Below are 57,671 nucleotides of genomic sequence, written 5' to 3'. Positions count from 1 at the left end.
GGATCCTAAGAAAACGGTAATTTTTACAACGCATAGACCTACTGTCCTTTCTATGTGTGACAGAGTATATAGAATAGCCAACAAAAAGGTCCAGATAATTGGTGCCGAAGACATTCAGAAGCTTATGGATGAGTTTTAAAGGAATAGCTTATCTTGTAAAATGAGACTTTTGTGCTGATTAAGGGTAATAGAAATGCCAAATCATAATATTAAAGTAAGTGTTGTAATGGTGACCTATAATCACGAAAAATATATTAGGCGTGCTATTGACAGCATAATGAGACAAAATGTGAATTTTGATTTTGAAGTTCTTGTTGGAGAAGATTGTTCAAAGGATGGCACAGCAATAATTGTTAAGGAATATGCTGATAAGTATCCTGATGTTATCATTCCGTTTTTGCGTGATAGAAATATGGGAATGACTAAAAATGAACTGGATATTATCGTACGTACCAGAGGTGAGTACATCGCATTTTTGGAGGGTGACGATTATTGGATAGATGATAATAAGTTGCAGAAACAAGTGGATTTTTTGGATGCTCATTGTGAATGCGAAGCGTGTTTTGGTTTATGCTGGATAGTGGATCAAAATGATGTCCGTCTTCCTGAGATTGAGAAATACAGTGGATTCATTAAGCAAGGAGGAGAGTATACAATTAAGGAATTTGAAGACTATCTTCTCCCAGGGCAGACAGCCACATCTATGTTTAGGCATAATTCTTTTGTAGAAACAATTAAAGATTTAAAAAAATCAGATTATGATATGTCTGGATTTATGGATAGACATTATGCTTTGATTGCTTTATCAAAAGGGAAAATATATAATTCCGGAGATTTTATTTCTGCATATAGGTATGTGTTAGCTCAAGGTTCAGGCTCTTGGTCTTCGGAAAATGATAATTATAGTATAAAAAACTTACTTAATTATCTTGATGGGTTAAAGGAAATTGAACATCTTGGAAATTATCTGGGATTAACAGTCGACTTTGATGACAGAAGAAAATTTGAGTGGGATAAATACATAAATAATAGGTCACTATTCTCAAAAACTGAAAAAGTTCAAATTAGAAATAAAATACTTTTTGACAGTAACAATAGATTTGGCATTCTAAAATATATTATCATGAAGCGCATAAGGAAATAAAAAAGTGTAAGGAGGAAATATAAATGAGTGAAATTTTTGATGTGATTGTTGATGTAATAGCAGATGTTGCAGATATTGAAAAAGAAGAAATAACAGAGGATAGCGAATTCATAGATACGCTTGACCTTTCTTCGCTCGAGATAATGTCTATAATTTCTAAGGTTGAAAAAGAATTTTCAATAAAAATAGATGAAAAAGAGTTATTATCTATTACAACTGTCAAGGAATTAGAAGATTTAATTATTGAGAAGAAGGGATAATAGTGATGGTTGAAATTTTAAACCTTTGTAAACAATATGGAGAACGAAGTTCCTTCAGAATTTTGGACGGAGATTATTCAAAAAATATCTCATATATGAAGTTTTATCAAGATATGGGCACATGTGCGGCTGCTCTTGAAAAAAGATTTGGGAAGATGCATGAAAAGAGAGTGGGTCTTTATCTTGAAACTTCTTATGAATACTTAGTAATACTTGGAGCTTTATTTTTTAGTAGAGCGGTTGCAGTTCCCCTAAATAAACGTGAAAGTATAGAGAATATATTCTATGAGATAGAAAAGGCAGATATTACTGATTTGATTGTTGAAGATGAAAATGCATCAGAGTTTTGCCACTTGGGAGTGAATATAGTTAAAAAGTCGGAACTTCTTTCGGATGAGTCAGGGTATGTGGAATTGACTGATTTTTGCGATTCTGAGCAGGATCGCACTTCGTTGTTGATATTTACTTCCGGTACTACAGGTAGACCCAAAGGTGTAATGCTTACAGCAGGCAATATTTTTAAATATCCCAAAACGATGTTTGACTCAAATTCACCATTTGATAGTTGTGATGGACTTAAGGTGTACACTAATTTCCCTTTCTACCATATTGGAGGAATTATCGGGTGGATTACGCACATCGAAAATGGATGCGCCACGTATCTTAGCGTAAATCCGGCTAATATACTTATGGATTTGGAAAACGAGCAGATTGATAGCGCAGTAGTAACGCCTGCGACGCTAAAACTTTGGAAAAAAGCAATCAAGCGAGGGCATATAGAGAGACTTGGAAATACCAAATTGGTTGTAACTGCGGGGGCGCCGGTTGATTTTGAGACGGTCGATACTTTTATGCAGAATGGAATTAGCTTTGGCCAGTTTTATGGTATGAGTGAAACCTGTGGAAACATAAGCTTTAATTTTGACTGTAAAAATCACTTGAAATCAGTAGGACGTGCTGATGCTATGGTTGATGTTATGATAATTGATGATGAAATCTGCGTCAGAAGTCCGGGAGTCATGCAGGGGTATTATAAGGACGAGGAGGAAACGAAGAATAGCCTTATAGATGGTGTCCTTCATACAGGAGATCTTGGATACATAGACGAGGATGGATACATTTATATCACCGGAAGAAAGAAAAATCTAATCATATTATCCGGTGGTGAAAATGTTAGCCCTGAAGAGCTTGAGCGCCTTGTATATACATGTTCTTATGTAACGGAATGTAAGGTTTTTGATAAAAACGACAGAATTTGCATAGAGATATTCTGTGATGAATCGAAAAGAGATGATATTAAGGAATTCATTTCTGAATTAAATAAGAAACTTCCGATTTATAAAAGAATATATGGCATTGGTTTTAGAGATCAGGAGTTTGAAAAAACATCCAGTGGTAAGATAAAGAGATAAAGTAGTCTTTAATATGATTAGGAATAAAGCCAGGAAAAGCATTACGCTTTCCTGGCTTTAGCTATGTTGTCTTTTATGTAAACAAATAGGAATGTAGCAATGATGGCAAATGGAATTCTGATGGCTAAAATTATGATACTTCTTAATCCCGGATCACCTTTCCACCATTCATAAATAAATAGATAAGTCAGATAATTCCCTATTGCAACCATCTCTATAGAATGGATGCAAAGGAAATATAATGATTGCCGTCCTATTTTTCTTATAAATGTACATATAAAACCATCAAAACTGTTTAGATGTAAGAAAAACTTTATTATGAGTACTCCAAGAAGCCCATTGGCAATTATGGATATAGGACCTAATGGATATTCATCAGTTGCCATACCAAAAAACTTACTGAAATTTGTATAAAACAAGTAGGGAATAACAATAATGGCAATGCCAATAGCATGCTTTATTTTGATGGGAGATACCAGTAATTTGTTCTTTTTAATATAATATCCTAACCACAAATATGAAACTGCTATAAATGCCTGTGATAAACTCCATGGCAAAGGACCGGCAAAACTTATTATCCAGCCTATGACGGTTGTTAAAAGTGATAATAAGAATAATTTTACTCCGCTAAAATTATTAACCCAAAAATTGAAAATGAAGGTGGCAATTGACAAAGCAGCCAAAAACCATATAGGACCACATGCAAGCAGCCAAAAATCATTAATTCCTCGATTTGTAGGAAAACCGAACAAACCACCAAGGAGTATTTGTATTGTCTGTTTGAGCGAAATTTTAAAGCCGCCATACAGGAAATAATAACTGAAGAAATGCAGTATTGTGGCTATGACCACAGTTATAATATATGGAATAATTAAAGTTTCATATTGCTTAACTATACATTTTTTGTATGTGGTCTTTCTAAAACCATATCCGCTAATAATAAATAAGGCAGGCATAGTTGCTTGTCCAAAAATCATAAATGCAAATGTGAGGAAAAGAACAAAAATATTGACATTTGCAACTAATTCATCAATAGAATGGTATTCGTCAAGAAAGGGAATTAAGCCGGCAGTATGTGATACTACGACTAAAATCATAACAATACCCTTGAGAAGATCAAACATGCCTAATGTGTTTTTGATGACAAATTTTTTGTTTTTCATAATAGAGCTCCTCTTATACTATAATGTGCTTCAATATTAAGCTTATTTAACTAAGACTACGGAGTAGATTTTCTTTAAATTTTCTTCAAGTTCATATTCATTTATGCCTAATTGACTATTTTTTTCCTCTGATGGGACAATTTCATTTACAGAGATTAAAGATTGAGTAATTCCATGATTATGCAATGCTATAGCTATATTATCTCCGGCAAAATCAGCTAGGGGCCAATTGTACATCACATCATATTTTGGAACTATGAGTGCTACTTCATTCTTTCCGCTTTGTTCAGCATCTTTAAACTGCGCTATGATATCTTCCATGAGTGCTTCGCACTTCTTATATGAGATATTTGAATTATTGTAAGAAAAAAATACTTTTCCTGGTTGAATGAAAAGTAGTATGCATGTTCCGGATAAAATTATGAGCAAACGTGCATATTTTTTACTTATATAAATAAGTCCGTTGAGTGCAGCAATAAGAGCTAAAAAGAGATAAAACAAGATATCTATCGCAACCTCTGCTCTATATATGTAATTTGGCTCTACAGTAGCACTTAGTATTATTAAATATGATATGGATAAGAAAAGATAAAAAATAAAATTGAAAACAGTTCGTCTAAAGAAATCATGCTTTTTTATCCACAGTATGCAAACAACTAAGCCTAAAGCTGTAATGAAAACATTAATTGCCAAAATGTTTACTAATGATAATGAAATAGTTAATGGCACATTTTCTAATGTGCTTTTTCCGATATCATCGGCTCTTCCGCCTGTAGTTTCAAGAAAATTGGATAGAAACCAGATAATAATTATCAATAGATTTATGATGTTACAGGAGCAGTATTTTATCAAATTGAAGTGTCTGTTTCTGATCGATTCTATGAGATTAAAAAGTAAATCTGTACCTACGTATGCGGCAAGTATCACTGACGAGAAAAGGTTTGAAAAAATAGCAAAATATAGCCAGATTGCCAATATTGCCTTATGAGGCAATGTGCTTTTTTTGTACAATGATTTCATGCCGCCATAAGACATGGAATGCATAACTAACGATGCGCAAAGAACAGATGATAAAGTATAATTATAAAAGCATGTAAGGTCTTCTGACCATATCAGAAAAATGTTGCTATTACCACTATGAATATATGCAATGAAATGCAATATGATAAAAAGTATTCCATAAATAATGCTTAATGATAATGAACATATTTTTTTTCTATAAAATAATAATGAGAATTCGGAAAAATAAAGAGTTAAGAGCGTACTACCAAATAAAGCGTGTGCAAGTGTTAGAGAAAGGCAGTAATTATGTGTGAGAGGCATTATGTAGTGTACGCCCAGATATGAAACCACGGGCATAAAGGTTTCCGGGAATACCTTTATGGGGTTCCAGTGACCTATCATCGGGATTGGCTTACGGAATTGGCCAATATATAACCAATCATCTGTGTCATATACCGTAAGCGGATTGATTATTGAAAGAAAAACAAACAGAAAAATAAATACTATTATTCCGTATATAGCAAATATTTTTTTGGATGAGAGGGTTTTCTTATTCATGAAGTTATTATAGTTTCCTTTCCTAATTAAATGAGTCTAAAAGAAAATCATCAGAAATACAATAGGATTTTATAACAATAAATGCTAGAAAAACAGATTATTTCATTGTAAAATTTCAGACAGAGTTTTAGATAACAAGGATTTTCGGTGTAAAATGAATAATTTTGGTAATACGATATCAACTATAATACCTTTTTACAATAACTCTAAGACTCTGCCTATTATGCTTGAAAGCATATTGGGCGGAGTTTTGGTTCCGGATGAGATAATTCTGATAGATGATGGATCAACTGATAATTCTTCTGACATTGTAAAAGATTATGTTAAAAGATATCCGGTAATACAATCTTATCGTCAGGATCATAAGGGGGTTTCGGCAGCCAGAAATCTTGGTATGTCTCTTACAAGATGTGATTGGATCAGCTTTCTTGATGCGGACGATTATATTGAACCGGATATGTATGAACAGATGATCCTGGCTGTAAATGATGGCGGGTGCGATGGGTGCATTTGCGGCTATTTTACACATAAGGATGGAATAATTACATCCTATGCAAGAGGTAAATCGGACACGCTGCAATCAAATGATATATTGAAGGCAATGTTTACAGATGATACAGTTAGAGGATTTCTTGTTACAAAACTATTTAGAGCAGATTTATTAAAACAATATACATTTGATGAAAACATTGTGATGTGTGAAGATTTGTTGTTTCAAACACGCTTTTTCGCTAATAATGATCTTAAATACAAGTATATTCCCAAAGCATTTTATCATTATGTTCAAAATAGTTCATCGGCGACATCAACAAGAGATTATTTCACAAATGATACATTTGTTTATAAACCCGCTTTTGATATGGTGGGAAGTATTATAAAAGAGGATTATGTTTTAGATTGTTATAATTCGATTTTGGAATATAGTATGTATACATTAATAAAAGCCTATGGTGAAGGTGATAGAAGTAAGCGAATAATAGATCAAATCAGTGCATTGAAAAAAGAACTCAAGAGAACGACTTGCAAGAATAAGTCGAAGCGCAGACTTGCATATGAAATAGCACCTAAATTATTTAGTAAATTAATATGATAGAATTGGGTTCAACCATATACAGTTATTTGTAGTTTTTTCGAATTAGAAAGAATCTGATAATGAAGTTATTATTGCTAGGAGATGTTGATAAAACAGATAGAATAATAGAACTGGCTAAAGCAAGAGGCGTTTATACTATTCTGACGGATAATCTTGGTCAGAAAAAGTCGAAATGTAAACTGATTGCAGATGAATCCTGGGATATAAGTGTTTATGATACGGATACACTTGAGAAACTATCAATAGAAAGAGGAATTACAGCCATTACATGCGGAGCCAGTGAAAACTGCATGGATGCAACCAGAAAGCTATGTAAGAGACTTAATTTGCCATTTTATGTCTCCGATTATGCATGGGAGATTACAAATGACAAGTTGAAATTTAAGCAGCTATGCAGACAATATGGAATTCCTGTTGTTAAAGAGTATATGCCGGATATAAGTCTAGGCACTAAAGAAATGGAGCATATCGAATATCCTGTCGTTGTGAAACCGACTGACAGCTGTTCGAGTATAGGATTTCACCTATGTGAAAATGAACAGGATCTTATTAATGGCTACAGGGATGCATATCATAAATCGAAGACCAACAGAGTGGTAATCGAAAAGTTTTATTCCGGGGTAGAGATAAGTCTTATATTTGGATTCAACCGGGGAGAGCCATATTTAATTGAAGCAGGCGCAACATTTGGTGACAGAAAAGATGATATACCGTTCGTTTTTGGATACGGACCTGCAGATTGCCTGGGTAGATTGGAAAAGGAACTGTTTCCTCAATTATCGAAATTATTTAATGAACTTGGTTGTTATGAGGGAATAGCTTGTATTCAGGTTATTTTCGAAGGTGATGAATACGCTGTGACGGAAATGAATTATCGTCTTCCTGGCGGGGCATCTCCTATACAAGATTATATGTGTCAGATTGTTCTTGATTATGCCTTGAATGAAGACTATCTTGCCTCAATTTCACAGCCTGAACCGGTGAATGTTTCCGCTTATTTGGTTTCGCTTAAACCGGGGAAAATAGCTTCTGTTGAAGGGGTTGAAAGTATAAGGGAATTGCCGGGAATTGCATATGTGAAGATAAATATGGAAGATGGGACTGTAATTGAGCCGGATTCAGGTATGCGCCGGATATTTTGCATAATAGTCTCTGCGCTTCCTTTTAATCAATTTAAAAGTCAGATCAGTACTATAAATGAATTGCTTAAAGTTACTGATGAGAATGGAAATGATATGGTCATGAGATTTATTCTTGATGAAAACAATAATGTTATTGATGGCGGTTTATAAATATGGATTTTAGTATAGACAAAAAAATACCCCATACAATCCACTATTTCTGGTTTGGCGGCGGAAAAAAGCCTGAATCGGTGCAAGAATACATCGATAGCTGGCGTAGAAACTGCCCGGATTTTGAGATAAAAGAGTGGAATGAGTCAAATTACGACATTCATAAGCATCCATATATGGAAAAAGCCTTTGATGAAAAAAAGTGGGCGTTTGTTTCGGATTACGCAAGAATGGATGTTCTCTATAATCGTGGCGGGATATATCTGGATACTGATGTAGAGATAATAAAAGACTTGTCGCCGTTATGTGAAAACAAGGCGTTTTTTGGCTTTGAAAACAGCGAACTGGTAAATGACGGGCAGGGCTTTGGATGCGTAGCAGGTCTCCCTATTTTCAAAGAAATGCTTGATCTATACGACAGCGATGAAGCCTATGATTTTTGGGGCGGAGAAAAACATAATGTTGAGAGTCCGAAACTTCGTACACTGGTACTTAAGAGACATGGACTTAGACTCGATGGTTCAAGACAGACAGTAGAGGATGTGGAAATATTCCCAACAGATTTTTTTTGCCCTCTGAATTATGCTACGGGACGCATCGAAATTACGGAAAATACTTTCAGTATTCATCATTTTGATGGTAGCTGGAAAAGCGGCAACAGCGGCTTTTACACGAACCTGATGCGGAAACTCAATAGGATTTTCGGGGAGGAAAAAGGGAAGAGAGTTTTTGATTGCATTATACGTATTAAAGATAATATCAAGACGATACTGCGTAAATAATTGATATATCATTGGATTGTATACAAAATACTATTAGTTTTATGCTTTTTACTAGACATAACTACTTATAATAATGTATACTTGTGAACCGAATGGCGTACTAGTTTTATTAACGATTCGCTGGTTCTTGTGGGGAGGAACTATTATAAAAAAGAGTTTAATTGTTTGGAGAGTTTATGAATCGTTCTAATGTTTCTGCGTCTTTTGATGTTGTTCACGCAATACTGGATGTAGTTTTTCAATGTCTTTCGATGACAATTGTATATTTGGTTTGGGGGCACTTGGTGAAGGCCGAACAGCGTGACAGCATTTTAGCTATGCTGTTTGTTTTTGTTGTAATTTATGTTGTGTGCAACAGAGCTGCAAATATCTATAATAACACTCTGTTTTTCTATGTTGACAGAATAATACGTCGTAAGACAGTTTCCTTTTTGTGGGCAACTTTTAGTTGTTTTCTCGTTTATTGGTTTTGCCTTGACCATGTAATTGATGCTGATTTTCTTATGGCGTTTTTGACATTGTCTTACCTTATAGTTCTGGTCGAGAGTCTGTTCTTTTTAAGGCTGATCGACAGGCTTATAAACAGAAAACATATCCCAAGATGTGTATATGTGGGAAGCAAGGATTCTTATAATAAATTCAGATATTTCCTTAATAAAACTCCGCTTACATTAAATGAGATAGGCTATGTGAGCTTTGATGATGACGATGATTCCCTTGAATACATCGGATGCTTGTCCGATCTTGAGGAGATTATCAGAAAGTATAATATTGATCAGGTTTATATCATGCAGAAGCGTGAGATGGATATTGCTTATATTCAGAAGTATATCGATCTTTGCATCGAAATGGGTGTTACCTGCAGAGTTATTGTTGATATTTACAGAAGGAGAAAGGCTTTCTCCTATAACAGCAGTATCGGAACTTATCCAGTTATGACCTACCATACTATCAGTATGAACACATGGGAATCACTGATGAAGCGTCTGTTCGATATCATTTTTGCTTTGATCGGCATTATTCTGACATCGCCGATAATGATTATCACTGCGCTTGCGATTAAGCTTGACTCAAAAGGCCCCGCTATATTTAAGCAGGTCAGAGTTGGTAAAAACGGCAGACACTTCAAGATATGGAAGTTTAGAAGCATGTATGCTGATGCTGAGGAGCGTAAAGCTGAACTCATGGAACTCAATGAGGTTCAGGATGGCATGATGTTCAAGATTAAGGATGATCCGCGAATTACCAGAGTTGGTAAGTTCATTAGAAAGACCAGTATTGATGAGCTTCCGCAGTTCTTTAACGTGCTTTTCGGATCAATGAGTTTTGTTGGAACAAGACCGCCGACGCTTGATGAGGTCGAGAAATATACTGCCGATCAGTGGAGGAGAATCAGCATCAAGCCCGGTATAACGGGTAGATGGCAGACCAGCGGCAGGAGTAATATTACTGACTTTGATCAGGTTGTTAATCTGGATGTCGACTATATCGACAACTGGAACCTGATGATGGACTTGAAGATTATATTTAAGACTGTACTTGAGATATTTAAACGCAACGGGTCTTACTAGAATTATTTGGGAGCTATAATATGAAAATTGCAATGATTGGGCACAAGAGAATACCGTCCAGAGAGGGAGGAGTGGAGATAGTTGTAGAGGAGCTCTCTACACGTCTTGTGCTTATGGGACATGCGGTTACGGCATACAATCGTAAGGGGAAAAATGTTGCCGATAAGAACGCTGATAAAGAGGCTCATAAGCTCAAAAGCTACAAAGGAATACGTATAGTTCATGTACCTACACCTGAGCTGAAGGCATTAAATGCGGTAGTTTATTCTTTTCTTGCTACAATTTTTGCACTTCTTGGCAATTATGATGTAATTCATTACCATGCAGAGGGACCTTGTGCGATGCTTGTGATTCCTCATTTTTTCGGAATCAGAACTATTGCGACCATACATGGTCTTGACTGGCAGAGAGCAAAGTGGGGCGGTTTCGCCACAAAATATCTTAAATTTGGCGAGAAAATTGCAGCAAGATATGCGGATGAGGTTATCGTTCTTTCCCGTAACGTTCAGCAGTACTTTCTGGATACTTACGGAAGACAGACTATTTACATACCAAACGGCGTAAACAGGACCGAGTTCCTGAACCCCGACAGAATTGTTAAGAAGTTTGGACTTGAGAAAGAAAAATATATTCTTTATCTTGGAAGAATCGTTCCTGAGAAGGGAATAACATATCTTCTTGAGGCTTTTTCCAAGATTGATACTGACATGAAGCTTGTTATAGCCGGTGGCGGAAGTCATTCCGGTGATTTCATGCAGGAAGTTATGGATATGGCAAAAAAGGACAGCAGGGTTGTTATGACCGGCTTTGTACAGGGTAATACGCTTACAGAGCTTTTCGGCAATTGCTACATGTATGTACTTCCCAGTGATATTGAGGGTATGCCGATAAGTCTTCTTGAGGCTATGAGTTTTGGCAGAAGATGTCTTGCCAGCGATATTCCGGAGAATACCGAGGCGTGCCGCGAATATGCCAACTACTTCAAGAAGTCTGATGTAGAGGACCTTAAAAAGAAGCTTGAGGAGAGCATCGCGAATCCCGGCAGCTTCCACAAATTCGATGAAATAATGGACTACTGTTACAAGAGATTCGATTGGAACAAGGTTACAGGTGCCAGCGTCAGACTGTACATTGATGCAATCCTGAATGTGGAGCGTATTAATAACATTTAATATGCCTTCCCTTGGGTGGTGAAGAAATAAAGTGCCTTCCCCCTCTGGGGGAAGGTGGCACGAAGTGCCGGATGAGGGGATTTAGTCCCAACAAAATTCTATGGGCAGAAAAAAGAAACAAACAATTGAATTCAGATTTTATGAGATACCCCAGGGACAGAGCTGCCTTGCTCTTTTAGGTGAGAAGTGGATCAGGGTTTATGGAGAGGAGGATAATGTTCTTCATTTCCATAACCTTTTTGAGGTGGGATATTGCAGGTACGGTGATGGTAAACTGATCCTCGATGAGAAGGATTGCCACTACGAGACCGACATGTTTTCTGCTATTCCGCCGAACTATCCGCATACCACCACGAGCGAGGAAGAGAATTTCTGGGAGTATTTTTTCTTTGATCCGGAAGCAGTGGTTTCCGAGATCTATCCGGATAATGTTCCCAAACAGCGCGAAGCTATAACAATGATAAATAAGAGAGCTGATTTAATGAATGCTGCAGAGCATCAGGAGATTGCAGAGACCATTAAACGTATTATGGAGGAGATGAGAGATAAAGATTCCTACTACAAGGAAACTACTCAGAACCTCATCAAGACTTTTGTTTTCTTGCTTATGAGGATTCATAAGTCTATGGATGCGGAGCAATCCTCGCTTATAGAGCAGGACACCAGCGGCGTTCTTGTAAGCATAAAGCCTGCAATTGAGTATATTGAGCAGAATTATGCGGATGACATAAGGGCTCTTGATCTTGCAAATGTATGTAACATGAGTGAGACACATTTCAGAAGGAGCTTTGTGGAAATAATTAACATGCCTCCCATGGACTATCTGAACCTTGTGAGAGTACAGAAGGCATGCGATACAATGAAAAAGACGGAACATTCCATGGAAATTGTTGCCGTCGAATGTGGTTTTGGCAATGTGTCTACTTTTAACAGGAATTTTAAGAAATTCCTCGGAACATCGCCATATCAGTGGAAAAAGAACAGGGACAATTACGCAAACAAGCTCCTGGACTACAATATCCACGCCCTGAAAGGCTGGTAAGGCTTAAAATGGGCAACTTAATTGTTTAAGTTTATTAATAATCTGTTCAAATTTTATTCATAATTGGTCGATAATGCACATTTTAGCCTTTAAAATGTGCATTATTTTTTGCACTCATTGGTATAATATACATATATTTGATTCGGAAACAGATTATTTCAGTCAAATTGCCCAAAACTCATCTGACATAATCTTAATAAATGAATCAGGTTAGAACATTATTTTAGTTTCATTAGGGAGGACATAATAATGAAAAGAAAAGCATTATCAATGGTTCTTGCATCTGCTATGACACTTTCCATGATCGCAGGTTGCGGCGGAAGCGGATCAGCAGATACAACAGCTAACGAGACAACAGAAGCAACAGAGAGCACAGAGGACGCTGGAGCAGCTGAAGAGGCTACTGAGGCACCTACAGCTGACGTTGCATCAGAAGGTGAGCACGAGCTTTCAGTTTACGCTTGGGATGAGAACTTCAACATTCCTGCTCTTAAGGCAGCTGAGAAAGCTTACCAGGCAGTTGATTCAGAATTCACTCTGAACATCATCACACAGTCCGGTTCACAGGATGTTGAGCAGGCAGTTACACTTGCTGCTGCTGCAGGCGACTTCAGCACACTTCCTGACATCGTTCTTTTCCAGGATCATTACATCCAGAAGTTCGTAGCAGATTATCCGGATGCATGGCAGGATATCGATGATGCAGGTATTGACTGGTCAAATCTTGGAGCTGAGAAGATTTCCTACAGCACAATCGGTGGTAAGCACTACGGTGCACCTGTAGATAACGGTACAGCAATCTTTGCATATCGTACAGACATCCTTGATCAGTGTGGCTATTCAATCGATGATGTAACAGGTATTTCTTGGGACAGATGGCTTGAGATCGCAAAGGATGTACATGACAAGACAGGCATGGCACTCCTTTCAATGGATCACTCAGGTGATGATCTTCCTTACATGATGCTTCAGGCTGAAGGCGTGTCACAGTGGACAGATAACACAACTCCTAACCTTGTAGGCAATGATAAGTTCAAGAAGATCATCGAAGTTATCGTACAGGGTGCAAATGATGGTTCTATCATCCTTGCAAACAGCTGGAGTGAGTACACAGACCAGACAATCCAGGGCGATCAGGTTGCAGGTGTTATGAACGGTAACTGGATCATTCCTACAATCGAGCAGGTTGCTGACAACAGTGGTAAGTGGGCTCTTACAACACTTCCTACAATTGATGGCGGAAAAGATGGTTATGCTGCAAACGGTGGTTCATCTCTTTATGTAACTGCCAACTGCTCAAAGCCTGATCTTGCAAAGTCATTCCTTGCTTACACATTTGGTGGTGGAGAAGGAGCTATCGAGACCTATGATGCAGCACTTACAGATGGCGGTGTTATCACAACATGCATCTCAGCAGGTAAGTCTGATGTATATGCTAAGGGTGTTGATTTCTTCAATGGCCAGGCTATCTACGCTGACATCGTTGAGATGGGATCTCACGTACCTGTAATTCAGCAGAGTGATTTCCACTACAACCTTCGTACTCTTGTAAACACACTTATTACAAACGTACAGAACGGTAACGACATTGATTCTGAGATTCAGGCTGCTCAGGAGCAGATTGAATTTGAGATCGCAGGTTCACAGAACTAATTTAGTATTGTAAGTATTTAAACCGGGGAATCGGGATTTTCCGATCCCCGGTTTTGTAAAATGAAGAAAAGGAGCGGCTCCGATGAAAAAAGGAAAATCCGTTACTGGAAAACAGAAAACAGCCGGTTGGATGTTTCTTGCAATAGCATCCATAATGATTTTTATATTCAGCTTTTATCCGATGATTTCAGCTCTCATCATGTCTTTCAAGACAGGATCTGCGGCTGCTATGAAATGGGCTAATCCCATTACCTTTAACTATACTCGTATGTTCCAGGACAAGACTTTTATGAAGTCTGTCTTTAACACATTTTTGTATCTGATAATTCAAGTACCGATAATGTTGGTGCTGGCAATACTTCTTGCGCAGCTCCTTAATAATAAAGATCTTAAGTTCAGAGGCCTTTTCCGCACAATGGTATTCCTTCCGTGCGCAATTTCTCTGGTATCCTATGCATTGATATTCAGAACACTTTTTGCCACACAGGGTCTTGTAAATATGACTCTTATGAATATGGGGCTTATAAGTGAGAATATAAACTGGCTCGGACAGACAAATACAGCCAGATTTGTTATTATCTTTGCTCTTATCTGGAGATGGACAGGTTATAACATGGTATTCTTCCTGGCAGGTCTTCAGAATATTGAATATTCAGTATATGAGGCAGCTAAGATAGACGGTGCGTCAGGCTGGAAGACTTTCTGGCATATTACGGTGCCGCTTCTTCGCCCTGTTATAATCATGACCTTCATCATGTCAATAAACGGTACATTGCAGCTCTTTGATGAGTCCGTAAACCTGACAAACGGTGGACCTGCAAATACCACAATCACTATGTCACATTATGTATATAACAACGCATTTGGTACAGGTGTTGCTAACTTCGGATATGCATCTGCAATGTCATTCTTTATTTTCATTCTGGTTGCTATCCTTGCCTTTATAAATCTGAAAGTAGGTGATACACGTGACTAATAAAAAGAATAGATCCAATATACAAAGAAGGCTTATACCGAGCTATATCTTCCTTACGCTGTTTTCACTTTTTTCAGTATTTCCGCTGTTTTGGATGGTTACTGCAGCTACGAATGCCACAGTAGATGTTGCAAGAGGAAAAATCTGGTTTGGTACTCAGGCAGCTGAGAACTTTAAAAATCTCCTTGTTACTGCGAAAGCGCAGGGTGCAGGAGCATCTCTTTGGAGATTCATGGGGAATTCATTTACATATGCAGCTGTTCAGACAATACTGTGTATCTTTATCTGTTCACTCGCAGGTTATGGCTTTGAGCTTTATCATGACAAGGGCAAGGATTTCCTGTTCGCTATCTTGCTTATGGCAATGATGATTCCTGGTGTTGCTACAATGATCCCTATGTTTAGGATGATGAGTAAACTTCATTTCCTTAACCAGGTATGGGGCTTCGTTTTACCTGCAATATCCACGCCTTTTATGATAATGATGTTTAGACAAAACAGCCGTAACTTCCCGGTTGATATTATGGAAGCTGCAAGAATTGACGGACTTTCCGAGTTTGCAATTTTCTTCCGCATGTATATGCCTGTTATGAAGTCAACATATGCTGCAGCAGCCGTAATTACCTTTATGAATGCATGGAACGCATATCTGTGGCCCAGAGTCGTACTTACTGAGAATAAGGCTCAGACTATGCCGATTCTTATTGCAAACATGTCTAATGGATATACTGTTGATTACGGAATGCTTATGATGGGCGTATTATTCTGTTCACTGCCTACAATGATCATATTCTTCGTATTGCAGAAGCAGTTTGCAGAAGGAATCACAGGTGCAGTTAAGTAATCACCTGCTTCGATAATTCTAAATATGGGGAAGATGTTATGAACGAGTTTAACTATGAAATAGTAAAAAATCCTGAGATTTTCCAGGAAAACAGGATGCCGGCTCATTCTGATCATGTAGCATATAAGTCACTTTCTGAGATGACAACAGGAAAGACAAGTTATAGGCTTTCTCTGGATGGTGTATGGCATTTTCATTATTCCAGGAATGTCAAGGATGCTCCGGAAGGCTTCTGGAAAAATGAGTATGATACAACTGACTGGGACAGAATAAATGTACCTGCACATATTCAGATGGAAGGTTACGACAAACCGCAGTATGTAAATGTTCAGTATCCCTGGGATGGATCGGAAGATATTCGCCCGGGGGAGATTCCGGAGAGATTTAATCCTGTTGCTGATTATGTGAAGCTCTTCACTTTGCCCAAGGATTTTAAGGGTGAAAAGATCTGTATCTCATTCCAGGGAGTTGAGAGCGGCTTTGCACTTTGGCTGAATGGAAAATATATTGGCTACAGTGAGGATTCCTTTGATCCCTCAGAGTTTGATCTTACAGATTCTCTTGTGAAGGGGGAAAACAAGCTTGCGGTAAGAGTGTTCAAATGGACCTCCAGCAGCTGGTGTGAGGATCAGGATTTCTTTAGATTTTCCGGCATTTTCAGAAGCGTATTTTTGTTTGCTGTACCTAAGGTTCATGTCTCTGACATCACAATCGAGACAGGACTTTCGGATGACTACAAGACTGCAAGCATCGAAATAAAGGCAGCGACAACCGGTAGCGGAACAATGGAACTTGGGCTTTTCTATAAAGGAGAGAAGATTCTTGAAGGAAAGATTCCGCTTTCTACATCCGGTCTTACAACAGGAAAATGTGATTTTGAGAAGGTATATCTGTGGAGCGCAGAGACTCCGAATCTTTACGAACTTTATCTGACTATTACAGATTCTCGCGGTGTCGTTTGTGAAGTGATAAAACAGAATGTCGGTCTTAGAAGATTCGAGATGAAAAACGGGCTCATGCTTCTTAATGGCAAGAGAATCGTATTTAAGGGCGTTAACCGTCATGAGTTTAGTCACAGAAACGGCCGTGTTCCTGATAGGGAAGAACTGATTCAGGATATTGTTACAATGAAGAGGCACAACATAAATGCCATCAGAACCAGTCATTATCCGGATGATTCCGCTATCTATGAGCTCTGTGATATCTATGGCCTGTACATGATCGCAGAGAATAATCTTGAAACACATGGAACCTGGGAACCCTTCGAGAGGGGAGTTGAGACAGAGGATTTCATAGTGCCAAATGATAAGCCTGAATGGAAAGCTATGATGCTCGACAGGATTGATTCCATTTATCACAGAAATAAGAATCATCCCGCAATCTTAATCTGGTCAATCGGAAATGAGGCCTTCGGAGGTGAAGTTCCTTATGCTATGAGCAGACGATTTAAGGAGCATGATAATACCAGACTTGTGCACTACGAGGGACTTTTCCACGACAGAAGATATAATGATACTTCGGACATGGAGAGTCAGATGTATCCGCCGGTTTCTGCTATTAAGGAATTTCTTAAAAAGGAAAAGAAGAAGCCCTTTATATGCTGCGAATACACACATGCGATGGGCAATTCCTGCGGCGGAATGCATTATTATACGGATCTTACGGATACTGAGCCCAGATATCAGGGTGGCTTTATCTGGGATTATATCGACCAGAGTATTTTGAAGAAGGATAGATACGGTAAATACTTCGAGGCCTATGGCGGCGATTTTTACGACAGACCAAATGATTCCAACTTCAGTGGCAATGGTATTGCATACGGTGACAGAACACCATCTCCCAAAATGCAGGAGGTGAAGTTCAATTACCAGAATATTTCTGTCGAATTTGATAAGAATAAGTTCAAGGTTATTAATAAGAATCTCTTTGTAAATACATCGGAGTTTGATGCAAGGCTCCAGCTTCTTGCAAACGGAAAAGAGATATATAGCAAAGCTATAGAATGCGATGTAAAGCCGCTTACATCCAAGGCATTTACAATTCCCGGTGAGGTAACCCTGGCTATCAGAGATTATGAGGCGGGATATAACCTCACAAGCGGGGCACTTGAATTTGTACTGATAGTTTCCTTCACCCTTAAAGAGAGTACTTTGTGGGCAGAAAAAGGCCATGAGGTTGCCTTTGGGCAGACTGTTCTTAAGAAGATGGTGAAGCCGTATAAATGCTCTGATAAACTCACGGTTATCAGAGGAAAGAATAACATAGGTGTTCGTGGTGATGAGTTTTCCGCTCTTTTCAGTGTCATGGCACCCGGACTGTTGTCCTATGTATATTGCGGCAGAGAGATGATAGAAAAAGCTCCGGCTCCGAACTTCTGGAGAGCGCCTAATGATAACGATACCGGAAGCAAGATGCAGCAGCGTTATGCACAGTGGAAGATAGCAAGTATGTATCCCTGCATCACAGGTAAGCCTGACAGCGAGATGTGGTTTGCCAAGGTTACTGAAGGAAAGAACAGCGTTAAGATTGATTACAGATATTACCTTCCTACAATGCCTACTTCAGAGTGCAGCGTAACGTATGAGGTATTTGGTGACGGAACTATTGAGACTACGATGAAATATGATGCAGTCAAAGGACTTCCGGATATGCCTGAATTTGGTATGATTTTCAAATTCAATGCCGATTATGACCATCTGACCTGGTATGGCCTAGGAGAGCAGGAGACCTACGAGGACAGAAAGCGCGGAGGTAAGATTGGAATCTATTCCAACAAGGTTGCCGACAACATGGCAAAGTATCTTGTTCCACAGGAATGCGGAAACAAGTGTGATGTCAGATGGGCAAGAGTTACAGATTTCAAGGGCAGAGGTATTGAGTTTACAGGAGATAATATTTCTTTTAGTGCACTTCCTTACACTCCTCATGAACTTGAGAATGCTATGCATGACTATGAGCTTCCTCAGGTACATTACACAGTTGTAAGATGTGCATTGCAGCAGATGGGAATCGCAGGAGACGACAGTTGGGGCGCTCGTCCGCACCCTGAGTACCGCCTCCCTGAAGGCAAAAAACTCACCTTCACCTTCCGCTTTAAGGGTATTTAAAACATCACTTCATCCTTGAGTTGGTGATAAATACAAAAAGCTGTTTCAAGGTTTTTCAAAACATAAGAAGGACAATGTGTGTCAGACCACGGTCGATTATGCGTAAGCAATGAGGCCGTGGAATGATATACATTGTCCTTCGTATTGTTGGGGAATATTGTCAAAATAGCTGTTTTGTGGTATATTTCTATATTGGCATAGGGTGTTTTTTTACGGAATTGTGAGAATACTTATGCCAAAAATTACTAAAGAATAATTACTCAAATTATTGAAAAATCGGAGGCATCCTTGCTTAAAACTTTTTCCATAACTGACGTAGGTCAGAAACGAAAACTGAATCAGGATTATGTATTTTCCTCCGACAGACGTATTGGAAATCTGTCAAATGTGTTTATTGTTGCCGATGGAATGGGCGGACATAACGCGGGAGATTACGCATCAAAGTTCACGGTTAATACCATGGTTGAGGAGATCGAGAGATCTTTTGAGCAGAACCCTGTGCGTATTCTGGAAAATGCCATTAAAAAAGCAAATCAAAAGCTTCGGGCTAAAGCCGCAGAAGACGAGCAGCTCTATGGGATGGGGACAACCGTTGTGGCTGCAACTGTCATGGGCAGATATCTGCAGGTTGCTAATGTGGGGGACAGCAGACTGTATGTTATCGGAGACGACATCAGACAGATAACCAGAGATCATTCACTTGTTCAGGAGATGGTACGCGCAGGCGGACTTGATCCCGAAGAGGCGCGCACACACAAAGAGAAGAATATCATCACCCGTGCTATTGGGGCTGATGATACTGTTGATGTGGACTTTTTTAATGTTGAGCTCGAGAAAGGGGATATCGTGCTCATGTGTTCCGACGGGCTGACAAATATGCTCGAGGATCAGGAAATCCGCATGATCGTGAGCGGTCAGAGAGATATTATAGAGAAGGCACAGAAGTTAGTGGATATGGCAAACCAGCATGGCGGTAAGGACAATATCGCTGTTATTCTGATTGAGCCTTTTGCTGACGGAGGAGCTGAATGATTAAGATAGGAATGATGATCGGAGACAGGTACGAGATCCTTGAAAAAATCGGGACCGGCGGCATGTCCGATGTTTACAGAGCAAAAGATCATAAATTAAACAGACCTGTGGCTGTTAAGGTCCTTAAGCAGGAATTTTCGGAGAATGATAATTTTGTTTCAAAATTCCGTGTTGAGGCCCAGGCTGCAGCCGGATTGATGCATCCCAATATTGTAAATGTTTACGACGTTGGTGATGAAAACGGCATCCATTACATTGTTATGGAGCTTGTTGATGGCATTACACTCAAGAGATATATTGAGAAAAAATCCAGACTGTCTGTTAAAGAGGCTGTAAGTATTGCAATCCAGGTTGCTATGGGACTTGAGGCGGCGCACAATAACCATATTATTCACCGCGATATTAAACCTCAGAACATTATAATTTCCAAGGAAGGTAAGGTTAAGGTAACTGACTTTGGAATTGCGAAGGCAGCAACGAGTAACACTATTACCTCTAATGTTATGGGATCTGTTCATTATACTTCTCCCGAGCAGGCAAGAGGCGGTTACTCAGATGCCAAGAGTGATGTTTATTCACTCGGTATAACCTTATTTGAGATGCTCACAGGCAGACTCCCTTTTAACGGAGACACAACTGTTGCCATTGCGATTAAGCATATACAGGAGGATTTGCCTTCACCTGCTGAGTTTAGTGATGAGATTCCGATAAGCGTTGAGAAGATTGTAATGAAGTGCTGCCAGAAGAGCCCTGACAGGAGATATCAAAGTGCAGCAGAGCTTATTACTGATCTCAAGAGATCACTTATCACTCCGGATGAAGATTTTGTTAATCTTGTAGACCCCGATGAGGAGAGTGCTACAAGAGTTGCGACAGAAGCCGAAGCAAAGAGTATAAACGGTATGACAGATACCGAGCAGATGAGACTCAATGCCGACGTTATGCGTGAATATGAGAATCAAAAGAGACGCGATCAGGACTATTCCGGACGCCGTGACAGTGACTATGACGATGATGAGGAACTTTACGGCAGAAGAGGCTATGGTGACAGTGAGAGAATCGAGAAACTTACAATTGCCCTTGCTATTATAGGTGCGGTTCTTGTTGGAATAATTGTAATAATCCTGGTTGGAAGGAGTATGGGTATTCTCGGTGGAGAAGAGTCTGGAGGACTTCAAACTGAGGCCATAAGCGGAGAATCCAATACCGGCGATGGAATACAGATTCCGAACGTTACAGGGCTATCCTATGTTGAAGCTATAACAACATTGAAAGATAAGAATTTTAAATATGAAAAGGTTGATGATGATACAAGCACGCTTGCAAAAAATACTGTTGTATCGCAGTCACCTGAAGCAAATTCCTATGCTGAGAGCGGTTCTGTTGTGAAAATAACAGTAAGTACCGGAAAGGGTGCTGAGGCATCCAATCAGGCGTCACAGTCGCAGACAGAGGACAGCGCTTCAAACGCATCAGATGTTGCTTCGACAGAAGCTTCTACATCTCAGATTGCTGTTCCCAATCTTGTGGGATTATCTATCGACGAAGCAATTGCGACACTTTCGGAAGCAGGTCTTGCACAGGGAAGAGTCGTTGATGTGAATAATGATACTTACGGAGTTGATGTTGTAACTGCACAGAGTAAGCCGGTTGGAACAATGGTTGATCCTGGAACTTCTATCGACATTGAGAAATCTATAGGGCCTACCAGTATTTCCTATAGCTATTCGGGAGATATTGCGGCTCCTACAGAGGGACAGAATTATACAGACGGAGTTTCTGTCCATGTATCTTTTGTGACTGCAGACGGAACATCACTTCTTGATACTACGACAGCTTCGTTCCCTATCACCGGAGTGGTTCGCACGGGGCTGACATCTGCGACAGGTGTTATAACATTTACTTATACAGCTACAAGTCCTGCAACAACCGATGAGAACGGCAATGTTATCGAAGGGCGTACAGAGGAGTGCACAGTAACAAGAGCTGTTACATTTACACAGGAGAATTGATGAAGGGAAGGATTGTTAAGGGAATAGCCGGATTTTATTATGTCAATATCGGAAGCGATTTTGTCTATGAATGCAAAGCAAAAGGTATTTTCAGAAAAGACGGTGTAAAGCCTCTCGTCGGAGATGATGTTGAAATAGAAATAATAGATGAAGAAAACTTTGTGGGCAATATCACTAAGATATTGCCCCGAAGAAATGAGCTTATAAGACCGCCGGTTGCCAATGTCGACCAGGCGGTTGTTCTGTTTGCAATTGTAAAGCCGGATCCTAACTATAACATTCTTGATAAGTTTCTGATCCAGATGCGAAGGAATGAACTGCCTGTAGTTATCTGTTTTAATAAGCAGGATATAGCTTCCGAAGAGGAGCAGCAGGAGCTTCGTGATACTTATGAAAAATGCGGTTATGAGGTTTTGTTTATCAGTGTTCATGAGGGTAACGGAATTGACGCACTGTGTGAAAAGTTGAGAGGGAAAACCTCTGTTGTAGCAGGACCGAGCGGTGTTGGAAAATCCTCTCTATTAAACAGACTGCATCCTGATGCCGATATGGAGACGGGTGAGCTTAGCCGCAAGATAGAGCGCGGGAGAAATACAACCAGACACTCGGAAATGTTTTTCATATCCGCACTTTCTGATGAAAATGAAAAAACCTACATTTTTGACACACCGGGATTTACTTCCCTTACGTTAAAAGATATAACTGCTGAGGAACTTCAGGCGTACTATCCGGAGTTTGAACCCTATGAGCCCGAGTGCAGATTCGGAGGTTGCAGCCATATTGCAGAACCTGACTGCGGTGTGAAAAAAGCCCTTGAAGAAGGAAAAATCTCAAAAGTTCGCTACGACAACTACCGAATAATATACGACGAACTCAAGAATATGAGACCGGTTTACAGAAAAAAATAAAGCCTTCCCTAGGGAGTTATATAATTAGCCTTCCCCTGGGGGCGCTCGACGTCCGGGGGACGTCGGTTCAGCGCGGACCGGAGTGGAACGGAGACAGGTGTCTGCGAAGCAGACGGATGAGGGGAAATGAGTAAGAGAATCTAAATACAGATTCTCTTTTTGATTTGTGTAAAATCAACAATAAATGTATGGAAAAATAAAAACAGTTTGTTATAATATACTACATAAGGGTTACATAAATTAATGCATCGGAGGGGAATTGGATATGGCAACAAGAGTGTACGAATGTCTTAAAAGTATTGGGGAAAAGATAATCGAAAATAAGGATTTCCTTACAGATCTCGACAGAGAAATCGGAGATGCTGACCATGGTGTGAACATGGCGAGAGGCTTTCAGGGAGTAATAGAGAAGGTCGCTCAGGATGATCCTGACATAGGTGCAGTCCTGAAAAAGACCGGAATGACGCTGCTTTCAACAGTAGGCGGAGCATCCGGTCCTCTTTATGGCACAGCTTATATGGAGGCCGCTAAGGTATTTGCGGGTAAGAATGAAGTAACCGCAGAGGATTTTCTTGCCGGACTGGATGCTGCTATTGCGGGCATTCAAAAGAGAGGTAAGGCAGAAAAGGGTGAAAAAACTATGCTTGATGCGCTTATTCCTGCAAGAGATGCATACGCGAGTGCTCTTGAGGGCGGAGCGGATATAAAATCAGCCCTTGATGCTGCATGCAAGGCTGCAAATGAAGGAATCGAATTTACCAAGACAATCGCTGCTACCAAAGGAAGAGCCAGCTACCTTGGTGACAGAAGCATAGGACACCAGGATCCCGGCGCTACCTCTGCCACCATGACACTTGAAGTGATTCGTGATTTTATTTGATGTAAATAATTATGCCTTCCCCTGGGGGCGCTCGACGTCCGGGGGACGTCGGTTCAGCGCGGACCGGAGTGGAACGGAGACAGGTGTCTGCGAAGCAGACGGATGAGGGGGTGGAGGTAAAAAACATGGTAGGACTCGTATTGGTATCACACAGCTGGAAAATAGCGGAAGGCATTAAGGATCTCACAGATCAGGTTGCACCTACGCACAAGGGGATTATATGCGCGGGTGGTCTTGAGGACAAAAGCATTGGAACCGACGCGGTTCGTATCTCAGAGGCTGTAAAGCAGGCTGATGACGGCGACGGTGTTGTTTTACTTGCTGATCTCGGAAGCGGGGTTATGAGTGCTGAGACGGCAATAGAACTTCTTGAGGACGAAAACATAAACGTAAAGCTTGCGGATGCTCCCATTGTGGAGGGCGCCATTGCAGCAGCGGTAACTGCAGCAATTGGAAGCACAATGGAACAGGTCGTTGCCGCAGCGGAGCAAACCCGCGAGGTGAACAAGGTATTGGGAGATTGATAAGGCATTGGCCTTAAAATAAAAAGGAGGGTAGCAATGAAAAAACTTATTAATGGGGTCGACAATATTGTTGACGAGATGCTCGAAGGTATGGTTGCGGCATACCCGAACTATGTTAAGCGTCTTGATGGATTTGATGTTCTCGTAAGAGCAGGCGGATCCAAGGGTAAGGTTGCACTTGTGTCCGGAGGAGGAAGCGGACATGAGCCTGCACACGGCGGTTATGTCGGAAAAGGAATGCTCGACGGAGCAATTGCCGGTGCGGTATTCACGTCTCCCACACCTGATCAGGTATTTGAAGCTATCAAGGCAGCTGATGGTGGAAAGGGCGTTCTTCTGGTAATCAAGAATTATACCGGCGATGTTATGAACTTCGAGATGGCTGCTGATATGGCTCGCGATGAAGGTATTGAAGTTGATCAGGTTATTACTGCAGATGATGTTGCTGTTGAGAACAGTACCTGGACAACAGGAAGACGCGGAATAGCAGGAACAATTTTTGTTCACAAGATTGCAGGTGCATGTGCTGAGGCAGGTGGAGATCTTGCCGAGGTTAAGCGCATAGCTGAGAAAGTAATAGAGAATGTAAGATCAATGGGTATGGCTATTGATGCCTGCACAGTTCCTGCAGCAGGGAAGCCCAGCTTTGATCTTGCAGAGGATGAGATTGAGATCGGAATCGGAATTCACGGTGAACCCGGCGTAAACCGTGAGAAGATAAGCACTGTTAATGAGATAGCAGACAAGCTTCTTGATAAGATTTTTGCTGAAGAAATCTATAATTCAGGCGATGAAGTTGCTGTTATGGTTAACGGAATGGGCGGAACTCCTCTTATGGAGCTCTTTGTTGCGAACAAGCATGTTAAGGAAGTTCTTGATGGAAAAGGAATCAAGATTCACAAGACTCTTGTAGGAAACTACATGACTTCTCTTGATATGGAAGGCTTCTCAATCACCCTTCTCAAGGTCGATGATGAACTCAAAAAGCTTATTGATGCTCCTGCTGATACTCCTGCATTTGTACAGGTATAAAATGTTTAATCAGCATTTTAGCAAATAATGAAAAAGAAAAATAAAAAGTAAACGGACAGCTCCGAGAATAATATCCCGGAGCTGTTTTTATGCTTAATTCTAGATTGTGATTATTTTACACATAATAAAAATACAAACAGGAATTATTTATTAAAAATATACAAAAAAATTGTGCTTTCTCGCAATAAGTGCTTACCAAAGTGCAATAATTGATAAGTGACTACTATCAATTATTGCTAAAATGATTTTGCTCGAGCATAGAAAACACATAAGAAAGGGGAAGCAATGAAAAAGCACTTAACGTTTTTATTGTCTCTTATGATGGTTGGGGGGCTTATCATAGGGAATGCAACAAATTCGTTAGCTGCCGAAGTAGTGGGAGGAACTTATGTTAAAGGGGATAATGAGAATAACCCTGTAGTTACTCAGAACTACGGCGCAGATCCCGGAGTGTTGGTTTACAATGATGAAGTTTTCATCTATGCAACCAATGACTCACAGGAACTCGCTGGCAACAACGAGAATACCTATGCTAAGATTGACACTTTAAATTGTTATTCATCAAAGGATCTGGTTAACTGGACAGATCACGGCAGTTTCAAGATTGCCGGTTCAAGCGGAGCAGCAAAGTGGGCTAAAAACTCATGGGCTCCTTGTATTGCATGTAAGAAAATTAACGGTAAAGACAAATTCTTCCTTTATTTTGCAAATAATGGAAGCGGCATCGGAGTATTAACTGCTGACAGCCCGACAGGACCATGGAAGGATCCTATCGGAAAGGCACTTATTACAGGTTCTACACCCGGCTGCAGCGGTGTTACATGGATGTTTGATCCTGCTGTTTTAGTTGATTCCGACGGAACAGGCTACCTCTATTTTGGTGGCGGCATACCAAACAATCAGTATGCACATCCCAAGACGGCAAGAGTTATCAAGCTTGGCGCAGACATGACCAGCGTTTCAGGCTCAGCTTCAACAATTGATGCACCTTACCTCTTCGAGGATTCCGGAATTAATAAAATCGGAAATACATATTACTACTCATACTGCTCAAACTGGAACTGCTCAGGCGGCTTCAACAATGCAGCTATCGAGTATATGACAAGTAGCAGCCCTATGGGACCTTATACCTATCAGGGCGAAGTAATGAAGAATCCCGGCGTATTCTTCAATGGTTCTACAGGTAATAATCACCACCAGATTTTTGAGTTTGGCGGTCAGTATTATCTTGCTTATCACACAAGATCTGTTGAGTCTAAGGTTATCGGAAAGAGCCTTGGCTACAGAACTACACAGATTGATAAGCTCAATGTTTCAAACGGTAAGATCAGCTCACTCACACCTACTATGAGTGGTGTATCTCAGACTTCTTATGTTGATCCTTACTCAGCAGTGCAGGCTGAGACAATCTTCACTCAGTGTGGTATTGGCGTTTCCGGTAACGGAGAGGGCGCTGCTTGGGTTGATAACATTTCTAACGGTGATTACACAAAGGTTAAGGGAGTTAACTTCTCTAAGGGCCTTAGCTCAATCACGGTTAGTGTTAACAGTAGAGGAAACGGTACGATCCAGGTTAGAGAGAACAGCCCCAGTGGTAATCTCCTTGGAACAATTAACCTTTCCAATACTAATAACAAAAATACTGAATTCACAGGCACAATGAAGAACGTGTCAGGTGTAAAGAACATCTGCTTCGTATTCAACGGAAGCTTTGAATTCGACTACTGGAAAGCTGCAGGCACCGGCGAGACCGCAGGTGGAAATGAAGGCGGCAACCTGGGCGGAAACCAGGGCACAGAAGAAACCGGTAATCAGGGCGGCAATGAGACTGCTCAGACAAACAATAACAAAGTTGAGTGCGAGAATATGACCAAGAGCGGTCAGTATACAGGCACTATCAGCAGTCCGTTCAGCGGCGTTGCACTTTATGGCAACAATGATACCGTAAGCTTTGATCAGTACTTCGCATATGATACACATAACTTTACTCTTCGCGGCTGTTCAAATAACAGCAACATGGCTAAGGTTGTTCTTAAGATTGGCGGAGAGACAAAGGGTACCTTCTACTATGGTGATGAGTATCCTGCAGAGTACACAATTGAAAATGTAACTCATGCTACAGGAGCTACTACTGTAGAACTTACAATTACATCAGATGATGGTACATGGGATGCTTATCTTGATTACCTTACATGGGATACCGGTTCAGGTCAGTCTCAGGGCGGTAACCAGGGTGGCAGCCAAGGTGGAAACCAGGGCGGCAATCAGGGACAGGCTCTGAATCCTTCAGATCTGACTCTTCTTAACACCTACGGTCAGACCTTCGGTTATTCAGGAACCTGCATCAATCTCTATCAGCTTAGAGATGCTAATACACTCGAGCTTATTAAGAAGAATTACAACAGCATAACTCTTGAAAACGAGATGAAGCCTGATGCGCTTCTTGGCGGATCTGCACGACTTATCTCTGTTGCTGACGCTAAGAATCTCGGTTATTACATTCCTGATAATTACAGAGAATCTTATGTACCGCAGATTAACTTCAGTACAGTTGATGAAGTTATGAAGATTTGTTACCAGAACGGTCTTAGAATGAGAGCACATACTCTTGTATGGCATTCACAGACTCCTTCATGGTTCTTCAGAAGCAACTTCTCAGGAAATGCCGGCTTTGTGAATCAGTCCACAATGGATGCTCGTCTTGAGATGTATGTGAAGACTGTGATGAACCATGTATATCTTAGTGAGTACGGTAGTGTTGTTTATGCATGGGATATTGCAAACGAAGTAATGCATGCACAGAATTCCGGATGGGAAGCTGTTTACGGAAACAACAGAACAAATGCTTCTTATGTAAAGAAGGCATTCACATATGCATATCAGACACTTGATTACTTCAACCTCACTGATTCTGTAAGCTTGTTCTACAATGATTACAATACATATCAGGAAGTTGATAAGATCATAACACTTGTAAACTACATCAATTCAGATCAGAAGATGTGCTCAGGTGTAGGTATGCAGTCACACCTTGGCACAAATTATCCTTCTGTGGACTTCTATATTTCGGCTCTTAAGTCATTCCTTAATGCGGGCTTTGAAGTACAGATCACAGAGATGGATATAACAAACAACGGTGACAATGATCTTTCCAATTACGTATACAATCTTTATAAGAATATTAACTCTCTTAAGAAGAATGGCGGTAAGATCACAAGTATCACATGGTGGGGACTCTCAGATCAGGTTACATGGATTAATAACGCGAAGCCGCTTCTGTTCAGCACACCTACATCCAAGAAGCCCGCTTATGATAAGGTAATCCAGGCTTATACAGAGACTTTCGGCACACCTACATCAGGCTATACACCTGAGCCTTTGCCGACACCTCACCCTTCAGATGATCCTCAGAATGATGACCCTCAGAACGATGATCCTCAGAATGAAGAACCTGCACAGGAAGAACCTCAGGTAGAAGAGCCTCAGGGCGATACTCATGACAATGCTTACATCGAAGATGGCTGGTATTATGTAAAGAACTATCTGTCTCAGAAGTATCTTACAGTTGAGGGTAATTCAGCTGACGGATGGGTAAATGTATGCATAAGCAACGGCACCGGTGTGGACGGTCAGAAGTGGTATGTAACCAATACAAATGACGGATACATCAACCTCACAAGCGCACTTGGCAGCGTTATGCTCGATGTTGCTAACGGCGAGAACGAGGATGGAACAAACGTTGGTATTTATCAGGGTTACGGCGGAAATGCTCAGAAGTTTGTTGTAAAGCAGACAGACAATGATGGCTATTATACAATTGCCACAAAGAGCTCTGATGAGACAAAGGTTCTTGATGTTTACAAGAAAAAGACAGATGACGGAACAAATGTATGTCAGTGGTCTTATAACGGCGGAACAAACCAGCTTTGGCAGTTTGAGAAGGTTGGCGGAAACGGACAGAGTCAGCAGGGCAGTACTGAAGAGGAACAGCCAAATGAAGATCCTCAGACAGTAGAGCCGCAGCCTACACCTGCTCAGCCCGATCCTGAACCGGTAGAGGAGCCCACACAGGAAGAACCTACACAGGAAGATCCTGCTCCGGCACCTGTAGCAGACGGCCTTGATCTCCAGTATTCAATCAACAGCTGGGGAAGCGGATATCAGGTAAGCTTTAAGGTTACCAATAATTCATCCAGTGATGTAAATTCCTGGACACTTAAGCTCAACAAGAATGATATCAATATCGGTAATGCATGGAATGTTAATATCGATGAAGACGGTGATTATTATGTAATCACACCTGTTGGCTGGAATGCATATCTTTCAAGCGGACAGAGCACAGAGTTCGGTATTCTTGGTGATGGACAGATTGGTGATTCCATCCGCTACAGCATACAGAACTAAGAAAACGGATATATGTTTTCCTCCCTAAAGGAAATATATCAAGAGAAGGCCTTTCTCCCAAAAAAAGGAGAAGGGCCTTTTTGCATGTATAAATGAAACACGGAACAGTTATCGGCATTACTGATGCAGAATACAAAGCTGCTGTTGAAAAATGGGGAATCGATACAGAGGAAGAGGATACCTTTGAAACAACGCTTTCAGAGGCTGCTATTGCGCATTTCACCTTTGATGATAAAGAAAAAGGCTTTGCAGGAAAAGGTGCTGTAGCCAAAGTAAATAATGGCTATGATGCGGTAGAGCACGGAGATGGCAAGGCTGTTAAGCTTAACAAAGCAGATAAGCAGTATCTGACTCTTACAAAAGAGGATGGATCATCACTTCTTTCAGGCCTTAAGTCCTTTAGCGTAAACTATTGGAGTAATTCTGAGGTTAAGAATGAGACACAATGGCTCTTCTATGCGGCAGAAACAACGGATGCACCAAAGAATAATTATGAGAAATACATTGGCGTTATAGATCCGCTGTCGAATGATAGTAAGCTTCATGTTGAGAGATATAAAAACAGAGGTGTAAGAAGTGAGGCAAATATTGCTGATATCAGTGCATTTAACAACGAATGGAAGATGGTAACCGTAGTATTCTACAAAAAATACACGGAACTCTATGTCAACGGTGAACTCGTAAGTACAGTAGCTGCAACGGCAAGAACTGATCAGATTCTCGGAAAGAACGCTGTAACACAGATTGGTAAGGCCAACTGGGGAGGCGGAGAATACACAACTGCCATGGTTGATGATTTCAGCCTGTTTAACAGACCTGTTTCCGCAGAGGAAGTAAAGGCTTTATATGAAGGAACAGCAAAACTGGAAGGTTCAAATGAAAACGAGAATCCTTCAGGAGAAGAGGATCCTTCAGGCGAAGAGAAGCCTTCTGAAGAGAAGCCTTCCGAAGAAAAGCCTTCAGAAGAAGCACCCGCTGATAAGCCGGAGACAAAAACTGAGTCAGAGCCTGAAACCAAGCCTGAAACATCTGAGAGCGGACAGGCAGTTCAGACTGAAACAACAACTCCTAAGGTTGAGGGATCAGATGATACTGCTATATCGGATAATTCCTCAGAGGAGACAATCCCTTCAGTATCAGGAAAAATTAAAAAGATCAAGAAGGGCAAGAATAAGGGTAAGTACCAGCTTGTTCTTAAGGAAGGCGGTGTAGCAAAGGGACTTGTAACCTTCAAGGGCAAGAAATACTTCTTTGATAAGAAGGGATTTGCAAATAAGGGCTTCCACAAGGTTGATGGTAAGAAGTACTACACTGATGCAAAGGGTAAGGTTTATACCGGTTTTAAGAAGATTGGCGGTGCAAAGTACTACTTTGACAAGGATGGAGTGATGCAGACCGGAAAAGTCAAAATAGGAAAGAAAACCTATCATTTTGCCAAGAACGGTAAACTACAGAAGATTACTAAAGAAAAGAAATAATGTTTTAAGCACAAAGTGCCGGTTTCTCGTGAACCGGCACTTTCTTTGTTTATGAAAATTTATAAAAATTTTATCAACTATACAAAAATGTCATGCTTATAGAAACGTGGGATACTATATAATTTTATTATGGAGTAAGTGTATTACCAAGACCTGAAAGTAGTATTAGATGATTTTTGGGCGGAGGGATATAAATGAGCAAGATTGAAAAGAGTGTTGTTTTTCTGATGGAAAAATCCAGCATTGTTATAAGCGGGCTGGAAAAGAAAATCAAAGCGGAACGTTTCGAAACAATTTCTATAGTTGAAGATTTTGATAAAATAGATAACTGCGTCAGGGATGCAGCTGTTTTTGTTGTTTATAATCCACAGGACATTCTTGATGTTAAAAATGGTAAGAAAAACATGATACTGATAAAAGACCAGGTCAAGGATCACGATTGCAATATGATCTTTATAGCAGAAGCCGGCGATAAGGAGAAAATGCTTCGTGAGTTTCCTGAGCTTGTTTCATACAGATGGATGATTCGTCCTGTAGAACCGGAAGCTTTTGTTCTGGCTGTTGAAGAAGAGATGACAGACTATATGAAAAGACTTGATAAAAAAGTCAAGGAACAGCAGGCTGCCGAAGAAAGAGCACAAAACGGTGAGAGTGAAGAGGCTGTACTGGGTGATGACAGAGATGCCGTTATGATGCTAAATGAAGCAGAACAGGATGTCAGAAAGAAAATTCTTATAGTTGATGATGATCCCTCATATGCGGGAATGGTAAAGTCCTGGATTAAGGATAAATATAAAACCGATGTAGTGACTGCCGGAATGCAGGCAATCACATTCCTTTTGAAGAAGCCGGTAGATCTTATTCTTCTGGATTACGAAATGCCGGTTGTGGATGGACCGCAGGTGCTTCAGATGCTGAGGCAGGAGCCTGCAACAAAAGACATACCCGTAGTGTTCCTTACGGGAGTGAGCTCCAGGGAAGGTGTTAAGCGTGTAATGGAGCTTAAGCCATCAGGGTATATTCTGAAATCCACAACAAGTGAGAATCTTCTTGCCATTCTGGAAGAAAAGCTAAGGAGTTGATTCGAGAGGTAAATGCATGGACCGAAAAAGCAATAATATATATATTATCTCATTGGTTTCAATATCCTGCATTGCAATGCTCTTTGAGGGTATAGCGCTTGGGTGGGAGTTTTGGGTTCCACCTCTTATTGTTATCGGAACTGTAGCTTTATGGGTCATGCATATTACCGAGAAACCTGAGGAAAGCATACGTGAAGTCTGCTATCTTCTTTATGCGATGATGGCAGTCTTTTTTCATGGTGTTCATGAGACAAGTTATGTAGATATAGCAATCGTCGTTTGTTTTGTGATGGTAGCTTATTCCCTTTTGGACCGCATTTACATGATGAACTTACTTCTTGCGGAGTATGTTTTTTTATTTTTGATACAGATTTGGCTCGGAATAATCGGGACCACAGTGGTCTTTGATTTCCTTACAATATCCAGAACACTGCTCCATTTTGTTGCTGTTCTTTACGTTTATACCGGCTGCCGTAAATCCATACATGGAAGACTGGAAATGAAAGAGCTGCTGGAGCTGAAAGATGATTATATCGATGCATATGACCGCGATATCGAGGACTTTCTGTCCAATATTTCCCATGAGCTTCGAACGCCTGTAAATGTTGTTAACGGAATGTCTGAGCTTATATTGAAAAGAGGCCAGTCAAGAGATGCAGAGGCAATCAAAGAGGCAGGAGTACGTCTGTCCAGTCAGATTGAGGATATTCAGGACTACACCGAAACCAGAAGAAGCGCGATGATTCTCGAAGAAGAAAACTATATGAGTACGTCGCTTATAAATGACGTGGTAACCAGTTTCCGCATGGAAGCAGATAATACAGATCTTGAACTCATAGTTGATATGTCACCCGACGTTCCGACTATGATGTGTGGTGATGTAAAAAAGCTCCATAAAATATTCCACCATCTCTTGGGAAATGCCCTGAAATTCACAAGGCAGGGCGGAATCTTCGTCAGACTTTTTTCGGAAAAGATGGACTACGGTGTAAATCTGTGCATCGAGGTTACGGATACCGGAATCGGAATGAGTCGTAAAGCAATTGCGACAGCATCCAACGGATTGTACCAGGCAAATAAGAAAAGAAACAGAAGTTCAGGCGGTGTGGGCCTTGGACTGTCAATAGTATACGGATTTGTCCACAGAATGGACGGATTTGTGAAAATCGAGAGCGACATCGGAAAAGGTACTACCGTCAGAGTCACTATTCCTCAGAAAGTAGTGGATGCAACACCATGTCTGAAAATAGATGATTCCTTTAGCGGTGATATTTTGTTCCATGTAAGATCTGATAAGTACCTTGTAGCGAAGGTGCGCGATTTTTACCGTGCAATGGCTACTAATCTTGCGGCAGGCATTCACGTGCCGCTTTATCCTGCTGAAACAATACATGATATTGAGAGGCTCAGGCAAAAGCTTAACGTGACATTCATTTTTATGGGGCAGGAGGAATATCTGGAGAATTCTGAATATTTTGATGAACTTAGTAAAGGCGATGTAGTTATTGCCGTATCCGCAGATCATGGCTTTAAGACAAATCCCGGAAGCCGCGTAATGATAATGCCTAAGCCTCTTTATGCGTATCCTGTTGTTAAAATCCTAAACGAGGGACTTAATGCTGAAGACATCGAGCTTATTGATTCGGTTGAGCGTCCGAACATAAGCGGCCTTAAAGCGCTCGTTGTAGACGATGAGCCGATGAATTTGGTTGTGGCAACCGGCCTGTTTGAAGACTATGGAATGGTCATAGAAACTGCAAAAAGCGGTAAAGAAGCTATTACTAAATTCAAAAATAATGATTATGACATAGTATTTATGGATCATATGATGCCTGAAATGGATGGCGTTGAGGCTATGCATCGAATTAAATTTGCTGCGGAAGAAAAAGGCAGAACAATTACTGTAATAGCACTTACAGCCAATGTGGTTTCCGGAGCAAGAGAAATGTTCGCTAATGAGGGCTTCGATGGTTTTGTAGGAAAACCCATCAATCTTATTGAGTTTGAACGCGTAATGTCACGTGTCCTTTCCCGGACGGGATCTACCGAGGGAGGTGCTAAGCAATGACATTTTTTAAGAAGATAAAGAAACTGTTTTCAATGATAAGTGATACTGAGCGCAATTTTTCAGAGAGAATCTTTGTGCTTCTTACGATAATTTCCGATATTGCTGTAGCTATGGCACTTATCGCGGATATTATTATCGGTGAAAACATATACGAGATAATTATTCTGACAGCCACTATCATATTAGTTCCGGCTGTAACCTTTTCATGCCTTTATAGGAACAAAATTCAGATTGCAATCAGACTTATAATTATCGGTTTGGTATTTGCCATTCTGCCCGGAATATTTTTCTTTGGCGGCGGCGTTGAAGGCGGAGGTGTCCTTTGGATTATTTTTGCTTTCATGTACGTGGGACTTGTAATATCCGGTATATGGCGAGTTATAATGCTGACACTTTTGTTTATTCTTTCACTTTTATGTTATCTTGTGGAGTATTTCCACCCGGAACTGGTTCCGCAGCATAGCCGGGCAATGTTCTATATGGATTCATTCCTTTCACTGATACTGGTCAGCCTTGTCTGCTTTGTCATGGTCTTATTCCAGAACAGGATGTTTAACCAGGAAAATGAGAGGGCACGAAAGGAAGCAGAGAGAGCAGAGGAATTAAACCGGTCACAGAATCGCTTCTTTTCAAGTATGAGCCATGAGATCCGGACTCCTATAAATTCCATTCTTGGCTTAAATGAGCTGATTCTCAGAGAAGAAAATATATCCGATGAAGTAGTAAAGGATGCAACAGGTATTCAGGGTGCGGGAAAGATGCTGCTTGCACTTATAAATGATATTTTGGACTTTTCCAAGATGGAAGCCGGCAGTATGGATATCGTCCAGGTAGATTACAGGGTGGGCGATATGATGTCAGAGATTGTAAATATGGTCTGGCTTCGCGCTCAGGAAAAAGGCTTAAAAATGGATGTCAGTGTAGACCCCGGTGTGCCGAGTGTCCTTTACGGTGATGAAGTGCGCATAAAGCAGATTCTTATCAATCTGTTAAATAATGCAGTCAAATATACAAAGGAAGGATCTGTTGGACTGCATATAGAGAGCGAAGTAGCCGGTGATGATTTTGTAATGCTTCGCATCTCTGTAACTGATACGGGAATGGGTATAAAAAAAGATGCCATACCTTATCTTTTTGATGCTTTCAAGCGAGTTGATGAAGAGAAAAACAGACATATAGAAGGTACGGGATTGGGTCTTAGTATCGTAAAACAGCTTGTGGAGCTCATGAACGGAACCATATCCGTTAACAGTGTTTATGGTGAAGGCACTACCTTTAATGTAATGCTCAAGCAGGGAGTATCCGATTCCTCAGCTATTGGAGAACTGAGTATTCAGAATTTCGGTAAGGTTAAAAAGCATGCTTACGAAAGCCGCTTTACCGCTCCGGATGCTTGTGTACTTATAGTAGATGATAATATTATGAACCTCGAAGTTGAGAAAAAGCTTCTTCTTGGTACAAAAATGCGCGTAGATACTGCAATCAGCGGTAAGGATGCGCTTGAAGCGACATTAAAGACACACTACGATGTTATTCTTATGGATCATCTGATGCCTGAAATGGATGGTATAGAATGCCTGAAAGGAATTCGTTCGCAGGTTGGTGGTCTTAATCAGATGACCTCCGTTGTTGTTTTAACTGCAAATGCCGGAAGCGAAAACAAGGAGCTCTACAATCATTCGGGATTTGATGGGTATCTTATAAAGCCCATATCCGGCGATGCTCTTGAAGAGACGCTCATTCATCATATTCCGACTGAAAAACTGAATATCAAAAATCGTGCTCAGCGTATGGAGGGAAGCACAAATGCTACTGCGGGGTATAGCAGAAAAGCACCGGTTATTATCGGAACCAGCAGTATGTGTGATTTGCCAGATGTGGTGATGCGTGATCCCAGACTTCCGATACTTCCGTTTGTTATTAAGACAGAGGATGGCATTTTCAAGGATGGTATACAGATCGGTGCTGATGAGCTTGTAAAATATATTAAAAGTGGTAAAAAAGCACTTTCATCACCTCCTGAAACCCTGGAATACACGGAATTCTTTGCGGACCAGTTGCGTTCAGCACATCACATGATATATATCGCGCTTACTACCAGCATGAGCGATGATTATTACAGAGCTATGGAGGCTTCAAAAGCTTTTGATAATGTGACGGTAATCAATTCAGAATCACTTTCCAGTACACTTGGAATACTTGTGCTTATAGCAATTAAACTCGCACAAAGGGATACACCGGTAGAAGAGATTGTAGCCGAACTTGAGTATGTAAAGAAAAGGCTTAAGTGCAGCTTTATTGTTGACAGCACTGATTTCATGATGCGTAACGGCCGTATAAGTGCCGGTATGAACAGAGTGGCAGAATCTATGAGCATCAGACCCTGCCTTAAAATCAAGGATGATCTGACGGGAATAGGCGGACTTATGATAGGAAACAGATGGACTGCATACAAAAGCTATATCAGAAGAGCCTTCCCGGTTGATCAGATTCCGGATTCCGACGTTGTATTTATTACCTATGTTGACCTTGATGAAGATACACTTCTTAGAATCAAGAAGGAAATCAGTCGCTTTGCTTATTTCGAAAATGTGGTATTCCAACAGGCTTCTGCTGCAATTTCTTCAAACTGCGGCCCCGGCTCTTTTGGTATTCTGTATTTTATTAAGGGTAATAAATCTTATAATGTTTCATCCATACTTCCGGTAGATATGGATGATGGCATTATGAATGATATTGAAGAGCAGGCAGCCACTAACACAGGTGCCGAAAGCACCGCGAAAGGAGCGTATACAGCTGAGAGTGATGAGCCCGCCTGGTATGAGAGCCTTGAAGGGATAGATGGAGAAATTGCTATACAAAACAGCGGTTCCGAGGATTCCTTTAAAATGGTATTGAAAATATTCTATGATTCCATAGATGAAAGATCAGAAGAATTAAAGAATGCATTTGAAGGTGAGGACTGGCAAAACTTCACGATTAAAATACATGCATTAAAGAGTTCTTCTAAGCTGGTTGGGGCCATGGAACTGTCAAAGAAGGCGGAAGCCCTTGAGATGGCAGGGAAAGAAGGAAACATAGAATTTATACGTGATAACTACGAAGATTTTATGGAAAAGTATCTGGGATATACCAATATACTTTCACCGCTTTATGAAAGCAAGGAAAGCAGCAGTGATGCCGGCGAGACAAAGCCGATGGCGGATGCTTTCCTTATGGAGAGTGTTTATGAGGCCGTTGCGGAAGCTGCAGATAATATGGACAGCGACGCCATAGAAGAGGCGCTTTTGGAACTTTCTGATTATGACGTGCCTGATGAGGATAAAGATAAAATTGCTGAGATAAAAAAATTTGCTTCGAAGTATGACTATGATGGAATCACAAATCTGATTAATCCTCAGTAATTGAAAGGATCTGTAAATTATTATGGAAACTATCACTCGGATTAATGATGCGGTTAATTCCTTTGCATGGGGAACTTTCGGACTGGTACTTTTGCTTGGTACCGGTCTGATTTGCACGTTTATTACCGGTGTTTTTCAGGTTGCGCATTTACGTCACTGGTGGGGAAAGACATTTGGAGCGATAAAGGGTGAAGCCCGCATTATCAATGATGCAGGTGCTCTGTCACAGTTTCGTGCATTTTGTATGGCACTTTGCTCAACAATAGGTACAGGAAATATTGCGGGAGTATCCACGGCTATCTGCGTAGGAGGACCGGGAGCTGTATTTTGGATGTGGATAGCGGCATTTCTTGGGATGATGACCAAGTACTCGGAAAACGTACTGGGACTATATTACAGGAGAAGAAATTCTGAAGGTGCATGGTCCGGAGGCCCTATGTATTACCTTGAAGACGGACTTGGAAGTATAAAAAAATGTAAACAGATCGGAAAAATACTGGCTGTTGCCTTCTGTGTTTTTACAGTACTTGCATCCTTTGGAATAGGGAATCTCAGTCAGATAAATAAGATAACACTAAATATGGAGGCCGCATTTCTTGCCGATGTTGATATGGGAACCTTCTGGGGTGCCCCTATATTGGACTGGTGGATTGGCGTTGTACTTATGCTTATCGGAGCTGTGATTATAATGGGAGGATTCAGACGACTGGCGTATGTCTCCGAGACACTGGTACCTGTAATGTCAATAGCTTATATTGCCGGGTGCCTAATCATTATCTTATGCAATATCGAGGCTATTCCGGCTGTATTCAGATCGATATTTCACTTTGCACTTGGTCCTGATGCCTTGAAAGGCGGAGCGGTTGGGACAGCGGTCCAGGTAGCGATGAATACAATAAAAAGCGGATGTAAGAGAGGTGTCTTCTCAAACGAAGCAGGACTCGGCTCTTCAGTAATGGCTCATGTTAATACCTGTGCCAGGGAACCCGTGAAGCAGGGGATGTGGGGAATGGCAGAAGTATTTCTGGATACCATTATTATCTGTACAATTACTGCAATTGTAGTACTGAGTTCAGGCGCGATTGATCTTAATACAGGTCTGACTGTAGTAGGTACTGATGATGCAACTTTGGTTGCACATGCTTTTAACCAGGTACTTGGTCGCCCCGGAGAAATATTTGTGGTTATTATAATAACGTTATTTGCATTTACAACTGTTATGGGATGGTCATATTACGGAGCGAAAGTTGTGGAATATCTGATCGGTGTTACGTGGGCGAAAATATACCGATTTATATTTATTATTCTTATGGTCTTTGGAGCTGTAATGGAATCATCTCTTGTCTGGGATATTTCCGATACCTTCAATGGACTTATGATGATACCTAATCTTATAGGCGTTCTTGTTTTATCACCGCTTGTCGTAAAGCTTACACGCAATTATGCGGACAGGAGAGTAAGGGGAAAAGATGTTGCACCTATGCTATCATATAATCGTGATATTCAGTCGGAAGCAATTCGTGCGATAAATAAGGGGGCGTATTAGTGATGATGAAATATTTCAAAGTGACGAGTCGCCGGAATCCGCATGTTTTCGTGCATGCGGATTATTTATAAAAAAATATTAGCACTCGCTTGACAAGAGTGCTAACAAGTGTTATAACAGTTATAGAACAAGGGAACAGAAATAAAGGGAGCAATAATAATTGTAATGACTCCGGTTCCGCTGCTCAAAGTTTATAATTTCATTCATATATAAGGAGGTAATTATTATGTTGATGCCTAGTATTTTTGAGGAGAATTTGTTTGATAACTGGTTCGATTTCCCGATGTTTAATGAGTTTGACAACACCGAGAGGAAGCTCTATGGCAAGCATGCCGACAGGCTTATGAAGACAGATGTCCATGACAATGAGGATCATTATGAAGTAGATATTGATCTGCCCGGCTTTAAGAAGGAAGATATCAGCCTTGAACTCGACAATGGTTACCTTACCATAAGTGCCACCAAGGGACTTGATAAGGATGAGAAGAACCATAAGGGTAAGATCATCAGACAGGAGCGCTATCAGGGCTCAATGCAGAGAAGCTTCTATGTAGGAGATAACCTTACTGAGGAAGATATCAAGGCAACCTTCAGACATGGCGTACTTAGTCTCAATGTACCTAAGAAAGAACAGGCTAAGGTTCCTGAGAAGAAGACAATAATGATCGAAGGATAAGAGATTGTTATTGATTTATAAATTGTTTATGTATTCTTTAACAATATTTAAACATACATAAGGCTTAGTTAATAATGCACCGGCCCTTTAAGTGGTAGAATTATCTATATCACTAAGGGTCGGTGTTTTTATGACGAAACAGTCGGTACTGCAAAAAATACGTACGGTATTTATAGTGCTTAGCGTCATTTGTCTGCTGGTTGCCGTCATGTTCCTTCGGCAGTTCGTGACGACTGATGATAACACCTCGATGGTTGGACCTGTTTACAAAGGAGAGGTCCAGCATCGAGTTCTTTTGCTGTCTTCTTATACTTCCCAGTATTACACATTTGAGCCGCAGATAGAGGGACTTAAACAGAGCCTCGATCCTAACGGTATAGAATTTGATGTTATGTTCATGGATGCCAAGAAGCATGCATCCAATGAGGATGTCGAGACTTTTCACAATTACTTTATTCAAAGAGTTAATTTAAAAAATGATTATGATGGCGTTATTCTGGCAGACGATGAGGCTGTTAAATTTGCCATGAAATATAAGGAAGAACTCTTTACGGATATTCCGGTTGTGTTCTTTGGTGTCAACAACATGACACTGGCACAGATGGCTGTTGAGCGCTATGAAATGTATGGCTTTTATGAAAATGATTACCTTACAAATACAATAGAGCTTTCAATGAAGATGATGCCTGATAGAAAAGTATACTATGGCATACATGATAATTCACCTGCCGGCCTTGCTGACATGGTTCTTTATAACCTTGAGAAAAGTAAGCATCCCGACTATACCTTTAATGAGATAAATATAGCTAAACTTCCTTTTGAAAAATTGCATGAAGAATTAAAGGCAATTCCCAATGATGCTGTGCTCATTTATATGACCTGCTTTAAGGATTCATCCGGAGTGGTTCATTCCACAAATGAGATGACCAATATTATAACTGCAACTACCAAGGTTCCGATTATGCGCAATTATTCAAGCGGCATGAGTGATGGTGTTCTTGGTAGTGTCGGCATGGATTTTACTGCCCAGGCAAGTTATGCGGGAGCATTGATGGCTGACCTTCTTGCTAACAGACATGTTGATGAGCAGTTCCTTTCAATTGAAACACCCTATACCTCAGAGTTCGACTATCAGCTCATGAAGAAATTCGGTATAGATGAAAAGCTTCTTCCCAAGGATGCTGAAGTATTCAACAGACCTCTGACCTTCTTCGATATGTATGGAAAGATATTCCCGGCTGTTGGAATGATTTTCCTGTCTATGGCATTCCTTCTCATGTCGGCATATGTTACTGTTCTTGTCGGCAGAGCCACCAATCTTGAACTCAGAGAGTCTAAGGAGGAACTTGAAAAAACACAGGAGAAGATCAGGTATCAGGCTGAGCACGATGATTTTCTTGATATTCTTAACAGAAGAAGTGCGGTTGACTATCTTAGAGAACATCTGACAATTAAGCATGTCTATTCGATTCTTATGATAGATATCGACAATTTTAAGGATGTCAATGAAACCTACGGTCACCAGCTCGCCGATGAGATACTTAAGTACCTGTCGCTTTCTCTTGAGAAGATTGCTGAGGAGAGAAGTTGGATGATCTCCAGATACGGCGGCGATGAGTTCCTTATCATGGTACCCAAGGAACAGCTTGATGAGAATTCCGATACAATAAATGAGATTCTTGAACTGTTCAGAACACCGATTCCTGTAGGAGATGAGACAATTATTCTATCCTGCAGTATCGGTATATCTGTCTCCGATGGTTCCACGCTTCCTGATCAGCATATTATAAATGCCGAGATAGCTATGTATGAAGCTAAGCAGCGCGGAAGAAACAAGGCTTTCAGATATTCCGAGGAGATGAAGAAGAAGATCCGTGAGGAAAACAAGATCAAGGCAAAGATCCTGGATGCCTTTGATAACGACGGATTTTACATGGTTTATCAGCCCCAGGTTAACTCCATGACCAAGGAAGTTACAGGATTTGAAGCTCTGGTAAGAATGAAGGAGCCGGGCCTTTATCCTAACGTATTTATACCGATTGTAGAGTCAAGCGGCTGGGTTGGAAGACTCGGAAGAGTAACTACGGAACTTGTCATCAAGCAGCTTGCAGCCTGGAAAGAGGATGGCTATAAACTTCATCCCGTCTCCATAAACTTTTCCAGTAATCAGATTGGCGATACCGGATATGTGGACTTTATCAGAGACCTCCTTTCGCGGTATAATATACCCGGAAAGTACGTTGAGATTGAAATAACTGAGGGGCTTTTCCTTGAGAGAACAGAACAGGCTGATAAATTGTTCCAGCAGTTTAGAGAACTGGGGATAAAACTTCTGATGGATGATTTTGGAACAGGCTATTCTTCTCTTGGATATCTTACATATATTCCGGTAGACTACGTAAAACTGGATAAATCACTTGTGGACAGTTATCTTGTAGAAGGTAAGGAAGCCTTCATAAAGGATGTCATTCAGCTTGTACATGATATCGATAAGCAGGTAATAGTTGAAGGTGTTGAGGAAAAGTGGCAGTTTGAGAAGCTTCGCCTTTTCAGCGCTGACATAATTCAGGGATATTATTTCTGCAGACCTGTTATGCCTGAAGAAGCTATTCTATATGAAGTTAAAGATGATTAAATAAACGGGAGATTGTTGTGGAAAAAGAAAAGTGGGAGGAGCTTAGGGAAAAGCTCTTTAAGGTGGTATCCGTCGGATACCTTGGGGATACCATAAGTGTTGCATATGATGTTATAGGAACGGGTGCACTGGTATTGAATCTTGGTGCAGCCTTCCTTTCTACGTTCGATAATATAAATGGCCCTTTCGGCGGTGTGTTTAACAGCATTGAGAAATGGACTGTTTTGTTTTTTGCGATAGATTATATCTTACGCGCAATATGTTCCAAGTGCCTGTATCCTGACAGATCAGACTTCATGGCACTTGTTCTGTATTTCTTCTCATTTTCCGGAATTATTGATCTTTTGAGTTTTCTTCCGTATTACATGCCGTTTTTCTTTCCTGCAGGAGCGGCTGCTTTCAGAATGTTCAGAGTGGCAAGGATATTCAGACTCTTCAGAATCAATGCTTATTATGATTCACTGAATGTAATTACAGAAGTTATAAAGAGTAAGTCGCAGCAGCTTTTGTCCTCGGTTTTTATCATCGCCGTTATGATGCTAGCATCCAGTCTCTGCATGTATTCTCTGGAGCATGAAGCTCAGCCTGATGTTTTCGAGAATGCTTTTTCAGGTATCTGGTGGGCTGCATCTACTCTACTGACAGTCGGATACGGTGATATTTATCCTAAGACAATTCTGGGAAAAGTTTTCGGAATTCTGCTTGCATTCCTTGGTGTAGGTATTGTTGCCATTCCAACAGGTATTATTTCCGCAGGTTTCGTTGAACAGTACACAAAGTTAAAGCACATGGGAGACTATGCAAAGTCTATTGATATGCATTTTATTAAAGTGCAGCTTGGAATGAAGGATAAGTGGGTTGATAAGAAGATAAGAGATATTGACCTTCCTCACGGCGCGCTTATTGCCATGATACAGAGACATGGTAATACCATAATTCCAAACGGAAATGTAATACTGGAAGCAGGAGATAAAGTGGTAATCGGGGCAGAGGCTATAAAAAACGATGTACCGATGCATCTTAAAGAAGTCACACTGGGAGAAACTCACCCCTGGTGCGATCATTTTATCAGGGATCTTGATTTCCCCAGACAGACTATTCTTTTATCCATTAAACGCGGCTCCAGAACCGTTATTCCCAAGGGCGGCGTAAAACTTCAAAAGGGCGATACAATAATTGTAATTTCAAGAGTGCACCTCCCTGAAGAGGATGAAGTGGAAGTCTAAAAGCCTTCCCCCTCTTGGGGAAGGTGTCAGCGAAGCTGACGGATGAGGGGGGAATCTTAAAGCCCTCTCAATATTACATTTTTTATATATCTCTCCGCCGCCTGCCGATATGCCTCCATATCTTCCGCACTCGGCGAACTGAGCCTCTTATCCGGAACAGTATCACGCTCTGTAAACTGCTGTAAATAATACGCCTTTGCACCACAAATCCATTCGCCGATTTTGGCAAAATCTTCTGTAGTATGAAACTCTTTAATAGCTGTAGTTCTGAATTCATAATCTACACCGGAGTTCATAATAAGATTGATGCTCTCAGTGATTACTTCTGTATCGATTTTTACCCCACAGGTATCACTGTATTTTTCCGGTGAATTCTTAACATCCATAGCGATGTAATCAACCAGGTTTTCACTAAGTAAATCTTTAAGAACATCGGGATGATTCCCGTTAGTATCAAGTTTAACGAGATATCCCATATCTTTTATTCTTATAATTAGATCTTTTAATGATGAATTGAGGCAGGGTTCACCGCCTGTTATTACGACTCCGTCAAGGAGTCCTTTTCTTTTATCAAGAAAAGAAAACAATTCAGCATCATCCATTATTGGAGCGGCCGTTCCATCCACCAGTTCAAAATTATGACAAAAAGGACAGCGAAAATCGCAACTGCCTAAAAAGACGGTTGCGGCAACTTTTGACGGATAATCAAGTAATGTCATTTTTTGTAAGCCATGTATTTTCATAATGCTTAATTATACTAGCTTTTTAGCTGTTTTGGAATCTTGATTGACGTATGAAGAAGGGATGATATATCATCAAACTGATAGTATAAAAATAATCGAAACACAATATTTTAATATAACCAGATTCACAACCGGAGAATATGAAAATGGATAAGCAAAAGAGGTATTTAAAGGTATACGAAGACGTTCGTGAAGACATAATAGGAGGCAGGTATGAGACAGGAAGTAAGCTCCCATCCAAGCGTGTTATGGCAGAGGCAATGGGAGTCAGTGTCATAACAATTGAGCATGCCTACGAACTCCTTGCGGAGGAGGGATATATCATCCCCAAAGAAAAGAGCGGATATTTTGTGTCCTTTGATGATAGTGAGATTTATATAGGAAAAGGCTCGGTAGAGAAAAAAACGGTAATGCCCGGTAAAAAGATTCGTGTTGCAAAAAATATGGGAGAGGCTGCTTTTTCTTATTCGATCTATGCAAAGACCGTCAGGAGAGTTCTAAGCGAATATGACAGCCGTGTGATGGAAAAGTCACCTAAAACCGGTATGAACGAACTGAGAAGCGCAATTGCAAATTACCTCGGACGATCCAGAAGGCTGGAGGTGTCCCCGGAACAGATAATAATTGGCGCAGGCGCAGAGTATTTGTACGGACTTATAGTGCAGACCTTCGGACGAGACATTATATATGGCGTCGAGAGTCCGTCATATCAGAAAATCGCAAAGGTCTATGAGGCTGGTGGTGCGGAGCTTCTTATGCTAAAGCTCGGGAGCGACGGCGTCGAAAGTGATGAACTATGGAACGGAAAAATGAAGCTTCTTCATATAACTCCCTACAGAAGCTTCCCGAGTGGCGTTACTGCTTCGGCGGCCAAGAAGAGAGAGTACCTCAAGTGGAGCAGAAAGAAGGACGGATATATCATCGAGGATGATTTTGAATCCGAGTTTACACCCAGCAGAAAACCTGAAGAGACGATTTTCTCTCTTGATGAAGAGGGGAGAGTTATATATGTAAATACGTTTACGAGAACGATCGGAAGCTATGCAAGATGCGCATATATGGTTCTTCCGATGAACCTCATAAGTGCGTTTTCAGAGAAAATCGGATTTTACGAATGTCCGGTTCCAACACTGGATCAGCTGGTAATCGCTGAGCTTATAGAAAGCGGCGATTTTGAGAGACATATAAATAAAGTCAGAAGATATAACCGCAAAGGTGCTCAGTCCCAAAAGTGATTATTGCAATACAGCAAGAATTGCAATGCAAAGAACAAATGCAACAATGTGAAAAGTACATGGGAAAATCTAGTATTGTGTATGAGTTTTAATGACATACACAAGGAGCACTGAAAAATGTACGAAGAATTAAAAGCAAAATTTGAAAAGATAGGTATTATTCCTGTCGTTGTTTTAGAAGATGCGAAGGATGCACATGCACTCGGAGAGGCGCTGATGAATGGCGGACTTCCGGCTGCGGAGGTGACATTCAGAACCGCTGCTGCAGAGGAAGTAATAAGGATTTTGTCAAAAGATTTTCCGGATATGCTTGTCGGAGCAGGCACAGTCCTTACTTCCGAGCAGGCAGACAGAGCAATGGCTGCAGGCGCAAAATTTATTGTGGCACCGGGATTCAATCCCACGGTAGTTAAACATTGCCTTGAAAAGGGATATCCGATAACTCCCGGAACTCAGACACCTTCCGAGATGGAACAGGCTATGGAGCTTGGACTTGATTTTGTTAAGTTTTTCCCGGCAGAGCCTGCAGGTGGCCTTCCAATGATCAAGGCTGTTGCAGCACCCTATACTAATCTGACCTTTATGCCCACAGGCGGTATCAACAAGGATAACGTAAGAGATTATCTGGCATTTAAGAAGATAGTAGCCTGCGGTGGCACCTGGATGGTGAAAAATGATTTGATTAAAGCCGGAGACTTTGCAAAAGTTGAAGAGCTTACAAGGCAGGCCGCTGAGATAGTAAAAGAGGTTAGAGGCTAATAAATCGGAAGGAATGAATACTATGAAGAAATTCATGGATGAGAATTTTTTGCTTGGAAATGAGACTGCGATAACCCTTTTTCATGAAGCGGCAAAAGATGAACCCATAATAGATTATCACAACCATTTAAGTCCCAAGGAGATATACGAGGATAATTGCTTCGACAACATAGGTGCGGCTTGGCTTGCAGGAGATCACTATAAGTGGCGTGCCATGAGAGCAAATGGCGTACCGGAGAAACTTATAACTGGTGACGGAGACTACTATGAAAAATTTGTTGCCTGGGCTGACACGGTGCAGAGACTTATAGGGAATCCTTTATATCAATGGACGCATATGGAGCTTCAGAGATATTTCGGAATTACAAAGACGCTCTCAGCAGATACTGCCAAAGAGATTTGGGATGCCTGCAATGAGAAGCTTCACACTAAGGAGTACTCCGTGCGAAATCTGCTTAGGATGCAGAAGGTATCAGTTCTGTGTACCACTGATGATCCGGCTGATACTCTCGAGTGGCATACAAAGCTCCGGGAAGACAATTTTGAAATACAGGTACTTCCGTCCTTCAGACCTGATAAGGCTCTGGGAATTGAGAAGGCTGATTTTCAGGAATATCTTGGGAAACTATGCAAATCAGCGGGAGTTATACTCAGAGATGTAGATTCTGTACTCGAAGCTCTGGAAAAGCGACTTGATTTCTTTTTGGAAAATGGCTGCAGAGTTTCGGATCACAGTCTTGAGAGTACTTTCTTTGTTGATACGACGAAGGAAGAAGTTGAATGGATTTTTGATAAGAAGCTTGCAGGATCCGAACTTACCGAAGAGGAGTGTGGTAAGTACAAGGGATATATGCTCACAAAGCTCGGGAAGATGTATGCCCGTAAAGATGTGGTGATGCAGCTTCACATAGGAGCTTTCAGGAGTAACTCCAAGAGGTGTTTGAAACTTATAGGTCCAGACACCGGTTTTGATTCACTAAATGATTTTAATTATGCTCCGCAGCTTTCAGCACTTTTTAATGCGATGGATTTAACGGAAGAACTTCCGAAAGCAGTTGTGTATTGCCTTAATCCTAAGGATACAGAAATGCTTGCCTCAATGGCGGGCAATTTCTGCGGCAATGAAAGCGGCATCAAAGGAAAAGTGCAGCTTGGAGCTGCCTGGTGGTTCTGCGATCACAAGAACGGAATGGAAAGACAGATTGATGCGATGGCTGATGTTTCTCTTATATCAACCTCCATTGGAATGCTTACAGATTCCAGAAGCTTCTTATCATTCCCAAGGCACGAACTCTATAGAAGAATCCTCTGCAACAAAATCGGAACCTGGGTAGAGAACGGCGAATACCCGTGGGACAAAGAATACCTTTGCGAGATGGTAAAGGATATCTGTGGCAGAAATGCAAAAAAATATTTGAACTTATAAACCTCTGGCTTCCCCTTGAGGGGAAGCTGTCAGCGTAGTTGACTGATGAGGTGTTTTGGGAGGAAACCATGAACTTAAACTTAAAATCAAAAAACGACTGCAAATACGACGCTGTTTCACTCGGAGAAATCATGCTCCGTTTTGATCCCGGCGAAGGTAGAATCCGTACCGCCAGGGAATTTAAAGTATGGGAAGGAGGCGGAGAGTATAATGTAATCCGCGGACTTCGCAGATGCTTTGGCATGACTACAGGTGTTATCACCGCTTTTGCTGATAATGAAGTAGGCCATCTGGTAGAGGACTTTATTCTTCAGGGCGGTGTTGATACTTCACTTATTAATTGGAAAAAGACAGACGGAATCGGACGTGAATGCAGAAACGGACTCAACTTTGTTGAGCGAGGCTTCGGCATAAGAGGAGCACTTTCCTGCTCAGACAGAGCTAATACAGCGATTTCACAGGCTACAGATAAAGACTTTGATTTTGATTATATCTTTGGCGAGTTGGGAGTAAGATGGTTCCACACAGGCGGTATCTATGCTGCACTTTCTGAGCAGTCTGCTGATACAGTTGTTAAAGCAATAAAGACAGCAAAAAAATATGGAACTGTTGTTTCTTACGACCTTAACTACAGAGCTTCGATGTGGTCAGCAATCGGTGGCCAGAAGAAGGCGCAGGAGGTTAACAAGGAAATCGCTAAGTATGTTGATGTCATGATCGGCAACGAGGAAGACTTTACAGCCTGCCTTGGATTTGAGATTGAAGGCAACGATGCAAACCTTAAGGAACTCAATCTTGATGGCTATAAGAAGATGATAGATGAAGCAGCAAAGGTTTATCCTAACTTCAAGGTGGTTGCTACAACCCTTAGAACCGTAAGGACAGCAACTGTTAATGACTGGTCTGCATTATGCTGGGCTGATGGTCAGATTTATAAGGCCAAGGATTATAACGGTCTTGAAATTCTCGACAGAGTTGGTGGCGGTGATTCATTTGCATCAGGACTGATTTATGGTTTAATGACCACAGGTGATGCAGAGAAGGCTGTTAACTACGGAACCGCGCATGGCGCACTTGCTATGACAACACCCGGAGATACAACAATGGCAACTGTTACAGAAGTAGAAGCTATTATGGGTGGTGCCAGTGCACGAGTAAAAAGATAATTATTAACGTAATTTCGTTACTTTGAAAACAATCATAAAATGATATATCGTTAACAAAAATATTTGTAAGTTAATGAAATAACTGTTAAAAGCGCTGGAAAAATCCGGCGCTTTTTTAGTAAAAAATCGCATTGAGATTTTTTTTGATTTGAAGTATTCTATCAATTGCTTTGAGGGGAGCTATATATTTAAAAGTTTTGTTGGAGGAAGTCAGAAATGAAGAAGGTAGTACGTAGTATGGGTAACATGCTAATTGCGCTTTCCGTTGCAGTTAGCATGTTTTCTAATGTTTGCATTGGGGCGCAGGCAGCTGAGGATGAGTCTGGAGCTTTATATGAAAATGAAGCAAATAGCGAGTCCGGGGCTAATGATGAGAATGGTCAGGCTGGACAGGGTGGTTTTTCCGAAAAATTAACAAAATTATTGGATAGTATCGACTGGAGTAATCGAGTTGATACAGTCGTTATTGATTTCTCACAGAATAAGATTCAGAGGTATGATGGAAAACCTTTATATACAAATGATCTTGATAATATTACAGATCTAGACCTTACAGACGAAGCAAAGAACGTTGTATATATAAATTCACTTCATAATTATAACCATTTATTCAAAGAAGAGTTGGATTTTTATGATGGAGCAGCAACTGCTGAGGGACGTCTTATTATTGATGAGGCTGCTGGCCAGTATATAAAATTTAAGGCAAGCACTGAAGGAACAGTGTTTGATGCTTCCGAAAGCTCAGGTACTTATGAGACGGTTATTAAATATAAAGATTTGTTGGAAACATCCGGAAGTGCAACCGGTTCTGCTGAAGATGATGCACAGATGGCTTTGTTTGGTGCTTGTGTTTTTTATGGTGTTAATTCATTTTTCTTTAATGATAATTATAACCCTGATGCAATGAACGAATTCAATCCTGAATTCAATCTTATAATCAATTTCGGTGATGCGCAGAAAGCAGAAGATGATTCTACAGAAGATAACAAGAATGAAGAGCCTTCATTAGAAACACCTACAGAGGATCCGGCACCTGTCGAGGAAGAAAAGAAGGATGAGCCTAAGACAGAGGAGGATGCTCCTGCTGTAGAAGAAGAAAAGAAAGACGAGCCTAAGACTGAGGAAGAGACTCCTGTAGTTGAGGAAGAGGAAAAGCCTTCAGAAGAGACTCCTGCAGTTGAAGAAGAGAAGAAAGAAGTTAATAACACTGTAGTAATTGATTTTTCTAAGAATAAGACTCAGTGTCTTAATCAGCCTATAACAAGTGGTGATTTCAATGAGATTGCACAACTTGCTAAGACAGATGAAGAAAAGAATGTTGTGTTTATGTCAGCAATGCTTTTCTACTACAATCTATTTACTGCTGAGTATGACTCAACAGATAGCATGAGTACAGGAGTTGGTCGTTTAGTACTTGACCGTAATGCTAATCAGATCATCAACATCAAATCTGACGAGAACGGTACAACCTATTATGCAGGCGCTGCATCGGGAACATATGAAATTGTTATTACAGAGAGTCTTCTGAAAAATAATGTAGCCGGAAATGATCCTGAAGGTGCTTTCATGGCAGCAAAGGGCTATTACGGAGTGGATACAATAGAAGATGAAAACGGCGAGAGGAGCTTCAAGCTTCAGATAGTATTTGGTGAGCCCGATCCTAAGGCTTTGGAAGAGAAGAAGGACGAGCCTAAGACAGAGGAAGAGACTCCTGCAGTAGAGGAAGAGAAGAAGGAAGAGCCTGCAAAAGAGGAGAAGCCTTCAGAAGAGAAAACCTCAGATGTTCCCACACCTGTTAAAGAGGAGCCACTTAATAAAGAAGAGAACAAGGCTGCAGAAAACAAAGCAGAGGAAAAGACATCTGCTACAGCTACAGAGCCTGCAAAAGAAAAGAAGAATGAGACTGTAGAAACTCCTGCTGTTGATACTGAGTTTGAGGACAATGGTTATTCATATAAAGTAACATCAGCTGATGAGGTTGCATTTGTTGGAATCACGGATAAGACAGCTAAGTCAGTAACTATTCCGGATACAGTTGTTTATCAGAACAATACCTTTAAAGTAACTGCTGTTGCTGATAAGGCACTTTGCGGTTGCAAGAAGCTTACAAGCGTAACTGTTGGTGAAAATATTACTTCAATCGGTGCTTTCGCTTTCGCTAGATGCAAAAAGCTTAAGAACGTAACGATTAAATCTGCTTCAGTTAAGACAATCGGCAAGAAAGCATTCTTCAAGAATTCTAAGAAGCTTGTAGTTAAAGTTCCTAAAACAAGTTACAAATCATATAAGAAGATGCTTAAGAAGGTAAAAATTTCTGTAAAGCTTAAGAAGATAAAGTAATACAAAAGCGTCGGATAATACCGGCGCTTTTTTAGTAAAAAAATGCATTGCTTAGAAAAACGTAATATCGTATTATGTTTAAGGCTAGAGGGGACAACTAAATTATTTAATGGAGGGACTAATGAAAAAAGTAGTTAAGAGAATTTGCAACACACTTATGGCTGTTGCAGTAGCAACTAGTATGCTCTCATTTGTGGGGACACAGGCTAGCGCAGCCGAAGAAGTCAATGATACTGTTGTTGAGGAAGCAAATGATACTGTTGAAGAGGTATATACAGATACAGTCGAAATGGATTTTTCCGAGAACAGGATCTATAGATATAATAAAGAACAGCCTTCATCTGAGGATCTGGATAATGATGTATTATTAAGATCTTTGAGTCCTGAAGAAAAAAATATCGTATTTATCAATGCGATGAATTATTACAATAATCTTTTTACGATATCCTATGACAGAAAAACACAGGACAGCAATGGCAATGTTATTAATGCTGAGGGTGATATAATTATTGATAGCCAAAAGGGGCAGATAATACATTTTACAACTGATAAAAATGCAACAGAGTTTGATGCAAAAGCAGCTTCAGGTGTATTTAAAACAGTAATTACAAGAAGCAGCTTGAGAGCTGGCACAAAAAATGATGTTGATTTAGAGATGCCTTTCTTTGGCGCTCAATACATGTATAATGCTAAAGCAAGTACTGAAGATGGTGAGCCTTATTTTATACTCATAATAAATTTTGGTGAAAATTACAAAAAGTCTAAAGAAGAGACACCTGCTCCCGCACCTGTAAAAGAGGAAGAGAAGACAACTAAGGAAGAAACAACTGCTCCTTCAACAGAGAAGAAGGAAGATCAGCAGAAGACTACTGAGACAGAGCAGAAGGCTCCTGAGACTGAGAAGAAGGCTGAAACAGTAGAGACAGCTGCTCTTGATACAGAATTCGAAGAGAATGGCTATTCATACAAAGTAACTGCTGACGGTGAGGTTTCATTTGTAACAGTTGCAGATAAGAAGGTTAAGTCAGTAAATATTCCTGACAGTGTAACACACCAGAATGTTGAGTATAAGGTAACTTCAGTAGCTGATAAGGCTCTTTATAACTGCTCTAAGCTTAAGAACGTTACAGTTGGTGCAAACGTGAAGACTATCGGAGCATCAGCATTTGCAAAGAGCAAAAAGCTTAAGACCGTTACAATTAAGTCTGCTTCACTTACTTCAATCGGTAAGAAAGCATTCAGCAAGAATGATAAGAAGATTGTAGTAAAGGTTTCCAAGGCTAACTATAAGAAGTATAAGAAGCTTATGAAGAAGGCAGGAATGTCTTCAGTAAAGCTTAAGAAGATTGGCAAATAATTATTTAAATTGGAATTTATGGAAAATGCGTCGGGCAAATATCCCCGACGCATTTTTATATTAATCATTTTTTATAAATAATCTTTACGTTCTTATTTACCTTGCGAGCTGCTTTTACAATTTGCTTTGCAATCTTAGAATTTCTGCTCACACCTATGATTACGACTTTTTGCAGCTTTTTTGCACCTTTAAATGCTTTGGGACTTACAGACGTAAGATTTGCCGCATTAATTGTGGCATTCTTAACTTTTTTTCCGGAAATGGCACCCGCAGAAAGCTTTGTAACCTTGTATTGCTTTCTATTAACAGTTACAGTAGAACCAATTTTAACGGATTTTTTATTAGCAGTTTTGGTAACAGTAACACTTACTCCGTCTGGATTTCCTGTTACAGTAGTGCCTGATGTCAGGGTTGATGTCTGTCCCGATTGGATGCCATCAGTTTCTGACTGTTCGGAATTGCCTGAATTGCCAGAATCTGAAGGCGGGTTACTTGTGTCGGAATTACCTGGATCAGTAGGGGTAGAAGGTTTTTCATTGGAACTATCATCAGGTAACACATTATAATAAAAGCCTTCTTCAATCACACTTCCGGTAGTGGCATTAATAAGCTCAACATCTTTTCCGTCTACCTTGACAGAAAAATATACTATGCCTTCATCATCGCGGTCTCTATTATCTGTATATCCATGATAAGTTATAGTGACAGCTGAAGTTGTGTCATTGGTTAGACCTATTCCAACATCGTTGGTTTTCCATTTATAAGTGACGTTTTTACCAGACATATCTTCTGAGAAAGTGGTGGTCACTATTCTTGTCTCAGCTTTTCCCTTAGTAAAATTAATATGGTTCGGATCAAATGTGATATGGTAAGTGGGTTTTACAGCGACAGTGACATCTGATGTAATAGTCTGACTTGTATTATAGGTTCCGGTAATAGTTATGGTAGCGGTTGCGTTAGGATCTGTTATGATATTACTCATAGTTATTGATAGAAAAGAACCATACTGATATGTATTGGTTGAAACTTCGGAAATTATATTTTGGGGATCAGTTTTGGTCCATGTATATGTAATGCCGCTAATTAGGTTTGAATCTATTTCAGCAGTATCACTATATGCGTATAGTTGTTTAGTGGTATCCGAACCTGCAGCAATGGAATATGTTTTGTCAGCTACATTAATATGAGGACCTGTTACAATAGCCTTTACTGTAATAGCAGTTGGAAAGATAAAGAAAGCACATGAAACCGCTATAGTAGCGCTGGCCATAATTGAAAGAAGTTTCTTTAACATAACTCAATTACCCTCCAGGTATAATTTTTAAGTCTATTTCTGAATAAATAAGGTTATTTGATAAAAGTAATATCAAGAGTTAGTTTAAAATGGGTCGGGGAGGGCGTCAAACAACTCTGCATTAAAAAAATATAAAAAGACTGAGAATTATATGTAGCCAGGTGATTTCAAGGTCTTTACATTGAATTAAAATATTGGATTTGAATCAAGGTAAAGATAGGGATTAGTTATACCTTGAAATCAAGACAAATGCAATTATCAATGTAATCACTGCATTAGTTATCACTTAACCATATATTATGGTGTGACAATTTTATTATAAAAAACTTCTTTTCAAATTCTTAAAACATTATTAAACCGCATAACATGGGCTTACATAATATTGTATAAATTTGTACGCTATTATAAGATTTAATAAGAGAATTTTCTTTCGGTTTTTCGTTTGTCTGGAGAGGGGGATTTTTTCTATGTCAAATGTAAATCAAGCACCCGTTACCCGTAAAAAGAAATTAATATATAAGCTTATCTATATTGCTGTTGGCTCATTTATAGGCATTGGTCTTATACTGAACCTTATCAGTGGTTTTGAGATAAATAAAGCTTATAAAAAACTTGCAGAAGAAGAATTAAAGGCAACTACTAAGCATCTTGCAAGTGAGATGAACAGTGTCTGGGATGGTGACTGGGCCTATGATAATGAAGTTTTGACAAAAGGCGGGACAGAGGTATTTGATGAATACCAGGATTTGATGGATGAACTTCATGGAATGACAGGTATAGACTATACCATTTTCTATGGTGATACACGTGTAATAACGACAATATTGAAATCCGGAACCAATGAACGTCTTGTAGGCACGAAGGCATCGGATGCTGTTATTAGTACTACATTAAAAGGTGGGAGTGATTACTATGCCGATAACCTCACAATAGAAGGCAAGAAATACATGGGCTATTACGTAGCCATGAAAAATACTGATGGTTCTATTATCGGTATGGTCTTTTCCGGAAGAGAAAGTGATGATATTACATCTGCTATAACAAATGTAATACTTCTTCTTTCTATCATTACTATTCTTATAGTATTAATTCTTGCAATTACAGGATTTGTTATTGCAAACAAAATATCTGCAAAGATGCAGGGGATTGCGGCAGAACTTGATAAACTCTCACAGGGACAAATTAATCTTGATATTGACAAGGAATCTATTGCCAGGAAGGATGAACTTGGTATTCTTGCAGATGGAGCTCAGACACTCAGTACTAAGCTCGGAGACGTCATCAGAACGACAGTAAAAATGTCTAATGAGCTGAAACGTGAAGGAAGCGAGCTTTCTACTTCAGCAGGACAGGCAACCGAAGCTTCAGGACTTGTAAGTACTGCGGTTGACGAGATTGCAAAGGGCGCTGTAAGCCAGGCAGACAGCATTGAAAATGCAGCAAACAATACACAGAATATCGGAAACGATATTGAGAATATTGCAAATAACGTTGAGCAGCTTGATGGCTATGCAACCGAGATGAAGGGTGCCTGCGACCAGGCGATGGAGGCTCTCGATAATCTGATCAGATCAAGCTCAGAGGTGCAGACATCAGTTAAGGAGATCGGTGAGACAATCGATTCTACGAATGAATCGGCTAAATCAATATCTACTTTCTCCGAAGCTATTACAAGTATTGCTTCACAGACCAACCTTCTTTCACTTAATGCTTCAATCGAGGCAGCAAGAGCGGGTGAGGCAGGAAAAGGCTTCGCTGTAGTTGCAACAGAGATCGGACAGCTTGCGGAGCAGTCCAGTAAGAGCGCTGATGAGATCAAGAAGATTGTTGATCAGCTCGTTGCGGATTCAGAAGCATCAGTTCTTGTAATGCAGAAGCTGAATGAGAATTTCGGACAACAATCTGAGCAGCTTGAAACAACCAAGGAAAACATGCAGACAATGGCATCCAACGTGGTTAATGTATCAACAAGTGCTGACAATATAGCAGAGCTTGCTAAGCAGCTTACTTCTGCAAAGGATCAGCTGATTGAGATAATTGCGGATCTGTCAGCTATATCAGAAGAAAATGCAGCATCAACACAGGAAACCAATGCTTCCATGCAGGAACTGAATGCTACATTTACGGTTATTAATGAATCAGCTGAACAGCTTCAGTCTCTTGCAGATGATCTTACAAAGACAATCAGCTACTTTAAGGAAAACTGATAGTCTGTGACAAGATGTAAGAGCTAGTAAATAAAAATAGCAGAATAGAGGGATTTATTATAAACGGGGGACCAGGTACAATTTTTGGAGGTCCCCCATTGTATTAGTGTTTGAGCAGATCATATAAGTGTGCTATTATATGTGAATGTAAATTGAATAAGACGGAAGGTGCTTGCGGGCGTTAGGCTGCGCAAGTGAAAAGGGAAGCGGGTGTGAATCCCGCACGATCTCGTCACCGTGTTTTGAGAGCTTTTTCTAATATGTCACTGGAGTGATCCGGGAAGGCAGAAAAAGCGCAGCAGCGAAAATCTTATCAGTTAATAGATAACAACTGCGGAATCAATCAGCCGGGAGACCTGCCTGTCGTCGTACAAGGATATGAACGATATTATTTCATATCAGGTCACGAGGAATTGACCGTACGAAGCCTGTAGGTAAATGCAATGCATTTGCTTATATTTTGTGCGCAAATTAGTCCTCGCTTCGGTGAGGACTTTTTATATGCCTTCCCCTTTGGGGGGAAATAACACAAAGGAGAACAATTATGAAAAAAAGAACACTCGCAGTCATAATGGCTGCAATGATGGTCGCATCTGCTATGGCAGGCTGCGATTCCAAGGAAACAGAGGAAGCAGTAAACGAAGTTGCAAGTGCAGGTGAGGAAGCTGTAAATGAGGCAGCTGCAGAAGCTTCAGATGAAGTACAGGAAGCGGCTACAGAAGCTGCTGAAGAAGTGCAGGAAGCAGCAGAGGAAGCACTTGAAGAAGTAAAAGAGGAAGTAGGAGAGTCTTCTGACAGTGCTCTTGAAGATGGAACTTACAGCGCTAAGTTTACAACGGACGGTTCTATGTTCCATATTAATGAAGCACTTGATGATAGAGGGACACTCAAGGTAGAAAACGGTGAGATGACAATTCATATCACACTTCCTTCTCAGAACATTGTTAATCTGTTCCCCGGAACAGCTGAGGATGCACAAAAGGATGGAGCAGTTCTTCTTGAGCCCACAACAGACAGCGTTACCTACGAAGATGGAACAACAGAAGAGGTTTACGGTTTTGACGTACCCGTTCCTGCAATTGATGAGCCCTTCCAGCTTGCACTCATTGGAACAAAAGGTAAGTGGTATGACCATGAGGTAACAGTATCTGATGTTCAGAGTGAAG

41 protein-coding genes and 1 riboswitch (2 of these 42 only partly in view) are annotated in these 57,671 nt (G+C 40.5%); of the genes, 37 read left to right on the top strand and 4 right to left on the bottom strand.

The window, feature by feature from the left end:
• The 4 genes in view from G630_RS0102690 to G630_RS0102675 are tightly spaced (at most 54 nt apart) and all read left to right on the top strand, a layout consistent with a single transcriptional unit that may run on beyond the window.
• Positions 1-139: the final stretch of an ABC transporter ATP-binding protein gene (locus G630_RS0102690; protein WP_026497665.1), read on the top strand. Its footprint begins 1,607 nt before the window's first position; only the last 139 of its 1,746 coding nucleotides appear in the window; its start codon lies off the left edge, out of view; its stop codon occupies positions 137-139.
• A 54-nt stretch (positions 140-193) separates the two neighbouring features.
• Positions 194-1,144 (top strand): glycosyltransferase, encoded by a 951-nt coding sequence (locus G630_RS23255; RefSeq protein ID WP_049946052.1) that lies wholly within the window; start codon positions 194-196, stop codon positions 1,142-1,144.
• Between the two features lie 23 nt (positions 1,145-1,167).
• Positions 1,168-1,404 carry an acyl carrier protein gene (locus tag G630_RS0102680; protein WP_026497664.1) on the top strand — a complete coding sequence of 79 codons (237 nt, stop codon included), beginning with the start codon at positions 1,168-1,170 and terminating at the stop codon, positions 1,402-1,404.
• A 5-nt stretch (positions 1,405-1,409) separates the two neighbouring features.
• Positions 1,410-2,816, top strand: coding sequence for a class I adenylate-forming enzyme family protein (locus tag G630_RS0102675; RefSeq protein WP_026497663.1), 1,407 nt, complete (start codon positions 1,410-1,412; stop codon positions 2,814-2,816).
• A 41-nt stretch (positions 2,817-2,857) separates the two neighbouring features.
• Here the strand turns inward: G630_RS0102675 and G630_RS0102670 are convergent, their stop codons facing one another.
• Positions 2,858-3,979, bottom strand: a complete 1,122-nt coding sequence (locus G630_RS0102670) for an acyltransferase family protein (protein ID WP_026497662.1) — start codon at positions 3,977-3,979, stop codon at positions 2,858-2,860.
• A gap of 42 nt (positions 3,980-4,021) precedes the next feature.
• Complete coding sequence (locus tag G630_RS0102665) at positions 4,022-5,539, bottom strand: hypothetical protein (protein ID WP_026497661.1); 1,518 nt, start codon at positions 5,537-5,539, stop codon at positions 4,022-4,024.
• Between the two features lie 154 nt (positions 5,540-5,693).
• Between G630_RS0102665 and G630_RS0102660 the strand changes: the two genes are divergently transcribed.
• From G630_RS0102660 to G630_RS0102535, 25 genes are all read left to right on the top strand, one after another.
• The gene (locus G630_RS0102660; RefSeq protein WP_026497660.1) at positions 5,694-6,629 is read left to right on the top strand and encodes a glycosyltransferase family 2 protein; all 936 of its coding nucleotides are present in this window, start codon (positions 5,694-5,696) and stop codon (positions 6,627-6,629) included.
• A gap of 62 nt (positions 6,630-6,691) precedes the next feature.
• Complete coding sequence (locus tag G630_RS0102655) at positions 6,692-7,924, top strand: ATP-grasp domain-containing protein (RefSeq protein ID WP_081667761.1); 1,233 nt, start codon at positions 6,692-6,694, stop codon at positions 7,922-7,924.
• Between the two features lie 2 nt (positions 7,925-7,926).
• Positions 7,927-8,706 carry a glycosyltransferase family 32 protein gene (locus tag G630_RS0102650; protein WP_044958440.1) on the top strand — a complete coding sequence of 260 codons (780 nt, stop codon included), beginning with the start codon at positions 7,927-7,929 and terminating at the stop codon, positions 8,704-8,706.
• 176 nt (positions 8,707-8,882) lie between these two features.
• On the top strand, positions 8,883-10,277 hold the full coding sequence (locus tag G630_RS0102645) for a sugar transferase (RefSeq protein WP_026497657.1): 1,395 nt from the start codon (positions 8,883-8,885) through the stop codon (positions 10,275-10,277).
• 20 nt (positions 10,278-10,297) lie between these two features.
• Entirely contained in the window at positions 10,298-11,449 is a 1,152-nt protein-coding gene (locus G630_RS20445; RefSeq protein WP_044958437.1) for a glycosyltransferase family 4 protein, read from the top strand.
• 100 nt (positions 11,450-11,549) lie between these two features.
• Entirely contained in the window at positions 11,550-12,491 is a 942-nt protein-coding gene (locus tag G630_RS0102635; RefSeq protein WP_026497656.1) for a helix-turn-helix domain-containing protein, read from the top strand.
• A 249-nt stretch (positions 12,492-12,740) separates the two neighbouring features.
• Positions 12,741-14,144, top strand: a complete 1,404-nt coding sequence (locus tag G630_RS0102630) for an ABC transporter substrate-binding protein (protein ID WP_022763389.1) — start codon at positions 12,741-12,743, stop codon at positions 14,142-14,144.
• A gap of 82 nt (positions 14,145-14,226) precedes the next feature.
• Positions 14,227-15,120, top strand: a complete 894-nt coding sequence (locus G630_RS0102625; RefSeq protein ID WP_022763390.1) for a carbohydrate ABC transporter permease — start codon at positions 14,227-14,229, stop codon at positions 15,118-15,120.
• Entirely contained in the window at positions 15,113-15,964 is an 852-nt protein-coding gene (locus G630_RS0102620) for a carbohydrate ABC transporter permease (protein WP_026497655.1), read from the top strand. Before G630_RS0102625 ends, G630_RS0102620 begins: the two co-directional genes overlap by 8 nt.
• A gap of 38 nt (positions 15,965-16,002) precedes the next feature.
• Entirely contained in the window at positions 16,003-19,071 is a 3,069-nt protein-coding gene (locus tag G630_RS0102615; protein WP_026497654.1) for a glycoside hydrolase family 2 TIM barrel-domain containing protein, read from the top strand.
• 288 nt (positions 19,072-19,359) lie between these two features.
• Positions 19,360-20,103 carry a Stp1/IreP family PP2C-type Ser/Thr phosphatase gene (locus G630_RS0102610; protein ID WP_022763393.1) on the top strand — a complete coding sequence of 248 codons (744 nt, stop codon included), beginning with the start codon at positions 19,360-19,362 and terminating at the stop codon, positions 20,101-20,103.
• Complete coding sequence (gene pknB / locus G630_RS0102605) at positions 20,100-22,115, top strand: Stk1 family PASTA domain-containing Ser/Thr kinase (protein WP_022763394.1); 2,016 nt, start codon at positions 20,100-20,102, stop codon at positions 22,113-22,115. The genes G630_RS0102610 and pknB overlap by 4 nt, the downstream gene beginning before the upstream one ends.
• Positions 22,115-23,023 carry a ribosome small subunit-dependent GTPase A gene (gene rsgA / locus G630_RS0102600; RefSeq protein ID WP_026497653.1) on the top strand — a complete coding sequence of 303 codons (909 nt, stop codon included), beginning with the start codon at positions 22,115-22,117 and terminating at the stop codon, positions 23,021-23,023. The genes pknB and rsgA overlap by 1 nt, the downstream gene beginning before the upstream one ends.
• A 265-nt stretch (positions 23,024-23,288) precedes the next feature.
• A complete protein-coding gene (gene dhaL / locus G630_RS0102595; protein ID WP_026497652.1) occupies positions 23,289-23,903 on the top strand; it encodes a dihydroxyacetone kinase subunit DhaL in 615 nt (204 codons plus the stop codon).
• 125 nt (positions 23,904-24,028) lie between these two features.
• Positions 24,029-24,427 (top strand): dihydroxyacetone kinase phosphoryl donor subunit DhaM, encoded by a 399-nt coding sequence (gene dhaM, locus G630_RS0102590; RefSeq protein ID WP_026497651.1) that lies wholly within the window; start codon positions 24,029-24,031, stop codon positions 24,425-24,427.
• 36 nt (positions 24,428-24,463) lie between these two features.
• Positions 24,464-25,459, top strand: coding sequence for a dihydroxyacetone kinase subunit DhaK (gene dhaK, locus G630_RS0102585; RefSeq protein WP_026497650.1), 996 nt, complete (start codon positions 24,464-24,466; stop codon positions 25,457-25,459).
• Positions 25,460-25,744: 285 nt separating this feature from the next.
• On the top strand, positions 25,745-29,863 hold the full coding sequence (locus G630_RS25295; RefSeq protein ID WP_049946050.1) for an endo-1,4-beta-xylanase: 4,119 nt from the start codon (positions 25,745-25,747) through the stop codon (positions 29,861-29,863).
• A 92-nt stretch (positions 29,864-29,955) separates the two neighbouring features.
• A complete protein-coding gene (locus G630_RS0102570) occupies positions 29,956-31,341 on the top strand; it encodes a LamG-like jellyroll fold domain-containing protein (protein ID WP_026497649.1) in 1,386 nt (461 codons plus the stop codon).
• Between the two features lie 194 nt (positions 31,342-31,535).
• Entirely contained in the window at positions 31,536-32,423 is an 888-nt protein-coding gene (locus G630_RS23245; protein WP_049946049.1) for a response regulator, read from the top strand.
• A gap of 16 nt (positions 32,424-32,439) precedes the next feature.
• On the top strand, positions 32,440-34,491 hold the full coding sequence (locus G630_RS0102560) for a hybrid sensor histidine kinase/response regulator (protein ID WP_026497648.1): 2,052 nt from the start codon (positions 32,440-32,442) through the stop codon (positions 34,489-34,491).
• The gene (locus G630_RS20425; protein ID WP_049946048.1) at positions 34,488-37,895 is read left to right on the top strand and encodes a DegV family protein; all 3,408 of its coding nucleotides are present in this window, start codon (positions 34,488-34,490) and stop codon (positions 37,893-37,895) included. The genes G630_RS0102560 and G630_RS20425 overlap by 4 nt, the downstream gene beginning before the upstream one ends.
• A 22-nt stretch (positions 37,896-37,917) precedes the next feature.
• On the top strand, positions 37,918-39,441 hold the full coding sequence (locus tag G630_RS0102550; RefSeq protein ID WP_044958435.1) for an alanine/glycine:cation symporter family protein: 1,524 nt from the start codon (positions 37,918-37,920) through the stop codon (positions 39,439-39,441).
• A 226-nt stretch (positions 39,442-39,667) separates the two neighbouring features.
• Positions 39,668-40,117 carry an Hsp20/alpha crystallin family protein gene (locus tag G630_RS0102545; RefSeq protein WP_026497646.1) on the top strand — a complete coding sequence of 150 codons (450 nt, stop codon included), beginning with the start codon at positions 39,668-39,670 and terminating at the stop codon, positions 40,115-40,117.
• 130 nt (positions 40,118-40,247) lie between these two features.
• Entirely contained in the window at positions 40,248-42,752 is a 2,505-nt protein-coding gene (locus G630_RS23240) for an EAL domain-containing protein (RefSeq protein ID WP_081667760.1), read from the top strand.
• Between the two features lie 17 nt (positions 42,753-42,769).
• On the top strand, positions 42,770-43,978 hold the full coding sequence (locus tag G630_RS0102535) for an ion transporter (RefSeq protein WP_242829886.1): 1,209 nt from the start codon (positions 42,770-42,772) through the stop codon (positions 43,976-43,978).
• 56 nt (positions 43,979-44,034) lie between these two features.
• Here the strand turns inward: G630_RS0102535 and G630_RS0102530 are convergent, their stop codons facing one another.
• Complete coding sequence (locus G630_RS0102530; RefSeq protein WP_026497644.1) at positions 44,035-44,721, bottom strand: anaerobic ribonucleoside-triphosphate reductase activating protein; 687 nt, start codon at positions 44,719-44,721, stop codon at positions 44,035-44,037.
• A 146-nt stretch (positions 44,722-44,867) separates the two neighbouring features.
• Between G630_RS0102530 and pdxR the strand changes: the two genes are divergently transcribed.
• The 6 genes from pdxR to G630_RS0102500 all read left to right on the top strand — a co-directional run bounded on the left by pdxR (position 44,868) and on the right by G630_RS0102500 (position 53,004).
• Positions 44,868-45,956, top strand: a complete 1,089-nt coding sequence (gene pdxR, locus G630_RS0102525) for a MocR-like pyridoxine biosynthesis transcription factor PdxR (protein WP_044958433.1) — start codon at positions 44,868-44,870, stop codon at positions 45,954-45,956.
• Positions 45,957-46,073: 117 nt separating this feature from the next.
• Positions 46,074-46,715 carry a bifunctional 4-hydroxy-2-oxoglutarate aldolase/2-dehydro-3-deoxy-phosphogluconate aldolase gene (locus G630_RS0102520; RefSeq protein ID WP_026497642.1) on the top strand — a complete coding sequence of 214 codons (642 nt, stop codon included), beginning with the start codon at positions 46,074-46,076 and terminating at the stop codon, positions 46,713-46,715.
• 22 nt (positions 46,716-46,737) lie between these two features.
• Positions 46,738-48,141: a glucuronate isomerase gene (gene uxaC / locus G630_RS0102515; protein ID WP_026497641.1), complete on the top strand. Its 1,404-nt coding sequence runs from the start codon at positions 46,738-46,740 to the stop codon at positions 48,139-48,141.
• 68 nt (positions 48,142-48,209) lie between these two features.
• On the top strand, positions 48,210-49,307 hold the full coding sequence (locus tag G630_RS0102510; protein WP_026497640.1) for a sugar kinase: 1,098 nt from the start codon (positions 48,210-48,212) through the stop codon (positions 49,305-49,307).
• A gap of 216 nt (positions 49,308-49,523) precedes the next feature.
• Entirely contained in the window at positions 49,524-51,647 is a 2,124-nt protein-coding gene (locus tag G630_RS0102505; RefSeq protein ID WP_026497639.1) for a leucine-rich repeat domain-containing protein, read from the top strand.
• Between the two features lie 121 nt (positions 51,648-51,768).
• Positions 51,769-53,004, top strand: coding sequence for a leucine-rich repeat protein (locus G630_RS0102500; RefSeq protein ID WP_026497638.1), 1,236 nt, complete (start codon positions 51,769-51,771; stop codon positions 53,002-53,004).
• Between the two features lie 64 nt (positions 53,005-53,068).
• On the opposite strand, the gene G630_RS0102495 is transcribed toward G630_RS0102500, so the two are convergent.
• Positions 53,069-54,298 (bottom strand): hypothetical protein, encoded by a 1,230-nt coding sequence (locus tag G630_RS0102495; protein WP_026497637.1) that lies wholly within the window; start codon positions 54,296-54,298, stop codon positions 53,069-53,071.
• 467 nt (positions 54,299-54,765) lie between these two features.
• Here G630_RS0102495 and G630_RS0102490 point away from each other — a divergent pair, with 467 nt between their 5' ends.
• Together G630_RS0102490 and G630_RS20415 are read left to right on the top strand one after the other, a co-directional pair.
• Positions 54,766-56,505 carry a methyl-accepting chemotaxis protein gene (locus G630_RS0102490; RefSeq protein ID WP_044958430.1) on the top strand — a complete coding sequence of 580 codons (1,740 nt, stop codon included), beginning with the start codon at positions 54,766-54,768 and terminating at the stop codon, positions 56,503-56,505.
• A gap of 149 nt (positions 56,506-56,654) precedes the next feature.
• Positions 56,655-56,883, top strand: a riboswitch (cobalamin riboswitch).
• Between the two features lie 727 nt (positions 56,884-57,610).
• Positions 57,611-57,671, top strand: the beginning of a protein-coding gene (locus G630_RS20415) for a sirohydrochlorin cobaltochelatase (RefSeq protein WP_044958567.1). 1,085 nt of this gene lie beyond the right edge of the window; the window shows 61 of its 1,146 coding nt (coding positions 1-61); its start codon is at positions 57,611-57,613; the stop codon falls past the right edge of the window.

The sequence above is a fragment of the Butyrivibrio sp. WCD2001 genome (assembly GCF_000424485.1).
Lineage (GTDB): Bacteria > Bacillota > Clostridia > Lachnospirales > Lachnospiraceae > Butyrivibrio.
Note: the sequence above shows the minus strand (reverse complement) of the source record. Positions and strands in the feature narration are given on the sequence as shown.

Coding starts and splice junctions, on each gene's coding strand:
- G630_RS23255 (WP_049946052.1), top strand. CDS start 194: ATGCCAAATCATAATATTAAAGTAAGTGTTGTAATGGTGACCTATAAT.
- G630_RS0102680 (WP_026497664.1), top strand. CDS start 1,168: ATGAGTGAAATTTTTGATGTGATTGTTGATGTAATAGCAGATGTTGCA.
- G630_RS0102675 (WP_026497663.1), top strand. CDS start 1,410: ATGGTTGAAATTTTAAACCTTTGTAAACAATATGGAGAACGAAGTTCC.
- G630_RS0102670 (WP_026497662.1), bottom strand. CDS start 3,979: ATGAAAAACAAAAAATTTGTCATCAAAAACACATTAGGCATGTTTGAT.
- G630_RS0102665 (WP_026497661.1), bottom strand. CDS start 5,539: ATGAATAAGAAAACCCTCTCATCCAAAAAAATATTTGCTATATACGGA.
- G630_RS0102660 (WP_026497660.1), top strand. CDS start 5,694: ATGAATAATTTTGGTAATACGATATCAACTATAATACCTTTTTACAAT.
- G630_RS0102655 (WP_081667761.1), top strand. CDS start 6,692: ATGAAGTTATTATTGCTAGGAGATGTTGATAAAACAGATAGAATAATA.
- G630_RS0102650 (WP_044958440.1), top strand. CDS start 7,927: ATGGATTTTAGTATAGACAAAAAAATACCCCATACAATCCACTATTTC.
- G630_RS0102645 (WP_026497657.1), top strand. CDS start 8,883: ATGAATCGTTCTAATGTTTCTGCGTCTTTTGATGTTGTTCACGCAATA.
- G630_RS20445 (WP_044958437.1), top strand. CDS start 10,298: ATGAAAATTGCAATGATTGGGCACAAGAGAATACCGTCCAGAGAGGGA.
- G630_RS0102635 (WP_026497656.1), top strand. CDS start 11,550: ATGGGCAGAAAAAAGAAACAAACAATTGAATTCAGATTTTATGAGATA.
- G630_RS0102630 (WP_022763389.1), top strand. CDS start 12,741: ATGAAAAGAAAAGCATTATCAATGGTTCTTGCATCTGCTATGACACTT.
- G630_RS0102625 (WP_022763390.1), top strand. CDS start 14,227: ATGAAAAAAGGAAAATCCGTTACTGGAAAACAGAAAACAGCCGGTTGG.
- G630_RS0102615 (WP_026497654.1), top strand. CDS start 16,003: ATGAACGAGTTTAACTATGAAATAGTAAAAAATCCTGAGATTTTCCAG.
- pknB (WP_022763394.1), top strand. CDS start 20,100: ATGATTAAGATAGGAATGATGATCGGAGACAGGTACGAGATCCTTGAA.
- rsgA (WP_026497653.1), top strand. CDS start 22,115: ATGAAGGGAAGGATTGTTAAGGGAATAGCCGGATTTTATTATGTCAAT.
- dhaL (WP_026497652.1), top strand. CDS start 23,289: ATGGCAACAAGAGTGTACGAATGTCTTAAAAGTATTGGGGAAAAGATA.
- dhaM (WP_026497651.1), top strand. CDS start 24,029: ATGGTAGGACTCGTATTGGTATCACACAGCTGGAAAATAGCGGAAGGC.
- dhaK (WP_026497650.1), top strand. CDS start 24,464: ATGAAAAAACTTATTAATGGGGTCGACAATATTGTTGACGAGATGCTC.
- G630_RS25295 (WP_049946050.1), top strand. CDS start 25,745: ATGAAAAAGCACTTAACGTTTTTATTGTCTCTTATGATGGTTGGGGGG.
- G630_RS0102570 (WP_026497649.1), top strand. CDS start 29,956: ATGAAACACGGAACAGTTATCGGCATTACTGATGCAGAATACAAAGCT.
- G630_RS23245 (WP_049946049.1), top strand. CDS start 31,536: ATGAGCAAGATTGAAAAGAGTGTTGTTTTTCTGATGGAAAAATCCAGC.
- G630_RS0102560 (WP_026497648.1), top strand. CDS start 32,440: ATGGACCGAAAAAGCAATAATATATATATTATCTCATTGGTTTCAATA.
- G630_RS20425 (WP_049946048.1), top strand. CDS start 34,488: ATGACATTTTTTAAGAAGATAAAGAAACTGTTTTCAATGATAAGTGAT.
- G630_RS0102550 (WP_044958435.1), top strand. CDS start 37,918: ATGGAAACTATCACTCGGATTAATGATGCGGTTAATTCCTTTGCATGG.
- G630_RS0102545 (WP_026497646.1), top strand. CDS start 39,668: ATGTTGATGCCTAGTATTTTTGAGGAGAATTTGTTTGATAACTGGTTC.
- G630_RS23240 (WP_081667760.1), top strand. CDS start 40,248: ATGACGAAACAGTCGGTACTGCAAAAAATACGTACGGTATTTATAGTG.
- G630_RS0102530 (WP_026497644.1), bottom strand. CDS start 44,721: ATGAAAATACATGGCTTACAAAAAATGACATTACTTGATTATCCGTCA.
- pdxR (WP_044958433.1), top strand. CDS start 44,868: ATGGATAAGCAAAAGAGGTATTTAAAGGTATACGAAGACGTTCGTGAA.
- G630_RS0102520 (WP_026497642.1), top strand. CDS start 46,074: ATGTACGAAGAATTAAAAGCAAAATTTGAAAAGATAGGTATTATTCCT.
- uxaC (WP_026497641.1), top strand. CDS start 46,738: ATGAAGAAATTCATGGATGAGAATTTTTTGCTTGGAAATGAGACTGCG.
- G630_RS0102510 (WP_026497640.1), top strand. CDS start 48,210: ATGAACTTAAACTTAAAATCAAAAAACGACTGCAAATACGACGCTGTT.
- G630_RS0102505 (WP_026497639.1), top strand. CDS start 49,524: ATGAAGAAGGTAGTACGTAGTATGGGTAACATGCTAATTGCGCTTTCC.
- G630_RS0102500 (WP_026497638.1), top strand. CDS start 51,769: ATGAAAAAAGTAGTTAAGAGAATTTGCAACACACTTATGGCTGTTGCA.
- G630_RS0102495 (WP_026497637.1), bottom strand. CDS start 54,298: ATGTTAAAGAAACTTCTTTCAATTATGGCCAGCGCTACTATAGCGGTT.
- G630_RS0102490 (WP_044958430.1), top strand. CDS start 54,766: ATGTCAAATGTAAATCAAGCACCCGTTACCCGTAAAAAGAAATTAATA.